This is a genomic window from Bradyrhizobium neotropicale (assembly GCF_001641695.1).
Taxonomy (GTDB): Bacteria; Pseudomonadota; Alphaproteobacteria; order Rhizobiales; family Xanthobacteraceae; genus Bradyrhizobium; species Bradyrhizobium neotropicale.
On record NZ_LSEF01000050.1, the window covers coordinates 1 to 40,889 of the forward strand.

Consider the following 40,889-nt stretch of genomic DNA (forward strand, 5'->3'; position numbering starts at 1 on the left):
TAGCTTTGGTGTCTCAGGAGGTTGTCCATCTGGTCTGAACCGAGGAAGCTGAGGTTGCGAAGCTTCAACGTTTCCACGGAGAGACCAGATGAACGTCCACAAGAATGCGCCTTTGACGCCCACAGGTCGAGAGGCGATGGTGCGAGGCGTGGTCGAGGACGGACTGAGCCAGGCTGCCGCGGCTGACCAGTTCAACACGACACCGAAAACGGTAGCCAAATGGGTCGAGCGGTTCCGCGCAGCAGGTGTCGAGGGATTGCGTGATCGTTCCTCCAGACCCCTTTCATCGCCAAGCCAAACCCCGCGGGCCACGTGCGAGGCCGTCGAGGCGTTGCGCCGGCAGCGCCACACCGGCAAGCAGATCGCAGCCGAGGTTGGGCTGTCACGGGCCACCGTCAGCCGCATACTCCGCCGCCTGGGATTAAGCCGGACACGCGATCTGGAGCCGGCCGAGCCGGTGCGCCGCTACGAGCGCGAGCAGCCCGGCGAGCTGATCCATATCGACATCAAGAAGCTCGGCAGGTTCGTCAGACCCGGCCACCGCATCACGCACGATCGTCAGAAGGGTGAAAGCCGCGGCGCCGGCCACGAGTTCGTCCACGTGGCGATCGACGATGCATCGCGCCTGGCCTTCTCCCAGATCCGGCGTGATCAGAAAAAGGAAAGTGCCATCGCCTTCCTCAGGGAAGCCGTCGCTTACTACCGCAGCCTCGGTATGAAGGTCACCGGCATCATGACCGACAATGGCTCTTGCTACCGTGCCAAGGCCTTCGCCAGAGCGTGCGGGAAGCTCGGCCTCAGGCACATCTTCACCAGACCATATCGGCCCCAAACAAACGGCAAGGCCGAACGCTTCATCCAGACAGCGCTGCGCGAGTGGGCTTACGCTCGCTCCTACGACACCTCAGACCAGCGCGCCAAAAACCTGCCAATCTGGCTTCAGCACTACAACTGGCATCGCCCACACGGTAGTTTGCAAGCCAAACCACCCATCAGCCGCCTCCGTCTCCCGGAGGACGACCTGTTGAGATTCCACAGTTAGCGAAGCGTAACCCACCACTGTCTGTCTCCCCGGAAGCGAAAGAGGTGGGTTACGCCGAGCGGACTGCGCTTCGCGCAGCCGCAGGGGCTAACCCACCCTACGCATCGTCAGCCCTTGTCGCTCTCGAGCCGAAATATCTCCGAGCCTTCGCTGCCCGACAACAAGCCGGTGTCGGTGTAGAGCTTCAGCTTGGTGCGGGTGTCCGCGATGTCGAGATTGCGCATCGTCAACTGGCCGATGCGATCGGCCGGCGTGAACGCCGCGTCTTCCACCTTCTCCATGCTGAGCCGCTCCGGCGCATAGGTGAGGTTCGGGCTTTCCGTATTCAGAAGCGAATAATCGTTGCCGCGGCGCAGCTCCAGCGTCACCTCGCCGGTGACGGCGCGCGCGACCCAGCGCTGCGCGGTCTCGCGCAGCATCAGCGCCTGCGAATCGAACCAGCGGCCCTGGTAGAGCAGACGGCCGAGGCGCAGGCCGCTGATGCGGTACTGCTCGATGGTGTCCTCGTTATGGATGCCGGTGACGAGCCGCTCATAGGCGATGTGCAGCAGCGCCATGCCGGGCGCCTCGTAGATGCCGCGGCTCTTGGCCTCGATGATGCGGTTCTCGATCTGGTCGCTCATGCCGAGACCATGGCGGCCACCGATGACATTGGCTTCGAGGAACAGCGCGACGGGATCGGCAAACGTCTGACCGTTGAGCGCCGTTGGCTGGCCTTCCTCGAAACGCACCACGACCTTCTCGGCCGTCACGGCGCAGTCATCGCGCCAGAACGGCACGCCCATGATCGGATTGACGATCTTGATGCCGCTGTCGAGGCTCTCGAGATCCTTCGCCTCATGCGTGGCGCCGAGCAGATTGCTGTCGGTCGAATAGGCCTTCTCGGCGCTCATCTTGTAGGCAAAGCCCTGGGCGGTCATGAACGCCGACATTTCGGCGCGGCCGCCGAGCTCGTCGATGAACTGCTGGTCGAGCCAGGGCTTGTAGATGCGCAGGCTCGGATTGGTTAGAAGGCCGTAACGATAGAAGCGCTCGATGTCGTTGCCCTTGAAGGTCGAGCCGTCGCCCCAGATGTTGACGCCGTCCTCCTTCATCGCGGCGACCAGCATCGTGCCGGTCACGGCGCGGCCGAGCGGCGTGGTGTTGAAGTAGGTGATGCCGCCGGTCGAGATGTGGAATGCGCCGGACTGGATCGCGGCGATGCCCTCATGGACCAGCTGCGTGCGGCAATCGACGAGCCGCGCCTTTTCGGCGCCGAACTCCATCGCCTTGCGCGGGATCTCGTTGTAGTCGGCCTCATCCGGCTGGCCGAGATTGGCGGTGTAGGCGTAGCAGCGCGCGCCCTTCTGCTTCATCCAGAGCAGCGCAGCGCTGGTGTCGAGACCGCCCGAGAAAGCGATGCCGACTTTTTCTCCCTTGGGCAGGCTTTTCAGGATCGTGGTCATGGGGCTTCCAATCGGGTCTTAAAGGGCTGATGTCATTGAAGGGTTTGACCGCGCGAATATCAAATTTCGCGCGCCGGAGCACGCGTTTAATGGCTCAGAGCGAGGCTGCGGGGCCGGTTTTGCCACCGAACAGGCGCAGGCGAAGCCGGTAGGCGGGCCAGGCCAGCCGGGTCAGCGCCGCATCGACCGCCTCGTCCGACAGCCGTGTCCGCGGCCAGCGGTAAATCAGTGCGTAGGCGAACCAGATCACGACGAAGGTGACGAGGCCGGCAATCGCCACGTCGGTGAAGAAATGACCGCCGAAGGCCATGCGGAGCCCGCTGGTCACGGCGCCGAACACCACTGCTCCGGCATAGGCGAGCGGCCGCCACGCCGGCGGAACCAGCGCGGCCGGCGCCAGCGTCCAGAACGCGGTCGCGCCCTCGCCGGAGAAGAACGAGCAGTTGCGCGCACAGTTGCCGCGCGGGTCCCACCACGGGACGAATTGCAGGTCGCCGGCGAACTCCGTCACCACGACCGGACGCGGCCGGCCCCAATAGGTCTTGAAGGCAAGATTGGTGAGTATCCCGGCCGACAGCGTCAGCGTCGCGAGCAGGAAGATCATCGCGCGCCCCGAGACCATCAGCGGCCGGTCGGGACGGATCAGCTTGACCACGAGCGCCACCAGCGAGGGCAGCGCGAACGCCCAGGCGACCCACATCGCGGCGTCACGCGCAAAGCCGGCCCAGCCGTTCAGCTTGAGCGGAAAGGTCCTTGCTTCGGGATCGAAGAACAGCGATGCGAGCTTGAGATCGAGTTCGGGATAGAGGCCGAAGACGACGCCGATCACGAGCCAAAGCGCCAGGGCGATGAAGAGTCCAGTCCGGTTCATGGCGCGCGGTTTAGCGGAGTGGAGAGGAGATGGAAACCCTCGTCAGCCATCACGCAACTACGGCGCGTCCGGCCGAGAATTTAACGGCAGCGGCGGTGGCGGCTTGCGCGAGGGCGGCGGATGGCGCCAGGCACCGGCGTTACGGCCGGCGATCAACCAGTAGACGACGCCCGCGACGATGCCCGCCCCTGTCATGATTTCCAGATGGCGCCGCACGATGCCTTCGAACTGCATCGTCTCGGGATGGAAGGGCACGAGGCCGAGATAGCAGGCCAGCCCGACGAGGCCACCGCCGACCGCATAAGTGAGCACGCTGCGGATGTAGAGCGCTTCGGTGATCGCCACGATCACCATGGCTGGCACCAGTGCGAAGCCGGAGACGAAGATGAAGCCGAAGCCGAGCAGGATGTCGATCGTGCCTGCATCGACGGGACCGGCGCCAAGATCGGAGAATTCCGGGAACAAGAGCGCACCGACGACGATCATGCCTCCCACCACGCAGGAGGCGAGAAAGCCGATGAAGATCACGACGAGGCGGCCGATCAGTGGCATAGCGGGAGAGCCAAAATTGTCGTCATTGCGAGCCACCGGGTCCGCGCAAAGCGCGGCCCGATGACAGGCTCCGCGAAGCAACCCAGAAACGGGTCCGCGGAGACGCCTGGATTGCTTCGTCGCTGCGCTCCTCGCAATGACGAAGCTGCGATAGCGCAGGCATATTCTGCTAATCCGTCATCGCCATGGCGCGCAGCGCCTGGCGCTCGCGGGCCGAGAGCTTTTCGGTCTCCGACTTGAGCTGGCCACAGGCCGCGAGAATGTCGCGGCCGCGCGGCGTGCGCACCGGCGAGGAATAGCCGGCGTTGAAGATGTATTCGGAGAATTTTTCGATCTGGTCCCAGTCCGAGCATTCATAGGCCGTGCCCGGCCATGGATTGAACGGAATGAGGTTGATCTTGGCCGGAATGCCCTTGAGCAGCTTCACCAGCAGCTTGGCATCGTCGAGCGAATCGTTGACGCCCTTGAGCATCACATATTCGAAGGTGATGCGCCGCGCATTCGACGCACCCGGATAGTCGCGGCATGCCTGCAGCAATTCTGCGATCGGATATTTGCGGTTGAGCGGCACGAGCTCGTTGCGCAGTTCATCACGCACCGCATGCAGCGAGATCGCGAGCATCACGCCGATCTCGTCGCCGGCTCGCACGATGTTCGGCACCACGCCGGAGGTCGACAGCGTGATGCGGCGGCGGGAGATGCCGATGCCTTCATTGTCGCCGACGATGAGCAGCGCATCGCGCACCGCGTCGAAATTGTAGAGCGGCTCGCCCATGCCCATCATCACGATGTTGGTGACGAGGCGCGTGCCGTTCTCGCGATCGGCCCAATCGTTGAGGCGATCGCGCGCTACCATCACCTGGCCGACGATCTCGCCGGCGGTGAGGTTACGCACCAGCCGCTGCGTGCCGGTGTGACAGAACGCGCAGTTCAGCGTGCAGCCGACCTGGGAGGAGACGCAGAGCGTGCCGCGATCGGTCTCGGGAATGTAGACGCATTCGACCTCGTGCGCCTTCTCGACATTGTCGCCGCTCGGCAGCCGCAACAGCCATTTGCGGGTGCCGTCGTTCGAAATCTGCTCGGCCACGACCTCGGGCCGGTCTACGGTGAAACGCTCCGACAACTCGGTACGGATGGTCTTCGAGATCGACGTCATCTCGTCGAAATTCCTGGCACCACGGAAGTAGATCCAGTGCCACAATTGCTGCACGCGCATCTTGCGCTGCGCCGGCGCCACGCCGATCTCGCCGAGGCAATCGGCGAGCTCGCTGCGCGACAGTCCGATGAGCGACGGCTTGGCCGGCGGCACATAGGTCTCGAGCGGAGTCTTCTCCACCAGTGTTGCGTTGTGCGGCTCGGCAGTCGACTGCATTGAATGGACCTGGAGGTTATCTTGGTCGTTCCGGGATGGTCCGAAGGACCAGACCCGGAACCTCGAGATTCCTGGTTCGATGCTTCGCATCGCCCCGGAATGACGGAATACAGGAAGCGTATAGCGCTAATGGCGCCCCTTATACAGCGACTGAGACCGCGATTACGACTAACCGCCTACAACTCTACCGCCGGCAATCCTGGGCGATCTTGTCGAGTGCCTGGGCGAGGCCCTTCAGCGAGAAGGTATCCGTCGTCTCCGTACCCTTGGCCGAGACGCCCTTGACCACGAGATCGGCGGATTTGCGCATCGCCTCGACCATCCGCTCCTCCTCGGCCGCATTCTTGATCCAGAGGCCGTCGCCCTGCGTGTACATGGCGAAGGCAGCGCCGCCGACCTCGACCGTCGATTCCGAGCCCGGCTTCAGGGCGTAGCCGATCATGACCGAGACTTCGTTGTTTACCTTTTCCGCCGGCCGGGTCGAGACGAAGGCATAGGCGGGGTCACGCGGCCGATTCGGCGGGTTGGTTTTCGACGATGCGGGCTTTGCCAGCGCAAAGCAGACCTTTTTGCCGTTGGGCGTGGCGGAATACGCTCCCCAGGTGCCAAACTGGCCGATCAGGGTCGGCTCGGCGCCGCCGGCAACCGCCGCGGGAGGCGCCACCGGTTTGCTCTCGGGCTTGGCAGCCGTCTTTGCGGCCGGAGCGGCGGGTTTTGCCGCTGCCTTTGGCGCCGGTTGCGCCGTCTGCGCGCGCGCGGAACCCATGGTTCCCCACGCCGCCACGCCAGTCACCAAAGCTAAAACAAGCACCCGCCACATGCCCGAGTGGTTCCCTCAATATTGTGACTGGAAGATGGCTCGCGTGAATCGTGTCCCCAGCCAGGGATAGCGGGGAAAGCCTAGCTTGGGAAGGCAGTTAGCGGGACATGCGGCTAGCTGCGGGTGCGTGCGGCACGCTGCTCGGCCCATTGAGAATCGGTCCAGCGCAACAGGTCCTCGGCGCCGGAACTGCGCAGATGCGCGCCGCCGTCGATCACCACCATCTCGCCGTTGATGTAGCCCGCGCGGTCCGAGACCAGGAAGCTGGCGAGGTCGGCAAGCTCGCTGTGCTCACCGGTACGGCCGAGCGGATTGCGCGATGCCCACCCCTCGTCGCGGGCCTCCGGGCGGAGCTGCCCGGAGGCGCCGGCGGTCGGGAACGGCCCCGGTGCGATCGCGACGGTGCGGATGCCCTTCGGGCCCCATTCCACCGCAAGGCTTTTGGTCATCGCCAGCACCGCCGACTTCGCCATCGCGGACGGCACGGTGAAGGCCCGCCCCGTGATGGTCGAGGTCGAGAGGATCGAGAGCACGACGCCGTCATACCTGCCCTCGATCCAGCGCTTGCCGGCCGCGAGCGTGCAATACATCGCGCCGTGCAGCGTCGGCGCCAGGATCGCATCCGCGGCGCGAAACGACAGATGCTCGCTCTGCGCAATGAAGGTCGCGGCAGCGTTGTTGACGAGAATGTCGAGCGGCGCCGCGCGCCAGATCGCGTCCATCATGCCGTCGACGGCGGCACCGTCACGGATGTCGCAAGCGATGGTCGTGACCTTGCCGCCGGTCTGTTCGCGCATCTCCGTCGCAGCTGCCTCCAGCCGGTCGAGCTTGCGGCCGCAGATCACGAGCTCGGCGCCGAGCGCGAGGAAGCGCCGCGCCATCGCGGCGCCGAGGCCCGAGCCGCCACCGGTGACGAGGATGCGCTTGTCCCTAAGCAGACCTGTTTCAAACATCGTTTGAATCCTCCCTTCGATACTCCCGTCATTGCGAGCGCACCGAAGCAATCCGGACTATTTCCGCGACACGGATTCTGGATTGCTTCGAGGAGCCTGTCTTCGGGCCGCGCTTTGCGCGGACCCGGTGGCTCGCAATGACGAGGATAGGCCAGAGCGCCACACTCGACAAAGAAACCGGATTGTCGCCCGACGCTAAATCCGGCAGAAACAGGCAAACTATAATTCTGTCTGAAACGCTTCAGGTGCCGCCATGAAAGCCATCCTCTGCACGCAATATTGCCAACCCGACGATCTCGTTCTGGCCGATGTGCCGGATCCGGTGGCGGGTCCCGGTGAAGCGGTGATCGCGATCAAGGCCGCGGCGCTGAACTTCTTCGACATCCTGATGATCCAGGGCAAGTATCAGATCAAGCCGCCCTTCCCGTTCTCACCGGCCGCCGAGGTCGCCGGTGTGATCGAGAGCATCGGCCCCGGCGTTACTGATCTCAAAGTCGGCGATCGCGTCGTTGCGTCCTGCGGTCATAACGGCGCGCGCGAGAAGATCGCGCTGCCGGCGGCATCGATCGTGAAGATTCCCGACAATCTCGACTACGACCGCGCGGCCGGCATCATCATCATCTACGGCACGGCGCTGCATGCGCTGGAAGATCGCGCGAGCCCGAAGCCGGGCGAGACGCTCGCGGTGCTTGGCGCGGCCGGTGGCACCGGCCTTGCGGCTTGTGAGCTCGGCAAGCTGATGGGGCTGAAGGTGATCGCCTGCGCCTCGTCCGACGAGAAGCTCGCCTTCGCCAAGGCGCATGGCGCCGAGCTGACGCTGAACTATGGCAAGGAAGATTTGAAGGAAGGCCTGCGCAAGCTCACCGACGGCAAAGGCGTCGACATCATCTTCGATCCCGTGGGCGGCGCCTATGCCGAGCAGGCGCTGCGTTCGATCGCCTGGGAAGGCCGCTTCCTCGTGATCGGATTTGCCGCCGGCGACATTCCGAAGATGCCGCTGAACCTCGCGCTGCTGAAGGGCTGCGACATCCGCGGCGTGTTCTGGGGCGCCTGGACGCGGCTCAACCCGGCGAAGAACCGCGCCAATCTCGAGAAGCTGGTGAAGTGGACGGCGGAAGGAAAGATTTCATCGCATGTCGACCGCACCTTCCCGTTGGCACAGACCGCGGATGCGCTGAAGGTGCTCGCCGGCCGCCAGGCCATGGGCAAGGTGATCCTTCATCCCTGAGGTGATGCTGGCGTTACCGCGCCGGTGCCCTCAACTGTCATCGCCCGCCTTGTGCGCAATTGCAAACGGGGCGGGCGATCCGGTATTCCGGAGTCAGCAGAGATCTAGCCGGGAAGCCGCAGGATACAGGATGCTCCGGTCCCGGCTCCGCCAAGGCCACGCCGGGCCACAAGGTCGCGCGGCCGCCGAAGCTTCAGCGAAGACGGCAAGCGTGGGCATGACGGCAGGGTGTGCGACAAGTGCGTGACAATCCCAGAGGGTATTTGGGCGCCGCGGCATGGTAAAGTGGCCTCAACCACTGCGAGCAAAATTATGGTGCATTTCGTCTCGCCGCCTAAATCAAACCTAAATTTTTCCAGATTCGCACAAACGGCTGTCGTTTTTTGGGCTGATTCAAACGGCGATTTACCGGTTCCAGTTTGCCGGGGCGCTTCTGGACAAAAGCAAGAAAACTGAAGCGGGAATGCCCCTGCGTTGCGTAATAATGGGGAGCATAACCATGGAGACGACGGCGTACCGCGCGTCCAGGGAATCGAGCGCGTTCGGTTCCGATGAAGCCGCATCTTACCCTTATATCCGTGCGCGCGCCGCACGGGCTGACCTTTCACCGGACGATCCGGTTCCACTTTTTCTGTCCGATCCGCTCAGCGCGCCGGACCCAGAAGAATTCGCGCCACTGGTGTTGCAGCCCAGAGGCAGGATCGTCCCGCGGATCCTCGCCGCCATTCTGGTGGCGTCCGCCGCGGTAACTTTGGGCGCGGTATTTCAGTCCGACCTTCGTAACCTTGTCGTCTCCTATGCCGGTGGCCTGGCAGGTGCAGCAGACCAGGCCATGGCGGCGGCCAATCCGCTGCCCGCAAAGCCGCAGACGCCGGTCAAGGATGCGGCCCGCGTGAGCGACACGAAGCTGGCGAGCGCCGACGCGCAGGATGTCGCTGCACCGTCAACGCCGAGCCGCGAAGCGATCGCGACCGCCTATCAGAACGCGCTGCAAGCCCAGACGCCCACGCCGGCGCCCGCGCCCGTCGCGGCGCAGCCTGCGCCTGTGCCTGTGCCTGCGCCTCCTCCTCCGCCCGCCAAGGCACTCCCTGCCAGGACGCTCGATGCCGAGACGCTGGCCGGGCTGATGACGCGCGCGAAGAGCCTGTTGACGGTCGGCGATATCGTTTCCGCGCGCTTGCTGCTCGAACGGGCGGCGAATGCACAGGATGCGACCGCGGCGTTTCTGCTGGCGCAGACCTATGACGCGGCGGTGCTCGGCACCAACGACACGCGGAGCATCACCGCCGACGCGACGGTCGCGCGCGACTGGTACCAGAAGGCGGCGGGTCTCGGATCGGCAGAGGCGCGGCAGCGCCTCACCCAGCTTCAGAACTAGAACTTTTTAGAGGATATCATGCGTAATGCTTTGAGAATGGCGCTGGCCGCCATCATGACCGTCTGTGCCTTCGCAGCACGCGCCGACCAGACCGAATACGATCCGGCCAAGGTTTCAGACAGCCTGAAGGCCATCTTCCAGTTCGGATCGAGCTCGACCAAGCAGGCGCTGAACGCCAACACCGTCACGCTGATCACCGGCACGATCGGCGGCACCTATGTGCAATTCGGCGCCGACCTCGCGTCCGTGCTCGACGACGGCAACAAGATCCGCGTTCTGCCGATCGTCGGCCGCGGCTCGGTGCAGAGCGTCGCCGACATCCTGTTCCTGCAAGGCGTCGATCTCGGCGTCGTGCGTGCCGACACGCTCGACTATCTCGAGCGCAAGGGTTTTGCCAAGGACATCAAGAAGCAGTTCACCTATGTGACGAAGCTCTACAACGAAGAGATGCAGGTGATCGCGCCGAAATCGATCGCCACGCTCAAGGATCTCGAAGGCAAGACGGTCAGCGTCGACCTGCCCAATGGCGGCACCTTCGTCACCGCGCTCACGGTGTTCGAGCGGCTCGGGATCAAGGCGAATTTCGTCTATATCGAGCAGCGGATCGCGATGGAGAAGCTGAAGGCCGGCCAGATCGACGCCGTCATCGTGGTCGGCGGCAAGCCGTACAAATCGGTCTCGACCTTCAACAATGACGGCCGCTTCCATCTCGCAGGCGTGGATTATGCAAAGCCGCTGCAGAGCGACTATCTGCCGGCGACGCTGACGTCCAAGGACTATCCGAACCTGATCAAGGAAGGCGAGACCGTGGACACGATCGCGGTGCCTGCGGTGCTCGCGGCCTATAATTGGGCGCCGAACACCGAGCGCTATCGCAAGCTGTCGCTGTTCGTGGACGCGTTCTTCACCAAATTCCCCGCGCTGCAGAATCCGCCGTTCCATCCCAAGTGGAAGGAGGTCTCGCTCGCGGCGCCGCTCGCCGGCTGGAGCAGGTTGCCCGTGGCGCAGCAATGGCTCGACAAGCATGGCATCGAGCCAGTGACGCGGCAGCGCTTCGAAGCGTTCCTGAAGCAGAATCCCGCGGCCGCAAAGGTGTCCGACGCAGAGAGGGAAACGCTGTTCAAGCAATTCCAGGCCTGGGACGCCGAGAATGCGCGGGCGCAGGCGAAGCCGGAGAAGAAGTAAGGGGCGTCATTGCGCGGAGCGAAGCGACGAAGCAATCGAGACTGTCGCCGCGGAGACATCTCTGGATTGCTTCGCTTCGCTCGCAATGACGGGCTTGTGGTGCGCGCCGCCCACACACACGACGTCATCGCCCGCCTCGTGCCCAATTGCGCACTGGAGCGGGCGATCCAGTATTCCAGAGACACTGCGAGGATACAGAGGCCGCGGCGCACGACAGTGGAACGTGCGGGTTCGTTACGACGCAGCTTCCACTTCCGCTTCACTCACGCCACGCTTCAGCGCAGCGCGCGCGGCTTCGCGATGCTCATTCGTGATGTGGCCGGCGACCAGACGAATGGCGGTGGCGAGCACGGCGGCGTCATCGGTGAAGCCGAGCATCGGCATCATGTCGGGGACGAAGTCGAACGGCAGGATGAAATAGGCGAGCGCGCCAAGCAGCGACGCCTGCACGTGGCGCGGCGTCTGCCTGTCGAAGGCGCAGTAATAGGCGGCGAGCAGATCCTCCGCGAACGGCAGACGCGCGACGACACGCTTCAGCTTGCGCCAGAAGCGGCGGCGCACGCCTTCACGATCTTCCGCGAGCCGATCGGCCGGCTCGAAGCCGACACTCTGTTCGGCGGACATGGTCAAACTCCCCGTTCAGCCCGGCGCGGCGGATCGCCGCATCCGGTGCTGATCACAAGATGGGGATGCCGCCGCCCCCCGCAAGACGTCAGGTAGGTGTAAGCTTGGCGATCGCGTTCATCGCTTTGGCGAGCTCGATGTCGCGTGCCGTGACGCCGCCGGCGTCATGGGTCGCCAGCACCACCTCGACCGTCTTGTAGACGTTACGCCATTCGGGATGGTGATCCATCTTCTCGGCGACCAGCGCCGCGCGCGTCATGAAGCCGAAGGCTTCGTTGAAATCCTTGAAGACAAAGGTCTTCCCGATCGCCTCGCGGCCCCCCAGCTCGGCCCAGCCCGGTATCCCGCTCAACGCCTGCTTGCGTGCATCTGCCGACAGCCGCTCTGCCATGATCGCCTCCGTCCTTCAGCGGAACTTTACCCTAACACCGTGCTGGCGCCCGGGTTCATCCGGATTTCGTCCGCTAACCATGACGCAGATGTAACCCGCGCTGGACAGGAAATTTGCTACAATTACGGGCCTAAATCGCCGGCCAAGATGAAACCGAGCCTGAAACGCCTGTTTGGAAGATCGATGACCGGGGGTCTGGACCTCGCCGAAGCGCCCACGCCGCCTTCGCCGCGATCCGCGGCGCGGAAGACGGCGCTCGTGTCCCTGGCTTTGGTGCTCGCGATCGTCGGCACGCTCGCCGGCGGCTACTATTTCGCGATGCGGCCGGTCACGCTGAAGATCGCGGTCGGCCCCGCCAACAGCGATGACGTCAAGGTCGTGCAGACGCTGACGCAGGCCTTCTCGCAGAGCAAGGGCTACGTGCGGCTGCGCCCGATCCAGACCGAGGGCGCGACTGCAAGCGCCGACGCGCTCGCAGCGGGCAAGGTGGATCTCGCCATCGTGCGCGGCGATCTCGACGTGCCGAAGAACGCGCAAGCCGTCGCGACCCTGCGCAAGAACGTCGTCGTGCTGTGGGCCGTCGCGGGCAAGGGCAAGAAGAAGGGCGCCAAGATCACCAAGATTGCGCAGCTAGCCGGCCGTCGTGTCGGCGTCGTCGGCCGCACGCAGGCCAACGTCAATCTGCTCAAGGTGATCCTGCAGCAATACGGCGTCGATCCCGCCAAAGTCGAGGTCGTGCAATTCCCGGCCAGTGAGGTCGCCGAGGCGATCAAGGCTCAGAAGGCCGATGTCTATCTCGCGGCCGGTCCGGTCAACAGCAAGATCACGTCGGACGCGATTGCGGCATCGGTCAAGGAGGGCGGTTCGCCGACCTTCCTCGCCATCGATTCCGCCGATGCGATCGCGCAAAACCATCCGGCCTATGAATCCGCCGAAATCCCCGCCGGCACCTATGGCGGCTCGCCCGACCGTCCCGACGAGGAGGTCAAGACGATCAGCTTCTCCCATCACATCGTGGCGCGCAAAGGCCTGTCGGAGACCACCGTCGCGGCCTTCACCCGGCAGCTCTTCGCCGTGCGTCAGCAATTGGTGGCGGAGTTCCCGCTGGCGGCGAAGATCGAAACGCCCGATACCGACAAGGACGCCGTGATTCCGGTGCATCCCGGAGCGGCCGCTTTCGTCGACGGCGAGGAAAAGACCTTCCTCGACAAATACAGCGACTACATCTGGTGGAGCCTGATGGCGCTCTCCGCCATGGGCTCGATCGGCGCCTGGTTCGCGGGCTATCTGAAGAAGGACGAGCGCGACAGCAACAGCCACCTGCGTGAGCGACTGCTCGACATGATCGCCGCCGCGCGGAAGAGCGAGACCACCGAAGAGCTCGACCAGATGCAGGCCGAGGCCGACGACATCCTGCGCGACACGCTGCGCTGCTTCGATCACGGCGCGATCGAGGAGAGCGCGCTCACGGCTTTCAACATCGCGCTCGAGCAATTCCACGTGGCGGTCGCCGACCGCAAGGCGCTGCTGCTCAGCATGCCGGCAAGCCTGCAACGCGCCGGCGCGCAATTCCGGGCCGCCGGCAACGCGTAAGCACTTGCGCGCGTTATTGCTGCGTCACATTGTCTCAATATAGCTTTCGTGGTCATTCCGGGGCGCGCGACGCGCGAACCCGGAATCCATCGAACCGCATAGGCCGGGAGGAATGGATTCCGGGCTCGCGCCTAACGGCGCGCCCCGGAATGACGAACGTAAGAATCCGCGGAAACCAGGTACTCCCACCCGGGATGTCGGTGCTGTCTGCGACGCCCCTCTCGAAACGAACCCGCCATGACAATCAAATTCTCCCGCCGCCGTTTCCTCTCGACCAGCGCCGGTGCACTTGGCGCGATCGCGATGCCGCATCTGTCGCGCGCGGCCGACCGGCCGGCGATCACCCATGGCGTGCAATCCGGTGACGTCACCGTCGACGGCGGCGTGGTCTGGGCCCGTGCCGACCGTCCGTCGCAGATGCTGGTCGACGTGGCAACGACGGAGTCGTTCAAGGACGCCCGCGCGCTGCCGCCGATCGCGGCGCTGCCTGAAAGCGACTTCACCGCGAAGATGCTGCTGGAAAACCTTCCCGCAGGCCAGGACATCTTCTACCGCGTCCGCTTCCGCGACCTCTCCCACACCGCGATCGAAGGCGAGCCGGCGGTCGGCCGCTTCCGCAGCGCGCCGGCCGATCGCCGCGACGTCAGCTTCGTCTGGGGCGGCGACGTCGCAGGTCAAGGCTGGGGCATCAATCCCGATGATGGCGGCATGTTCACCTTCTCGGCGATGCGCAAGCACCGTCCGGATTTTCTGCTGCACTCGGGCGACACCATCTACGCCGACGGCGTGATCCCGTCCGAGGTCAAGCTCGCCGACGGCAAGATCTGGAAGAACGTCACGATCCCCGAGAAGGCCAAGGTCGCCGAGACGCTGGACGAGTTTCGCGCCGCGCACAAATACAATTTCACCGACGACAACGTCCGCGCCTTCAATGCCGAGGTGCCGATCTTCGTGCAGTGGGACGATCACGAGGTGACCAACAACTGGTCGCCGTCGAAAGAGCTGCCCGCGACCTACAAGGAGCGCAACATCACGCTGTTGGCGGCGCGCGCCGCACGGGCCTTCCACGAGATGTACCCGATGCGCGAGAGCATCGTGGAGCCGGGCCGGGTCTATCGCCAGATCTCCTACGGCCCGCACCTCGACGTGTTCGTGCTGGACGAGCGCAGTTATCGCGGCCCGAACGGAGCGAACCAGGAGACGGCTTACGGCCCAGCGGCCTACTTCCTCGGGCCGGATCAGATGGCCTGGCTGAAGCGCGGCCTGCTCAACTCGCGCGCGACATGGAAGGTGATCGCCTCCGACATGCCGCTCAGCCTGATCGTCTATGACGATGCGGCGAACAAGAAGGGCTCGGAGGCCTTCGCGCAAGGCGACGGACCGCCGCGCGGTCGCGAGCTCGAGATCGCCGATCTCCTGCGCTTCATCAAGATGGCGCCGATCAGGAACACGGTGTGGCTGACCGCAGACGTGCACTACGCCGCCGCGCACTATTACGACCCGAACAAGGCACAATTCCAGGATTTCGAACCGTTCTGGGAATTCGTCTCGGGCCCGCTGCACGCCGGCACCTTCGGTCCGAACGAGCTCGACAACACGTTCGGGCCAGACGTGCGCTTCATCAAGGCGCCCGGCCTCGACAAGCAGAACCTGCCGCCGTCCGCCGGCATGCAGTTCTTCGGTCACGTCAAGATCGATGGCGCGTCCGGTCAGATGACGGTGACCTTGCGCGACCGCGCTGATGTCGCGCTGTGGTCGACTACACTGGACCCGATGCCGGCCTGATGCGCCTCAGCGCGACCTAGCGGCGCGCACCTGCAGCGCCGCCTCCAGCGCGTCGCTCGAACACGGTTTCTGCAGTCGCGCCCGTTTGGAAAATTCCGGCGGAATGCTTGCTTCGGCGCCATAGCCGGTGACGAAGACGAACGGGATCTTCAGCACGACCAGGCGTTCCGCGATGGCAAAACTCTTCTCGCGGACGAGTTCGACATCGAGCAATGCAAAATCGGGTGCGCGCTTCGCGATCGCCTGCAGCGCCTGTGCGACCGAGGCCACTGTCCGCACACTCTTCACACCGAATCCCATCAGGCGATCCTCGAAATCGATCGCGATGATCGGATCGTCCTCGACGATCAACACATCGGCGGGAACGCCGGCCAAGTCGTCCGGGAGAGCAGGTTCCATGATCCTGGTTATCGAAGGCTGCATTTTTTTCGGGTCAGGACAGCCTCAGCCCGACGCCCGCGCCCAGCGCATCGGAGGGTTCCCGGAACAAAGCTCACCACAGAGCCGTTTTTACGTCTGTCCACTTGTGCACACAGCCGACGAACGGACCTCGCTAATGTCGAAAGGAGAGCAGGGGACATACGATGGATGCACGCACGGGCAAGGCATTCGCGGTCGATGGTCGACCTGCCAACAATCTGCTGCGGTGCTTGAGCGCGGCGGATTATGCGCTGCTCGCGCCGCACGTCGCGTTTGAGAACGCTGCGGCAAGTGATCTGCTCTACAATCCCGGCGACGATGTCCAGGTCGTGCATTTTCCCTGCGGGCCATCGCTTGCCACCTTCCTCGTACCGAACGAGGACGGCCGCGACGTCGAGACCATTCTGGTTGGCCGTGAAGGTGCAGTCGGCGGCATCGTCAGTGAGGGGTTTCTGCCGGCCTATACTCGCATCTGCGTGAAGTTCGGCGGGCCGTTTGCACGCATCCATGTCGGCAAGCTGGAAGCGGCCAAATTGCATTCGCCATCGTTGCGCAACGTTTTCGCGCGTTACGCCGATTGCTTGCTGGCGCAGATCTTCCAGTCGACCGCGTGCAACGCCATCCACTCGATCGAGCAACGGACCGCAAAGTGGATTTTGGCGGCGATGGAGCGGACCGGCGACGAGAGCAGCGTGCCGCTGACGCATGAGCAGCTCGCGACCCTGCTCGGTGTCGGTCGCAGCTATGCCAGCCGCGTCCTCCAGTCATTCAAGGCGGAGGGCATTCTCGATACCCGCCGCGGCTCGATCCTGGTCCGGAGCCGCGACGGCCTGCGCCTGCGCGCCTGCCTGTGCAATGACGCGGTCAAGACCCATTTCGAGGAGGTCCTGCGCGGGGTCTACCCGACCGAGAAGGCGGATCGGAGCCCGGCCTGAGGCCGGAACGCCGGCCAAATCCCCCGACGCCCCGCTAAGCCCCGGGGATTCCCGGACAAAATTCAGTCAACCAACCGCGTAAGAACGCATTGTTTTTTGGCGTTTTTTGCCTATATTGCGCTGCAAACGCGTAGGGTGCCCGGCTGGCTGGCCGGGTTTCCTTTTTGGGCCGAAAGCGCCCCCGTTTCCTGTCTTCCAGCGTTGTTTCGAGAAGAGGTCCCGGTCTGACCGGCGAGATCGCGCTTAACCCATTGTTCGACCGCAAAGAAGCTCCCTCATGAACCTTCGCAACGTCGCCATCATCGCCCACGTCGACCACGGCAAGACGACCCTCGTCGACCGCCTCCTCCAGCAATCCGGCACGTTCCGCGAGAACCAGAAGGTGACCGAACGCGCCATGGACTCCAACGATCTGGAGCGTGAGCGTGGCATCACCATCCTGGCCAAGGCGGCCTCGGTGCAGTGGAAGGAAACCCGCGTCAACATCGTCGACACTCCCGGCCACGCCGATTTCGGCGGTGAGGTCGAGCGCATTCTCAACATGGTGGACGGCGCCCTGGTGCTGGTCGACGCCGCCGAGGGCCCGCTGCCCCAGACCAAATTCGTGGTCTCCAAGGCGCTCAAGGTCGGCCTCAAGCCGATCGTCGTCATCAACAAGGTCGACCGCCCCGACGCGCGCCCGACCGAAGTCATCAACGAGGTGTTCGACCTGTTCGCCGCGCTCGACGCCAGCGAGGAGCAGCTCGATTTCCCGATCCTCTACGGGTCGGCCAAGCAGGGCTGGATGGCCGAGAGCCCCGAGGGTCCGAAGGACAAGGGCATGGAGCCGCTGTTCGACCTGATCCTGCGCCACGTCGCGCCGCCCAAGGTCGAAGAGGGCCCGTTCAAGATGATCGGCACCATCCTGGAGGCCAATCCCTATCTCGGCCGCATCATCACCGGCCGAATCTCGTCCGGCGTGCTCAAGCCGAACCAGCAGGTCAAGGTGCTGAACGCCGACGGCAAGCTGGTCGAGTCCGGGCGCATCACCAAGATCCTGGCGTTCCGCGGCCTCGAGCGCACGCCGCTCGATGAAGCCGAAGCCGGCGACATCGTCGCCATCGCGGGCCTGACCAAGGGCACCGTCGCCGACACCTTCTGCGATCCCACCGTCGAAGTGCCCTTGCCGGCGCAGCCGATCGATCCGCCGACCGTGTCGATGTCGTTCATCGTCAACAACTCCCCGCTCGCCGGCACCGAAGGCGACAAGGTGACGAGCCGCATGATCCGCGACCGCCTGCTGCGCGAGGCCGAAGGCAATGTCGCGCTGCGCGTAGTCGAGGCCGCCGACAAGGACGCGATGGAAGTGTCGGGCCGCGGCGAATTGCAGCTCGCGATCCTGATCGAGACCATGCGCCGCGAAGGCTTTGAGCTCTCGGTGTCGCGCCCGCGCGTGGTGTACCAGAAGGACGAAGCCACCGGCGCCACCATGGAGCCGATCGAGGAGGTCGTGATCGACGTCGACGAGGAGCATTCCGGCGTCGTCGTGCAGAAGATGAGCGAGCGCAAGGCCGAGCTGATCGAGATGAAGCCGTCCGGCGGCAACCGCCAGCGCCTGGTGTTCTACGCGCCGACCCGCGGCCTGATCGGCTATCAGGGCGAGCTCCTCACCGACACCCGCGGTACCGCGATCATGAACCGCCTGTTCCACGGCTATGCCCCGTACAAGGGCGAGATTCAGGGCCGCCGCAACGGCGTCCTGATCTCCAACGACCAGGGCGACGCGGTGGCCTACGCCATGTTCAAGCTGGAAGACCGCGGCCCGATGATGATCGAGCCGGGCTGGAAGGTCTATCGCGGCATGATCGTCGGCGAGCACACGCGCGACAACGATCTCGAGATCAACGTGCTCAAGGGCAAGCAGCTCACCAACATCCGCACCACGTCCAAGGACGAAGCGGTGCGTCTGACGCCTCCGATCAAGATGACGCTGGAAAAGGCGCTCGCCTATATCGAGGACGACGAGCTCGTCGAGGTCACCCCGAAGTCGATCCGCCTGCGCAAGAAGCACCTCGATCCGAACGAGCGCAAGCGCGCGGAAAAGGCCAAGGAAGCGGTGGCGTAAGGCCACCCCGCTGTCATTCCCCGCGAAAGCGGGGAATCCAGTACGCCGCAGCTTCTCCGTATTCCTCACCGCCTCTGGACTAATGAACCACCCGCTCCAGTGCGCAATTGCGCACCAGGCGGGTGATGACGCTCACGTTGTGGTGGCTTCAGCGCGCATTGCGAACGTGCTAGAGGCAGCGCATGAGCTCCCTCCCCTCCTCAGTCGACGTCGCGATCATTGGTGCCGGCGCTGCCGGGCTCGGCGCGGCGCATGCACTGAAGGATTCCGGCCTGTCCATGATCGTACTTGAAGCGCGCGACCGCACCGGCGGACGCGCGTGGACCGTGCAGGCCTCGCCGGAGGTGACGTTCGACGTCGGCTGTGGCTGGCTGCATTCGGCGGACAACAACTCCTTCGTCCCGATCGCCAAACGGCTTGATTTCGAGATCAACAAAGACCTGCCGCCATGGCGCGAGCGCGCCTATGGCAACGCTTTTCCGCAAAGCGAACGCGACGAATTCATGCGCGCGATAGACGCATTCTATGAACGTCTTTGGGAGGCCGCGCAAAAAGGCAAGGACGAGCCGGCGAGCCAAAGCCTTGAGCCCGGCAATCGCTGGAACCCGATGATCGATGCGATCTCGACCTACATCAACGGCTGCGAACTGAAGGATATGTCGACGCTGGACTGGGACGCCTATGAGGACAGCAACCTCAACTGGCGCATCCGCCTCGGCTATGGCGCGCTGATTGCGGCCTATGGCGAAAACTGCCCGGTGGCGTTGAACTGCAATGTCGCGCTGATCGATCATTCCGGCAAGCGCATCCGTCTCGAAACATCGCAGGGCACGCTGACCGCGGACAAGGTGATCGTCACCGTTCCGACCAATTTGATCGCTGACGAAGCAATTCGCTTCTCGCCGCCTTTGCGCGCCAAGGTCGATGCCGCTCGCGGCCTGCCGCTCGGCGTCGACGACAAGGTGACGCTTGCACTCGACGGCGCGGATGCCTTCCCGAAGGAAGGAAACCTGCGCGGCGCGACCATGCGCACAGAGATGGGCACCTATCATATCCGCCCGTTCGGCCAGCCCTGTATCGAGGGCTTTTTCGGCGGCAGTTTTGCGCGCGAGCTGGAAGACGCCGGTGATGGTGCCATCGCTGCGCACAGCATCAACGAGATCGCCGGCTTCCTCGGCAACGACATCCGCCGCAAGCTGAAGCCGCTCTATGAGTCCCGCTGGGCCCTGGATCCCTTCGCACGCGGCTCCTATTCGCACGCCCTGCCCGGCCGCGCCGGCGACCGCGCCATTCTGGCCGCGCCGGTCGACGGCCGGTTGTTCTTCGCGGGGGAAGCGACGTCGCCGAACTTCTTCACGACCGCGCACGGGGCGCGGGACAGTGGGGAGCGGGCGGCGAAGGAAGTGCTGGCAGCGATGCCGAAGACGTAGCAGCAGACCCCGTCATTGCGAGCCACCGGGTCCGCGCAAAGCGCGGCCCGATGACAGGCTATTCGATCACCCGCGCCCGTAAATCGGCATCTGGCACGAAGCACGCATCGTACTTGCCGAAAATGCGGTAGCGGTTGCGCGCGATGAGGCTGTACACGGTATCACGCAGCGGCTTCGGCACGGCAAGCAGCGCGCGCACCCAGCCCCAACCGGGGAGCTGCGACAGCACCGTCAGCGCAGCGTCTGACTTCAAGAATACCTCGCCGCCGTGAACTACGGCGTTGGTGTCGGGATCCTCAGGATCAATCCCGAACGTCTTCGCCAGCCGCGATCCGTAGTCCGACTGAATCGGCGTGAAACGGAAACGCTTCGCCGTATCGCGCTGCGCGACGAAGCGGACCCAGCGCGAGCAGAAGATGCAGACGCCGTCGAACAGGATCACGTCGTCGTCGGGCCATTTGGGCATCAGGGTCTCTTTCTTGACGCGTTTTCTTCCCGCGAACCGGTGACCACTTCGCTCGAAAACGCTATCGGTTATCCAGCATCACGAGCGCCACCAGCATCAGCACGATAGCAGGTCCCGTCTTCACGAGCGCGCCGAGCGGCTCGATCCAGAGATCGGGCGTCAGGATCGCTGCACCCACCATGTAGCCGAGCGAAGCGATGATGCCGGCGACGAGTCCGAGCGCGGACGTGCGGCGGAAGGCGATCAGCCCGCCGATACTCATGTCCATCAGGCTCGTGCCGATCGTGATGAGATCGACCAGCGCCGATGGGAGGTTGTGCGCCGTCAGGATGCCGGCGGCGGCGCGGTAGGAGACGAACAGCGCGATGAAGCCGGAGACGACCCAGAACGCCACCAGGCTCCCGATGATCAGCGCCTTGACCAGAAACAGCCGCGCGAACCATTTGTCCTGGATGGTGGCCGGATGCCGGCCGATCGCATCCGTCAGCGTTTTCGGCGCAATGCCGGTCGCGGCGATCCACGCCGAGGGATCACCGCTGACGCCGCGGCGCAACTCAGTGATGGCCGTCGAACGCATTGGCGGCATCCAGCCAAGATAATTGGCGACATCGCCTAGTTTCCCCCCGAGATCGAGTGCAAACGACGGCATCGCAACATGCGGCCAGCCGGCCGTGCCGAACGCAATGCGAAACTGCTTGATGACGCCGGCCATCGTGACCGGCTCTGATTGCATCAGGTCCCAGCTCACGGCCTTCACCGACGCATCATCGATGTCGCGCGCGGCGAGCCAGGCGATGGTGGCGGCAATATCCTCGACTGCGACGGGCCGGAACGGCGTCGCCATCTCCTTGTCCGGCAGATCAATCGGAAACGCGGCGAGCGCCCGCAGCAGGGCGCTGCCGCCATAGGCGGACGGTGCGACCACGAAGCCAGGCCGCAGGATCGCATGGACGATGCCGGAGGCCGCGATCAGCCGCTCGGCCTCGCGCTTGGTCGTTGCGAATGCGGTGCGATCGGCCTCAGCCGTCCCGGGGATCGAGACGTGCACGAGGCGGATCACACGGCCGCTATCGCCGATCGCCTGAAGCAGGCGCGCGACGAAATCGCGATGCACGGCATTGGTGTCGCTACCAGCGCCGTCCTGGAGCACGCCAAGGCAGTTCACGACGACGTCGGCCGCGTGCTCGTTCAAGAGATGCGTCAGCGCGGCCGCATCGAGGGAGAGGATCGGCAGCTCGATGTCCCGCGGGCTCATCTTCTGCGCCGGCGACAGGCTCCGCGCGAGACCGATCACGCGAAAGCCTCGCGCACGGAGATCATCTGTGACGAAGCGGCCGATCAGGCCGGAAGCGCCGAGCAGGAGAACGTTGGCCTTACTCATCGCGTCCCTCAAAACGGCTTTGCGATCATCAGCCAGAGGATCAGCATGGTCGCGCCGAAGCCGGGAAAGCCGAACGCGAACCAGCGGCGGAACAGCACAAAATAGCGCGGTGGGAGGGCGGTGCGCTGATCGGCGGCCTTGCGCGCGAGATCGCGCATCTCGATCTGCATGAGCACGACGGGGATCCAGAACAGGCCGGCCACGACATAGAGCGCGAGCGCGGCGAGCAGCCAGCGCTCCGTGATCGACGTGGCGGAGAGCATCATCAGGAGACCGCCGCTGACCGGCTGCATGATCACGGCCGAGAACGTGAAGATCGCGTCCGCGATCACCACCACCGAGGCGGTGCGCGCAATGAATTCCGCGTCCTGCGTGCGATGCGCCATCAGCATGAAGAAAGCGATGCCGGCTCCAGTGCCGAGAATGACGATGGCGCCGAGCACATGCAGATATTTGATCAGGAAATACAGTGTCATGGCTTCTTGGTCGCAACCGGCCTTGGCAGGTTCAGCGCACGTTCGAGCGCCTTGCCCGCGGCTTTGACGCCCGCCTCCGTCTCGATCATCCAGTGGCCTTCGCTGCCAATGGCCGGCACCGCCTGGAAATCCACCTTGCCACCGGCGCTGCGAAACGCATCGGCCAATTGCCCCGCGAAGGCCGGCGAAAAATATGTATCGTTCGCCGCCACGAACCACGTCACAGGCAGGCGTGCGGCCTTGCCGAATTCACCCGCCGCGAGCTTCAGCGCATCTGGTGCGCAAACTTTGTCCGGGACGTCATTGGCGTGGCCGCCGCGGCCGGGCGCAGATACGATGATCGCGGAAATGGTCTTCGGATCGGCATTGGCGAGCGCCAGCGCGCCCCATCCGCCGGCGGAATGGCCGATCACGACAGCACCGTCCTTGCGGACGAAATCCTGCTTCCGCAGGAATTCCAGAGCGAACGAAATCTCGTCCGCGGTGATGCGGCCTGAATGCACATAATCGGCCTCGTCACAGCCGCCCTGGTCCTCGACATAGCGGCCGCCGGTCGCGCCATGGCCGAGCCGTTCCGGCACAAGCACGGCAAAGCCGCGCACAGTGAGAAACGCGACGAGCGCGCGGTATTCCGGTTGCGGCATTTGCGCGCGACGCAGCACGTTCTGCGTCGAGGCATGGGCGATGACGGCGAGCCGAAACGGCCCGTCGCCTGCGGGACGAAAGAGCAGGGCATGTGACGCAACCTCACTGTCCGGCGATGGCACGCGCCATTGCTGCCGCCGAAACGGCTCGCCTTCCTCGCCAGAGGGACCCAACGCGACTTGCGCGCGCAGCGGCGGCGCGATGAGCGCGGCCAGCACGGGGAGAAGGGCAAGCGCGTAAGAAAACCGCATGAATCGCTGGAAGCGAGAGGGATTCGCGAAGGCCAGACTAGTAGGAACGAATCATTCTGGGCGGACTTTCTGCGTAGCTCCTGCCGTCCATTCGCTGCCGCAACGCAGTTTTGCACCGACGTATGACAAGCCATTGCCGGTCAAAGCGCCGTCTTGTCCTCTTTCGGTACAACATGGTCAAAATACTGATGCAGAAAGTCCACAGGTTAACCCATAATTAACGATAGGTCTTGCCGCCGGCGCGGCGACTTGGTTTGATCGTGTCCATGAGCACAACCCTGATCGAGGTCCGGCCGGCCAAAGCTGCAGATGCGACTGCGGTGGCGTCCACCCATGACGAAGCCTGGCGCTCGGCCTATCAGGGCATCATTCCCGGCGCAGAGCTGGAAAAGCTGATCAACCGCCGCGGTCCGCAATGGTGGGACAGCGCGATCCGCAAGGGCAGCCGCGTCAGCGTGCTGGTGTTCGGCGACAAGATCGCGGGCTACGCCAACTACGGTCGCAACCGCGCCCGTAGCCTGCATTTCGACGGCGAGATCTACGAGCTCTATCTGCGTCCCGAATTCCAGGGCCTCGGCTTCGGCCGGCGCCTGTTTGCCGCCGCCCGCCGCGACCTGATGCAGAGCAATTTGAAGAGCATGGTGGTGTGGGCGCTCTCCGACAACGATCCAGCGACGGAGTTTTACCGGGCGCTGGGTGGCCGCATGGTGGCGCGCTCCTCGGAGCGGTTCGGGCCGAAATCGCTCGACAAGGTTGCCTTCGCTTGGACCAATTGAGCTGCTGAAACGTCAGCCGGCAGCGATTCCCTCCGTCGATACCGTTGCCTTTTGAGCCGGTGGTCGCTGGATTCATAATTTCACAAAAGTTCGATGGATAGGCGGGCTCAGCCCGCGTATGACAATGCCAAAATCGCTGCCGGGCGCGATTTCACCTCGGCAACAACGGAGCCTTGAATGCGTATCGATGCGGTCTCGATCGGGACCAACACCCCACACGAAGTCAACGTCATCATCGAAGTGCCTGTGGGCGGTGAACCGATCAAATACGAGATGGACAAGGAGGCCGGCACGCTGGTCGTCGACCGCTTCCTCTACACGCCGATGCGTTACCCCGGTAACTACGGCTTCATCCCGCACACGCTGTCCGACGACGGCGACCCCTGCGACGTCCTGATCGTCAACACCCGCGCCATCATCCCCGGCGCCGTGATGAGCGTGCGCCCGGTCGGCGTGCTGTTCATGGAGGACGAAGCCGGCGGCGACGAGAAGATTCTGGCGGTGCCGTCATCCAAGCTGACGCAGCGCTACGACAAGGTGAAGTCGTATAGCGACCTGCCGGACATCACGCTGCAGCAGATCCAGCACTTCTTCGAGCACTACAAGGATCTCGAGAAGGGCAAGTGGGTGAAGATCCTGCGCTGGGGCGGCCCGGAGGACGCGCACAAGCTGATCCTCGAAGGCATGGATCGCGAGAAGAAAAAGAAGGCCTGAGCTCTGTGTCCCGAACCCGGCTCTGCTCCCTCGCCCCGCTTGCGGGGAGAGGGTTGGGGTGAGGGGCTGCCTCCGCAACTTCGGTGACAAAGAGACTCGCGGAGAGTCCACCTGACCCGGCGCTTCGCGCCGACCTCTCCCCGCAAGCGGGGCGAGGTGAAGAAAACCTACACCGCCGGTTTCGGCAGGCCTGCGATCGCACAGGCGGCGCGCAGGGTATTCACCAGGAGACAGGCCACCGTCATCTGGCCGACCCCGCCCGGCACCGGCGTGATCGCGCCGGCAACCCCAAGTGCTTCCTGATAGGCGACGTCACCGACGAGGCGGGTCTTGCCGTCATCCTTCGGAATGCGGTTGATGCCGACGTCGATCACGGTCGCGCCCGGCTTCAGCCAGTCGCCGCGCACCATCTCGGGCTTGCCCACCGCGGCATAGACGAGGTCGGCGCGCTTCACGAGCCCGGGCAGGTCGCGCGAGCGCGAATGCGCGATCGTCACCGTGGCGTTCTCGTTCAGCAGCAATTGCACCAGCGGACGGCCGACCAGGTTGGAACGGCCGATGACGATGGCGTTCATGCCTTCGAGCGAGGCGTGCACGCTTTTGGTCAGGATGATGCAGCCGAGTGGCGTGCAGGGCGACAGCGCCTCGAATCCACCGGCGAGCCGGCCGGCATTGTTCGGATGCAGCCCGTCGACGTCCTTGGCGGGATCGATGGCATTGATGACGGCCTCGGTGTTGAGGCCCTTCGGCAGCGGCAGCTGCACCAGAATGCCGTGCACGGCGGGCTCGCGGTTGAGCTTTGCGACCAGCGCCAGCAGGTCGGCCTGCGAGACGTCGGCCGGCAGCTTGTGCTCGAACGAGGCCATGCCCGCGGCCTGGGTCTGGGTGTGCTTGGAGCGGACATAGACCTCGCTCGCCGGGTCATTGCCGACCAGGACCACCGCAAGCCCCGGCACCAGATTGTGCTCGCGCTTGACGCGGGCGACCTCGTCGGCGACGCGGCCGCGAAGCTCCGCGGCAATGACTTTCCCATCGATGATCTTGGCCGTCATGTCGGTTCCTTAGGTCTCGTCCTTTAGGTCTTGGGTTTGGCCGAGGCGAGCTGCCGCAGCGTGTCGCCGAGCCGCTCCGGATCGCCATCAACCCCGATCTGCTTCAAGCGCGACGTTGCTCCGGACAGGAGCTTCACGCTGGCCTTGGGCACGCCGAGCGATTTCGCCAGCAGTGCCAATACCGCCCGATTGGCCTCGCCGCCATCGGCAATGGCACGCACGCGCACCTTGAGCACGCTGCGGCCGTCGGAAAGCTGCTCGATCCCGTCGATGCCGTCGCGGCCGCCGCGCGGTGTCACCCGCAAAGCGATGCTCATGCCCGAGGCGGAGATGCGCCAGGGCTCGCTTGCGACCAAGGCTCCGCCCGCGCCGCGTTAGAGCACGTTCGGGTAGATGTAGTACATGATCACCCGTTCGATGAACATGATGATCAGAATCAGGATGATCGGCGAGATGTCGATGCCACCGAGATTGGGCATGAAGTTGCGAATCGGCGCCAGCACCGGCTCGGTGATGCGGTACAGGAACTCCGCCACGGCCGAGACGAACTGATTGCGGGTGTTCACGACGTTGAAGGCGATCAACCACGACAGGATCGCGGAGATGATCAGCAGCCAGACGTAGAGGTCGAGCACGATGATGACGATGTCGAGAACGGCACGCATGGCTGGGGAAACTCTGGTTCCGGTGGGGATGTGACGCCTTTTGCTAGATACCGGTTCCCCCCGGCTCAAACAAGGGAAGTCCGGGCCCGGATAAGGCTAAAACCGGGCTACGCCCGTCCTTGACTTGACCTTAGCGGGGACTTAAATGGCGCCCGGTTGTCGGCCGCGTTTACCAGAGCGGCCCGCGACGGGGCCATAGCTCAGCTGGGAGAGCGCGTCGTTCGCAATGACGAGGTCGGCGGTTCGATCCCGCCTGGCTCCACCACGCTTCGCCCTCCGGGCTACGCGTGGCGCTGCCACGCCGGAGCCTGAACGGCGAAGCGTGGTGTCCGGCGAAGCCCAAAGGGCGAAGACGGACCGAAGTCCCCAAATTCAGCCCTACCTCCCCGTGAACCTTGGCGGCCGCTTCTCCATGAAGCTTGCCACGCCCTCCCTGAAATCGCCGCCGCCCAGCGCGATCAGCATCTCCCGGTTGGCCTCGATCGTGGCTTCGGCCAGCGTCTGGAACGGCACCTCGTAGAGCTGCCGCTTGATCACGGCCATGGCACTCGGCGAGACGGAATCGGCGAGATCGCGGGCGTAGGCGTAGGTCTCCTCGCGCAGCTTCTCGGGCGGGCAGAGCCGGTTGACCAGCCCGATCCGCAGCGCCTCGTCGCTTGCAACGCGACGGGCCGACAGCAACAGATCCATCGCATTGGCATGGCCGACGATGCGCGGCAGCATCCAGGAGATTCCATGCTCGGCGATAAGCCCACGCCGCGCGAAGGCGGTGGTGAATACGGTGTTGTCGGCGGCAAAGCGCAGGTCGCAATAGAGCGCGTGCACGAGCCCGATGCCGGCGGTTGCGCCGTTGAGCATCGCGATGACGGGCTTTCCGATCGACGGATAGAAGCCATAGCGCGTCTGCCAGTCCGGGCGACGGTTCATGTCGAAGGGCGGCAGGTTCGATGCGCGCCTGACGTCATTGGGATCGAGGCCTTTCAGCGCATCCATGTCGGCACCGGCGCAGAAGGCGCGGCCCGCGCCGGTCAGCACGATGACGCGGACATTCTCGTCAGCGGCTGACGCTTCCATCGCGTGGCGCACATCGCGCTCCATGATCGGCGTCCACGCATTCATGCGATCGGGGCGATTGAGCGTGATGGTCGCGACCTTGTCGCTCACCTCATAGAGAATGTGTTCATAGGCCACGGCGCTCTCCCTTTTATCCGCACGCGTATGCGCGTGCTCATTGGGAGCAAGCCTAGCACATCCAGCGATGAGGCAAGGACAAGGCGCGGCGCGCGATCACTCGGCCGCTTGGGCCAGCATCGGCCGGCGCACCAGCCAGCCCTCGATGAAATGATCGAGCCAGGCGCGCTCCGCGACGTCATAGACGGCGCGATCCGCGAAATGATGATGCCGCTGCCGCGCGCCGGGCGCGCTCAGACCGTCATAGCCGCGCGTGGTCCAGCAATGCATCATCGCGTAGGTCACATCAGGATGAAACTGGACGCCGACGGCATTGCCGGTCCGAAACGCCTGCACCGGAAAATCATCGCCTTCGGCGAGCAGTTCGGCGCCGACAGGCAGCTCAAAACCCTCGCGATGCCAGTGATAGACCTTCCCCGGCCAATCCGGGCAAACCGCTCGTCCTGCCGCGGTCGGGCGGATCGGGTAATAGCCGATCTGCGTCAGCGCGTCGGGATGCGGCGCGACGCGGGCACCGAGCTGCATCGCGAGCATCTGAGCGCCGAGGCAGATGCCGAGGAACGGGCGCTGTTCGCGGAGCGGAATTTCGATCCAGTCGATCTCGCGGCGAATGTAGTCGTCGGAATCATTGGCGCTCATTGGCCCGCCGAAGACCACGGCACCGGCATGCTTCTCGAGCGTTTCGGGCAAGGGATCGCCGAAGCGCGGCCGGCGGATGTCGAGGCGATGGCCGAGCGCGCGCAAGGCGTTGCCGACACGGCCGGGGGTGGAGGATTCCTGGTGCAGGACGATCAGAACCGGCTGACGGCTCTCGCGATCGGAGGCGGCCGCGCCGGGCGCCCTTCGCGGGAAGGGCACCACCTCTGCGCCACCAAACCTGTCCGTCCGGAACGACATTGCCTCTGCGGGTGCTATCGATTCAGACCGCCAACATAGCTAAGCGATCGTTAATTTCGTGTGAGTTCGCGCGCACGGGGTTCATGAAGCAAGCCCCGGGCCAATACGGGCTGCCGCGCCCGTCTCCTAGCGCTTGCGCGTCTGGAACCGGCCGACCGCGGCCAGGATGAAGCCGCGCGGAAACAGGCGCAGCAGGAACGGCACGATCTTGATGCCGAGCCCGGGCAGGACCGCCCGTTTATCGGCCATCAGACCGCGATAGGCGGCCTGCGCAACATCGGCAGCCGAGACGTTGAGGATCGCGGAATCAAATCCCGGAGCAAAGCCCGCGCGCGCTTGAAACTCCGTCGGCACCGGACCCGGGCACAGGACGGTGACGCGAACACCGCGCTTGCCGAGTTCGGATCGCAAGGCCTCGGTGAAGGAGATCACATAGGCCTTGGATGCGTAGTACACGGCCATGCCGGGGCCGGGCAGGAAACCGGCGATCGAGCCGACATTGAGAATGCCGCCCTTATTCTTGACGAGCTGGTCGGCAAAGCGCAGCGACAGATCGGTCAACGCGCGGATGTTCACGTCGACGATGCCGAGCTGCTCGGCGCGATCACACTCAATCGCATCGCCGAACACGCCAAAGCCTGCATTGTTGACGAGGTGATCGAGCTCGACGTCTTCGGCCGCGAGCGCTGCCGCGATCTTCTCGCCGGCATCGGCCGCTTCGAGATCGCAGGGGACAATGATCGGCTTCTTGCCGCTCTTGGCCGAGAGCTCGTTCGCCAGTGCCTCGAGGCGATCGGCCCTGCGCGCCGTCAACACCAGGCGGTGTCCGTTCGCGGCGAACACGCGCGCCAGTTCCGTACCTATGCCGGCCGAAGCACCGGTAATCAGCGTCACGCGCTCGGTCACGATCCAAATCTCTTGACGGCGGGAAAATGCTAACGACAACGCCGAAACGAGAGCATGGGCCCCGTGCGCGACGCAAGCTGCCCGGCGGCATGGCGCGTTGCGCGAATGATAGGCAAAGCGGAAAAACCCGCTGATTTGCGGGCGTTTTCGGCGGCGAGGGCGGTCCGCCGATACATTAAAGTTTCGTCATGTCGTGATCACCACCGGAGCGAGCGGCGGGACGAACCGGCTCAGGCGTCGACGACGCCATCCTTCACCTGACCACCGGCGCGATTGGCGATGGCGTGCTTCAGGTCGATGCGGTCGCGCTGCGACACGCCGAGCAGGTCGGACGCGCGCCAGACGACGTTGTCCTCGAACTCGGTCACCTGGCCGTCGGCATAGACCAGCTCCCACATCATCTGGACGATGCGCTTGCGTCCGTCTTCGTCGACCGAACGCATGATGACGCTGGTGAAATGGTAGAGATCGACGGCTTCGCCCTCGACCTGGGTCGCGTCCGCGATCAGGCGGTCCGCGGTGCCGTGATCCAGCCCGAAATGGCTTTCGATCAGGCTATGCAGCTTGCGCTGCTCGGCCTCGGTCGGCTGGCCGTCCAGCGAGATCACATGGATCAGCAGCGCGGTTGCCGCCAGCCGGTAATCGCTGTCACCGAAGGCGCGGTCCTGGGCATGGGGAGCAACAATCTCAGCGATGAATTGGCGCAGGCCGTCCAGCATGAGTCCCACCGAAATCGATGAAGCCGCGGGAAGCGGCTTCTACAAGCCATTATATGAGCAGGAAACTCAACCGGCGCAACGTGCGTCAGTTCGCCGTGTGCATTACGTTTCTGCAATCTGTTGTCGTCCCGGCCTTCGCCGGACGACAACATCACGGTATCTCGTACACCACCATCTTGTCGGCGATGCCGCGCAGCGCGGCCTGTTTCTGGATCGGCCTGATCGCGCGCTGCTCCAGGAGCTCGGCGACAGCCGGCGCATCCAGCACCGGGCCGGTGATGTGGATCTCCTGCGCGGTCGACAGGCTCTGCACGCGCGCGGCGATGTTGACGGTCTGGCCGAAATAGTCCTGCCGCTCGTTGAGCATCACAGCGAGGCAAGGCCCCTCATGGATGCCGATCTTGACGATCAGATCGGTGGTGCCGCGCTGCTCGTTGAGCTTGTCCATGGCTGCGCGCATCCGCAGGCCCGCGACGATCGCATGCTCGGGACGAATGAAGGTCGCCATCACGGCATCGCCGATGGTCTTCACCACCGCGCCCTTCTCCGAAGAGATGATCTCGAGCAGCGCGTGGAAATGCGCGCGCACGAGATCGAAGGCGGCGAGATCGCCGACGCGCTCGTAGAGCGCGGTCGAGCCCTTCAGATCGGTGAACAGGAACGTCAGCGAAGTGATCTGGAGCCGCTGGTCGATGTTGAGGTTGTCGGCCTTGAACACATCGCGAAAGGTCTGGTTCGACAGCATTCGCTTGGCGGTGAGGAACGGCTTGCGCTTGCCGATGAGATGATGGAGCGCCTCGGCCGCGATGAATATCGATGGAAGCGCGCGGGTGCTCGCCTGGTTCTTGAGCGTGAGGTTTAGCGGACCTGGGCGCAGGTTGACCGTCTTTGTCGGCGCCGGTTCGTTGGTGTAGGCGATGGAGAGCTCCTGCGGCTCGCCGACCGGCTCGCCCTGCACGTCGATGAACAGCGCAGCGTGCGTGATCGGCTCGAAAACGATGATGAACTGCTGGGGAAGCTGCAGCAGGATTGTCGTTGTTTCGCCGCGCGGCAGATCGCGTGTCTCCAGCGTCACCTCGTTCGCCAGCGTTGCAACCGATTCCTCCGTGAAATCGACGCCGGAGCTCCAGTACATCTGCTTGTAGTACTCCCACACGGGCAGCGTATCGGGATCATGGGCAGCAATTCGCCGAACCCGGGGGTTGACCGTGAATGACACTTCGACCTGATCGTCGACGTTCGGCTTGTAGCCGCAGGCGCACAGCGCGCAGTGATAATCATCGGGCTTGAGCGCCTTCAGGGTCGAGTGCGCCCCGAGCACGCCGCCGCAACCCGGGCACAGCACGTTCCAGCCGAGATCGAACAGGCCTAGTCGCGCCGAATGCAGGAAAGCCGAGATCGAGCGTTCTTCGTCGAGATCATGTCGCTTCGAGAAGTCGATGACATTGATGCGATTGAGCTCGTGATCCCCGCCCTGCGCGACCAGTTGCTCAATCGCGTCGACGACCTTCGGATCTGCGGTCTGCTTCAGAACGGAAAACTGCGCCTGTGTGTCGCTCATGGCGGGGGCTCTATCTCGGGTGTATCACGCCATCGGCGAGGCAATCGCCTGTCACCGACGCGTGATGCGGAACATGGGTGAGTGATCCGGCTGGGTCGTGACGACGCCGAGCGGAATGACGGGATTGGTGTCGACGAGCTCGACCCGGAACGCCCCGATGAGCCTCGCCAGCGCCAGCACGGATTCTGCCTGAGCAAAGGGCGCGCCGACGCAGACGCGCGGCCCCGCGCCGAATGGCAAGTAAGCGAAGCGGTCGGGTGCCTCGGCCGACATGAAGCGTTTCGGGATGAACGCGTTCGGCTGATCCCACAGCTTCTCGTGGCGGTGCAACAGCCACGGCGCGATCATGATGATGTCGCCCTTGCCGATCGCGACGCCGGCCGCATTGTCCTTGTCGCGGGCCGCCCGCGCAATCAGGAAGGCAGGCGGATAGAGCCGCATCGTCTCCTCGATCACCGCGCGGGTGAACTTCTGGCGATCGATGTCCGCGATGCTGTCGAGGTGTTCGCCGCGGGTCTCGGAGGCAACTTCCTCCTGCGTCTCCGGATCGAGCGCGAGCAGATACAGCGCCCAGAACAGCGCGGTCGCCGTGGTCTCGTGACCCGCGAGAATCATGGTCGCGACCTCATCGACGAGCTGCGCGTCGGAAAAGCCCTTGCCGGTCTCGGGATCGCGCGCCTCGTCCATGAGATCGAACAGATCGCGCGGCGGCGCACCGTCCTTCTTGCCCACCGCACGCCGCTCGGCGATCAGCATCGCAACGAATTCGGTCCAGCGCTTGCGGAAGCGGGCGCGGGCAAAATCCATCGGGCTCGGCCAGGACACCGGCAGCACCATGTCGAGAAAATATGCCCGTCCCAGCCGCTCGGCATACTCCATGATGAAGTTGCGCAAGGTCGGACCATGGCGTTCCATGCCGAAGGAGAACATGGTGCGTCCGGCGATCTCGAGCGTCATGCGCTGCATGATCTCGCGGAGGTCGACGGCTTCGCCCACGCGCCCATCCAGCTTCGCGATGGTCTCGTCGAGCACCGCGGTCATATGCGGGACGAGGTTGGCGGTGGCGCGCGGCGTAAACGCCGGCGCAAGGGTGCGACGCTGAAACGTCCAGGAATGACCTTCCGCAATCAGAAGACCATCACCGAGCACGGGACGCAGCATGCGGATGCCCGCCGGCGTGCGCGTGTAGTTCTCGTAGTTGCTGAGCAGGACATGCCGGATCGCATCCGGGCGGTTCAGGATGAAACTGTTGCGGAAGATGAAGCGGCCCGGGATGATCTCTTCCTCATAGGCACGCTGCCCCCAGGTCGCGATCATGTTTCGCCGGATCACCGCGAGCTTGCTCAGGAACGACATGTCGTCCGGCGCGCGCGGCGGGGCTGGGGGGACGATAGGCCGACGCACGCTGGCGATGTTCATGGCTCTCTCCCCGCAGATCGTTCGTTGAGAAGTCTCGCGTGGCCAAATAGCTAGTAAGTCAGTTCGGCAATCGCAATCCTGTTCTCGGCGGCAGGCCAGGCCCGCGCCACAATCCGTTCTTCGCCAAATTCGGCCACGATGTTACGCCCGACGTCGGCGAGCAGAAGGCGCAGGGTTGCTGCCGCATCCGTGGGCACGCCCGGCTTGACGTCGGCCGGCTCCTTGCCGTCGAACAGCACCACGTCCCGCGGCAGGCCGAAATAGCCGCGCGGGCGGGACATGATCACGACTGCGCCAGCATCCTTGTCGGTCGGCCCGAGCGGGCGCGCGGCGCGCAGGTGCACGACGTCGGACGAGCGCGGGAACGGCGAGCGGTAGATATGCGTCGTCGGCGCGTCCGGCGAAGTCAGGACGAATTCGAGCGACCAGGAGGGGTCGACCTGTACCGGCCCCCAGCGGCCGTCGGCCGCCGTTGTCGAGCTATGCACCGCATTGCCCTTGCGCTCGCCGTTTTCGGGATCGACGCGGAAGATCTCGACCGTTGCGCCGGCGACCGGGCGATTGGTCGGCACGCCGCCGGGCGTGCCCGTGACGAGGCCGCTCAGCCTGACGGTCTGCTCCGGCAGAACCGCGATGCGCGCGGGCTCACGCCCCGCGATGAATTTGTAGATCTCGCGGAAGGCGCGCGGATGAAACGCCACCTCGCGATGATCGAGTGCGCCGAGCACGAGATTGGTGGCGCCCTTCAGCTCCGGCCCCTCTGTGGTGACGCCGGTCGGCACGCCGGGCTTGCCGATGAAGCGGCCATCGGCTTGCGCATACTTGTCCATGCCGTCGCTGCGCAGCGTGAGGAAGGCCGGGCCCGGCGTCACCTCGCTCTCGCCTTCATTCAGACCACGCAGGAACGCACCGCGGCCGTTGAACTCGCTGCCGAGCGCGTCGTCGGTCGCAAAGACGCCGTGGTTGGGCGTGCCGCACAGCACGGCGTGGCTGACATCATCAGCGCCGCCGTTCTTGATGACGTTGCGGATCGCGTAGCCGCCACGCGAGCTGCCGACCAGCGCCACGCGAGTCGCACCGGTGCGGCGCTTCAGCTCCGCGATGGCAGCAGCGAGCTCGCGGCGCTGGTCCGCGGTTGAGGAGCGGTCCGCCTGCTCGACCTTGTCGTCGCTACGCGCCAGGGGATCGGTGAAATTGATTGCCAGCAGGCGATCGCGCGCAATGCCGTTCGATTCCATCCGCCACATTGTGGTCATCCAGAGCGCGTCGTAGTCGCCATTGCCATGGACGAACAGGATCGGCGGCACCTCGGAGCTCGCGGGCGCGGTCTGGGCCAAGGCGTCGATCCGGACGCTCGCAGCCGCGAAGGGCAGGGCACTGATACCTTGCAGGATGGTCCGTCGCGACAGCTTCATCATGTTCCTTTCGGGCGAACTCACGCCTTTGCACCGCTTATAGACGTCTAAGCACTGGACAGCGAAGGACTTTCGCGGGCATCACTGAACCCGCTGGAATCGCCGAAACTGCCAAGACCACTTCTGCCAACCCAAATGGAAGGGGATATGACCGAGCAGCCGAAACGTCAGAGAATTGCCGCCGACGGCATCACCGCACCGCTGCGGTACACCGTGTTCCGGCGCATCTGGCTCGCCAGCCTGCTCTCCAATCTTGGTCTCCTGATCCAGGGCGTCGGCGCCGCCTGGGCGATGACGCAGATGGCGGCATCGGCCGACAAGGTGGCGCTGGTGCAGACCGCGCTGATGCTGCCGATCATGCTGATCTCGATGCCGGCCGGCGCCATCGCCGACATGTATGACCGCCGTATCGTGACCCTGGTGTCGCTCTCGATCGCGCTGATCGGCGCGACTGCGCTCACGATCCTGGCCGGGCTCAAGCTGATCACCCCGGAAACGCTGCTCGCCTTCTGCTTCGTCGTCGGCAGCGGCAATGCGCTGTTCGGTCCGGCCTGGCAGTCGTCGGTCAGTGAACAGGTGCCGCCGGATGCGCTGCCGTCGGCGGTCGCGCTGAACGGCATCAGCTACAACATCGCACGCAGCTTCGGTCCCGCGGTCGGCGGCGTCATCGTCGCCGCGGCCGGCGCGGTCGCCGCCTTTGCCTGCAACGCCATCCTCTATCTGCCCCTTCTGGTGGTGCTGCTGCTCTGGCGACGCACCACCGAGCCCTCGCGCCTGCCGCGGGAAAAGCTCAACCGGGCCATGGTCTCCGGCTTCCGCTACATCACCAATTCGCCGCCGATCAAGATCGTGCTCTTGCGCACGCTGGTGATGGGCCTGATCGGCGGCGCCATCATGGCGCTGATGCCGCTGGTCGCGCGCGACCTCCTGCATGGCGGCGCCCAGACCTACGGCATCATGCTGGGCGCCTTCGGCATGGGCGCGGTCGTCGGCGCGCTCAACATTCACGAGCTGCGCAAGCGCATGAGCGGCGAAGCCGCGATTCGCGCCTGCACCATCTCGATCGCGTTCGCGATGGCCGCGCTTGCCTTGAGCAGCGAGCCGGTGCTGACCGCGACCGCGCTGGTGCTGGCGGGCGCGGTCTGGATGGCCGCCGTCGCGCTGTTCAATATCGGCGTGCAGCTCTCGGCGCCGCGCTGGGTCGCAGGACGATCGCTCGCGGCATTCCAGGCCTCGATTTCGGGCGGCATTGCGATCGGCGCCTGGGGCTGGGGTCACCTCACCGACTACGCCGGCGTGGAGGTCGCGCTGCTGGTCGCGGCTGGCCTGATGCTGATCTCGCCGCTCCTGGGACTTTGGCTTGCGATGCCGCGCGTCGGCGCGCGCAACGAGGATGCCGAGGTGCTGGCCGATCCGGAAGTGCGGTTGTCGCTGACGGGGCGCAGCGGCCCCCTCGTGGTCGAGATCGAATATCGCGTGGCGCAGGAGAATGCGCGCGCCTTCCACAATGTGATGCAGGACGTGCAGCTCAGTCGCCAGCGCAACGGCGCCTATGGCTGGTCGATCGCGCGCGACATCGCCGATCCGGAGCTGTGGACCGAACGCTATCACTGCCCGACCTGGCTCGATTATTTGCGCCAGCGCAACCGCTCGACCCAATCCGAACGCGCGCTGCACCAGAGCGCGATCGACTTCCACATCGGCCCCGAGCCGGTGCGGATCCGCCGCATGCTGGAGCGCCCGTTCGGCTCGGTGCGCTGGAAGGAAGAGACGCCGGACCGCGCAAGCGCCGAAGTGCTGCCGGTGGTCGCGACCGCGGCGGGAAGCAGTACGTAAGCCTTCTCTCGTCATCCCGGGGCGCGCCGTCAGGCGCGAGCCCGGAATCCATTCCTCCAGGCGAATGCGGCTCGATGGATTCCGGATTCATCGCTGCGCGATGCCCCGGCATGACGGGGGAGAAACTACTGCCCGTGCTCGGTCAGCACCTTGTCGCAGGCCTTGCTGAGGCGCGTGCGGTTTTGCTTGAGGCAGGCGAGCACGGCTGAATCGCCATTGTTCATCACGGCGCGGCAGTGACGCGAGACATCGCGCGCGCAGGCGTCGTGCCCCGGCTGCTGCTGCGCCGATGCGCTCGATGCGATCAGCGCCAACGGAATCATGAAAAGAATTCTGCTCATCGCGTCATTGCCTCGTACCCGAACGATAGGCGGGCGAAGCTAAAGCGATGGTTCCACCGCCGCAACGGCTTTGTTGGTGGACCGCGCTGGCGCTGCCGCGTGGCCCCGGCTTTCACGCCGGGGCACGTCGCGATGGAGCTAAAGGACGCAAACGACGAATTCGTCGTGCGCGCTGTTACTTGTTGTCCCGGGCGTCAGCGACCTTGCGTGACGCGCCCTTGGCGAGGTCCTTGTCCATCACCGCGCGACAGCCGGCGCTGAGATCGGTGCGGTGTTTGATCATGCAGGCGGTGATCTTCGGAATGTTGGGGATTTCCGACGAGCACAGGCGGAAGGCGTCGCCGGTGCACATCTGCTGCGCCTCGGACGAGAAGGCGAAGCTCGACCCGGTCGACAGGATGGAGACGATGGCGGCAAAGCCCAGAGCCAGGCTGGTGTCGCGGATCTTGCTCCTCGGAGACGTGCTCATCAAAGACTTGGTCATTTGAAGCTCCCATTGGCGCCGCGGAAAGCGGGGCCGGTTGTTGATGGGAGCTACGATGTTCCAGCAAAGTCGTTTCCACTGTGATGACGGTCACGGGACGGTCGGCCACTGTGACATCGGTCACTTTGGCGCACCTCCCTGAAATTCCTTCGGAACCGCTGTCGTGTTGGTGTCACGTTAACTCTTCCTTCGCATTAATAGCTCGGCGCGGGAAAGAAACCGCTGGTTTGGTTGCGTAATTGGAAAGAGTAGCGCGATGCGTAATGCGTTGGGCCTGATGCTGGCCAGTGTAATTGCGGCGGTCGTGATCGCCGCCGGAGGTTGGTTCTTTTATTCCTCGCGCGCCGAACAGGCCGCGCCCAAGACGATTGCCGCCCGTGCCGCCGATCCGTTGCCGGCACCGGCGAAACTGGCCGTCAAGGATGACGTCGAGGTCACCGCGGCGCTCTCTGGCAAGCCGGCAACACTCGCCGTAGCCCAGGCGTCCGCTCCCGCACCGGCCATGCCGGTTCAGCAGAAATCGACCTGCGCCAATCCGAACGCGCTTGGCGTCGCCCGCGTGGTCGAGATCGACACCACCGGCGGCCCCGGCTTCGGCTTCGAGCACTTCAAGCAGTTCGACTTCCTGACCGACAAGGAGGTCGTGCTGACCTTCGACGACGGTCCGTGGCCGAACAACACGCCGGCCGTGCTGAAGGCGCTCGCCGACGAATGCACCAAGGGGCTGTTCTTTGCGGTCGGCAAGCACGCGACTTATCATCCGGAAATCCTGCGCCAGGTGCTGGCCCAGGGCCATACCGTTGGCGCGCACACCTGGTCGCACGTCAATCTCAACAGCAAGAAGATGACGGAGAGCCAAGCCAAGGACGAGGTCGAGAAGGGCTTTAGCGCGGTCAAGTTCGCGCTCGGCACCAATCCGGCACCGTTCTTCCGCTTCCCGCAGCTCCAGCACAATCCGGCGATCGTGAGTTATTTCGGCACCCGCAACGTCGCGATGTTCTCGACCGATCTCGACTCATTCGATTTCCGCAAGGAGAGCACGCCCGACAAGATCGTCAGCAACGTGATGACCAAGCTCGACAAGCTCGGCAAGGGCATCATCCTGATGCATGACTTCCAGAAGCACACCGGCGAAGCGCTGCCGACGCTGCTCGCGCGCCTGAAGGCCGGCGGCTACAAGGTCGTGCAGATCAAGGCCAAGACAACCTTCCAGACGCTGCCGGAATATGACGAAGCGCTGCTCAAGGACCTGAAAGTGCCGACGTCGAGCGCGCGTCCGATCTCGAGCGTGGTGCAGACGGTCTCGCAGTAACGTCGCTATCTAGATCGGATTATCTCCACTTGCGTCATGGCCGGGCTTGTCCCGGCCATCCACGTTCTTGGGTCCGCGTGGATAGACGTGGATGCCCGGGACATCTAGCGCGAAGACGCGCTTCGCGCTTTTGCCCGGGCATGACGAGCGCGCAGCGACTGACGCACTATTACCAATAGATCCCGTGGCGATGCAGCTCGCCGATGATGCGGCCCTCGGTCCAGCCACGGTGGCGCCTGGGCTTGTCGGCCTTCGCCGTGGTCTTCGGTGCAGGCTTGGCGGCGTCGTTGCTGGGCGCGCAGTTCGTTGCAGGCGTCGTCGTCGCGGCCGCAGGCGTGGTGGGGACGGCGGCAGGCCGGTCCACGTATTTCGGAGTCTCTGCCGGTGCTGCCGCAGGAGTAGCGTTCGTAGCTGCGGGCGTCTCGGCGGAAGCCAGGGTCAAGCTGCGCGTACCAGCAGCCTGTGCGGAGGCCGAGGCCAGAACCATGGCGGCAACCAGAATGATCTTGCGCATGTGACGTCTCCCCGTGTTTGCGTGAGCGGACACTAGGAAAGACCGAAGCGAGGTTATGTGACGGCGATCACATCCGGACTCCGTTGCCGTGCGCCACGACAGTGGACCGCACGGGACGCTGCAGCACAGCATTGGACATGTTCGGGATGTTGAGCGGCCCGAGACATAGGTGACAGAACGTACCGGACACATGGGTTACACTTTCCGCTTTTGTTCTGCGGGAGGTGTGGATGCCGTGGAAAGCGAGTTCGGTAATGGAAGAGCGCCTTCGCTTTGTCGCCCGGCTTCTGGATGGAGAAGCCATGGCCGAGGTCTGCCGGGAGTTCGGCATCTCCCGCAAAACTGGCTACAAGATTTTCGATCGTTACAAGGAGCACGGGCTTGAAGCGTTAAGCGACCGCTCCAGGCGGCCGATCCGTTACGCCAACCAGCTCCCGCAGCAGGTCGAGACCCTGATCGTTCGGCTGAAGGGCGAGAAGCCACACTGGGGCGCCCGCAAGATCCGCGAGCTCCTGGTGCGACGGCTCGACGGCGACGTCCGGGTGCCGGCCAAAAGCACCATCCATGCGATCCTCGACCGCCATGGCCTGGTCAAGCGCGGCTGCGTGCCGCGCCACCGCGCGCACGGCACGCCGCTGTCGCAGGGCACGCTTGCCAACGATCTGTGGTGTGCCGACTTCAAGGGCGAGTTCAAGCTCGGCAATGGCCGATACTGCTATCCGCTGACCGTCACCGACCATGCCTCGCGCTTCCTGCTGCTCTGTGAAGCGCTGGATTCCACGCGGGAAGATCCTGCCATTACTGCCTTTGAACGGCTGTTCCGCGAGCGCGGTCTGCCCTTTGCCATCCGCTCCGACAATGGCGTGCCCTTTGCCAGTCCAAACGCGCTGTTCAACCTCTCGAAGCTGTCGGTGTGGTGGCTCAGACTCGGCATTGCGATCGAACGCATCAAGCCGGGCCATCCGCAGCAGAACGGCCGTCACGAGCGCATGCATCTCACGCTGAAGAAGGAGGCCACCCGGCCGCCGGGGTTCAACAGCTTGCAGCAGCAGGCACGCTTCGATGCCTTCCTCCGCGAGTTCAATTCTGAACGTCCCCACGAGGCGCTCGACATGAAGTGCCCCGGAGAGCTCTACACAGCCTCAACCCGCCGCTACGATGGTCTGCCGGAACTCACATATCCGTTCCACGACCGCGACGGTGTCATCACCGCCTGCGGCCGCCTCTGCCTCCATCGCAAGAAGATCAACATCTCCACCGTGCTGGCCGGCCAGAAGCTCGGCATCAAGGAAGTCGACGACGGCATTTGGCTCGTCAGCTTCATGCATTACGATCTCGGTTACTTCGACCTCGAGCAAAAGACCTTGCAACCCCTCGACAACCCGTTCGGCCCGAAGCCCGCCACCCATGTCTCAAGTACGGCCTCGGCGCTCTGACCGAGACGCGCTTTCCTGCATTCTTGGCATGGTGGCCAGTTGCTTGGCCGCGCTGAGCCGTCACCCCCCCGAAGCCCGCAGGGGCGCGGCCTTTGCCGCGCGGGGTTGACGGCGAAAGCGCGGACCGAGCAATAATGGTCATGCCATGAACGCGTCTCGCCGTAACACACCAAATCGGATGCGTTGCGCGTCGGCGGGATCGACCTGGAGTAAATGACCTTGCAACCAATCGGCAACCCGCTCGGCACGAGGTTGTCACCTATGTCTTAGGTACGATCTGTTACCGATGTCTTCGGTCTGGACA

At 64.4% G+C, this 40,889-nt stretch carries 40 protein-coding genes and 1 tRNA gene; 15 read left to right on the plus strand and 26 right to left on the minus strand.

Features of this window, described 5'->3' with window-relative positions:
- Window positions 1-88: 88 nt before the first annotated feature.
- Window positions 89-1,042 carry an IS481 family transposase gene (locus tag AXW67_RS16700; RefSeq protein WP_063675718.1) on the plus strand — a complete coding sequence of 318 codons (954 nt, stop codon included), beginning with the start codon at window positions 89-91 and terminating at the stop codon, window positions 1,040-1,042.
- Window positions 1,043-1,149: 107 nt separating this feature from the next.
- Here AXW67_RS16700 and argG read toward each other — a convergent pair whose 3' ends face one another.
- The 6 genes from argG to AXW67_RS16730 all read right to left on the minus strand — a co-directional run bounded on the left by argG (window position 1,150) and on the right by AXW67_RS16730 (window position 7,055).
- Window positions 1,150-2,487: an argininosuccinate synthase gene (gene argG, locus AXW67_RS16705; protein ID WP_063678763.1), complete on the minus strand. Its 1,338-nt coding sequence runs from the start codon at window positions 2,485-2,487 to the stop codon at window positions 1,150-1,152.
- A 94-nt stretch (window positions 2,488-2,581) separates the two neighbouring features.
- The gene (locus AXW67_RS16710; protein WP_063678764.1) at window positions 2,582-3,358 is read right to left on the minus strand and encodes a phosphatase PAP2 family protein; all 777 of its coding nucleotides are present in this window, start codon (window positions 3,356-3,358) and stop codon (window positions 2,582-2,584) included.
- A 57-nt stretch (window positions 3,359-3,415) separates the two neighbouring features.
- Window positions 3,416-3,910, minus strand: coding sequence for a hypothetical protein (locus tag AXW67_RS16715; protein WP_063678765.1), 495 nt, complete (start codon window positions 3,908-3,910; stop codon window positions 3,416-3,418).
- 169 nt (window positions 3,911-4,079) lie between these two features.
- Complete coding sequence (gene rlmN / locus AXW67_RS16720) at window positions 4,080-5,282, minus strand: dual-specificity RNA methyltransferase RlmN (protein ID WP_063678766.1); 1,203 nt, start codon at window positions 5,280-5,282, stop codon at window positions 4,080-4,082.
- A 184-nt stretch (window positions 5,283-5,466) separates the two neighbouring features.
- Entirely contained in the window at window positions 5,467-6,102 is a 636-nt protein-coding gene (locus AXW67_RS16725; protein WP_027555359.1) for an invasion associated locus B family protein, read from the minus strand.
- A gap of 113 nt (window positions 6,103-6,215) precedes the next feature.
- Window positions 6,216-7,055: an SDR family oxidoreductase gene (locus AXW67_RS16730; protein ID WP_063678767.1), complete on the minus strand. Its 840-nt coding sequence runs from the start codon at window positions 7,053-7,055 to the stop codon at window positions 6,216-6,218.
- 253 nt (window positions 7,056-7,308) lie between these two features.
- On the opposite strand from AXW67_RS16730, the gene AXW67_RS16735 reads away from it, so the two are divergent.
- The 3 genes from AXW67_RS16735 to AXW67_RS16745 all read left to right on the plus strand — a co-directional run bounded on the left by AXW67_RS16735 (window position 7,309) and on the right by AXW67_RS16745 (window position 10,846).
- Window positions 7,309-8,283, plus strand: a complete 975-nt coding sequence (locus AXW67_RS16735) for an NADPH:quinone oxidoreductase family protein (protein ID WP_027555357.1) — start codon at window positions 7,309-7,311, stop codon at window positions 8,281-8,283.
- Between the two features lie 499 nt (window positions 8,284-8,782).
- Window positions 8,783-9,661 carry a hypothetical protein gene (locus AXW67_RS16740; protein WP_063678768.1) on the plus strand — a complete coding sequence of 293 codons (879 nt, stop codon included), beginning with the start codon at window positions 8,783-8,785 and terminating at the stop codon, window positions 9,659-9,661.
- A gap of 18 nt (window positions 9,662-9,679) precedes the next feature.
- Entirely contained in the window at window positions 9,680-10,846 is a 1,167-nt protein-coding gene (locus AXW67_RS16745) for a TAXI family TRAP transporter solute-binding subunit (RefSeq protein ID WP_063678769.1), read from the plus strand.
- A 234-nt stretch (window positions 10,847-11,080) separates the two neighbouring features.
- On the opposite strand, the gene AXW67_RS16750 is transcribed toward AXW67_RS16745, so the two are convergent.
- Window positions 11,081-11,470: a YkvA family protein gene (locus AXW67_RS16750; RefSeq protein WP_063678770.1), complete on the minus strand. Its 390-nt coding sequence runs from the start codon at window positions 11,468-11,470 to the stop codon at window positions 11,081-11,083.
- An 88-nt stretch (window positions 11,471-11,558) separates the two neighbouring features.
- On the minus strand, window positions 11,559-11,861 hold the full coding sequence (locus AXW67_RS16755) for a 4a-hydroxytetrahydrobiopterin dehydratase (RefSeq protein WP_027555353.1): 303 nt from the start codon (window positions 11,859-11,861) through the stop codon (window positions 11,559-11,561).
- A 147-nt stretch (window positions 11,862-12,008) separates the two neighbouring features.
- Here AXW67_RS16755 and AXW67_RS16760 point away from each other — a divergent pair, with 147 nt between their 5' ends.
- Together AXW67_RS16760 and AXW67_RS16765 are read left to right on the plus strand one after the other, a co-directional pair.
- Complete coding sequence (locus AXW67_RS16760; protein ID WP_082907919.1) at window positions 12,009-13,454, plus strand: TAXI family TRAP transporter solute-binding subunit; 1,446 nt, start codon at window positions 12,009-12,011, stop codon at window positions 13,452-13,454.
- Window positions 13,455-13,691: 237 nt separating this feature from the next.
- Window positions 13,692-15,239, plus strand: coding sequence for an alkaline phosphatase D family protein (locus AXW67_RS16765; RefSeq protein ID WP_063678771.1), 1,548 nt, complete (start codon window positions 13,692-13,694; stop codon window positions 15,237-15,239).
- A 6-nt stretch (window positions 15,240-15,245) separates the two neighbouring features.
- On the opposite strand, the gene AXW67_RS16770 is transcribed toward AXW67_RS16765, so the two are convergent.
- Window positions 15,246-15,638, minus strand: coding sequence for a response regulator (locus AXW67_RS16770; RefSeq protein ID WP_201723677.1), 393 nt, complete (start codon window positions 15,636-15,638; stop codon window positions 15,246-15,248).
- A 185-nt stretch (window positions 15,639-15,823) separates the two neighbouring features.
- On the opposite strand from AXW67_RS16770, the gene AXW67_RS16775 reads away from it, so the two are divergent.
- The 3 genes from AXW67_RS16775 (at window position 15,824) to AXW67_RS16785 (ending at window position 20,128) form a co-directional block, all read left to right on the plus strand.
- Window positions 15,824-16,594: a Crp/Fnr family transcriptional regulator gene (locus AXW67_RS16775; RefSeq protein ID WP_063678773.1), complete on the plus strand. Its 771-nt coding sequence runs from the start codon at window positions 15,824-15,826 to the stop codon at window positions 16,592-16,594.
- A 277-nt stretch (window positions 16,595-16,871) separates the two neighbouring features.
- Window positions 16,872-18,698, plus strand: a complete 1,827-nt coding sequence (typA, locus tag AXW67_RS16780) for a translational GTPase TypA (protein WP_027555348.1) — start codon at window positions 16,872-16,874, stop codon at window positions 18,696-18,698.
- A 182-nt stretch (window positions 18,699-18,880) separates the two neighbouring features.
- Window positions 18,881-20,128, plus strand: a complete 1,248-nt coding sequence (locus AXW67_RS16785; RefSeq protein ID WP_063678774.1) for a flavin monoamine oxidase family protein — start codon at window positions 18,881-18,883, stop codon at window positions 20,126-20,128.
- A 58-nt stretch (window positions 20,129-20,186) separates the two neighbouring features.
- Here AXW67_RS16785 and AXW67_RS16790 read toward each other — a convergent pair whose 3' ends face one another.
- From AXW67_RS16790 to AXW67_RS16805, 4 genes are all read right to left on the minus strand, one after another.
- Window positions 20,187-20,594 (minus strand): thiol-disulfide oxidoreductase DCC family protein, encoded by a 408-nt coding sequence (locus AXW67_RS16790; RefSeq protein WP_063678775.1) that lies wholly within the window; start codon window positions 20,592-20,594, stop codon window positions 20,187-20,189.
- Between the two features lie 61 nt (window positions 20,595-20,655).
- Window positions 20,656-21,975, minus strand: a complete 1,320-nt coding sequence (locus tag AXW67_RS16795; protein ID WP_063678776.1) for an SDR family oxidoreductase — start codon at window positions 21,973-21,975, stop codon at window positions 20,656-20,658.
- Between the two features lie 8 nt (window positions 21,976-21,983).
- Entirely contained in the window at window positions 21,984-22,451 is a 468-nt protein-coding gene (locus AXW67_RS16800) for a DUF2269 family protein (protein ID WP_027555344.1), read from the minus strand.
- Window positions 22,448-23,347 carry an alpha/beta hydrolase family protein gene (locus AXW67_RS16805; RefSeq protein ID WP_063678777.1) on the minus strand — a complete coding sequence of 300 codons (900 nt, stop codon included), beginning with the start codon at window positions 23,345-23,347 and terminating at the stop codon, window positions 22,448-22,450. The genes AXW67_RS16800 and AXW67_RS16805 overlap by 4 nt, the downstream gene beginning before the upstream one ends.
- A gap of 266 nt (window positions 23,348-23,613) precedes the next feature.
- On the opposite strand from AXW67_RS16805, the gene AXW67_RS16810 reads away from it, so the two are divergent.
- Both AXW67_RS16810 and ppa read left to right on the plus strand, forming a co-directional pair.
- Complete coding sequence (locus AXW67_RS16810) at window positions 23,614-24,123, plus strand: GNAT family N-acetyltransferase (RefSeq protein ID WP_027555342.1); 510 nt, start codon at window positions 23,614-23,616, stop codon at window positions 24,121-24,123.
- 177 nt (window positions 24,124-24,300) lie between these two features.
- Window positions 24,301-24,837 (plus strand): inorganic diphosphatase, encoded by a 537-nt coding sequence (ppa, locus tag AXW67_RS16815; RefSeq protein ID WP_027555341.1) that lies wholly within the window; start codon window positions 24,301-24,303, stop codon window positions 24,835-24,837.
- Between the two features lie 167 nt (window positions 24,838-25,004).
- On the opposite strand, the gene folD is transcribed toward ppa, so the two are convergent.
- From folD to AXW67_RS16830, 3 genes are read right to left on the minus strand one after another with little or no spacing between them, the layout of a single operon-like run.
- Window positions 25,005-25,889 (minus strand): bifunctional methylenetetrahydrofolate dehydrogenase/methenyltetrahydrofolate cyclohydrolase FolD, encoded by an 885-nt coding sequence (gene folD, locus AXW67_RS16820; RefSeq protein ID WP_027555340.1) that lies wholly within the window; start codon window positions 25,887-25,889, stop codon window positions 25,005-25,007.
- A 23-nt stretch (window positions 25,890-25,912) separates the two neighbouring features.
- Window positions 25,913-26,245, minus strand: a complete 333-nt coding sequence (locus AXW67_RS16825) for a DUF167 domain-containing protein (protein ID WP_082907920.1) — start codon at window positions 26,243-26,245, stop codon at window positions 25,913-25,915.
- 18 nt (window positions 26,246-26,263) lie between these two features.
- The gene (locus AXW67_RS16830) at window positions 26,264-26,554 is read right to left on the minus strand and encodes a YggT family protein (protein ID WP_027555338.1); all 291 of its coding nucleotides are present in this window, start codon (window positions 26,552-26,554) and stop codon (window positions 26,264-26,266) included.
- A gap of 189 nt (window positions 26,555-26,743) precedes the next feature.
- Here AXW67_RS16830 and AXW67_RS16835 point away from each other — a divergent pair.
- Window positions 26,744-26,819 (plus strand) — tRNA-Ala (locus AXW67_RS16835).
- Window positions 26,820-26,932: 113 nt separating this feature from the next.
- On the opposite strand, the gene AXW67_RS16840 is transcribed toward AXW67_RS16835, so the two are convergent.
- The 7 genes from AXW67_RS16840 to AXW67_RS16870 form a co-directional block, all read right to left on the minus strand.
- Window positions 26,933-27,745 (minus strand): enoyl-CoA hydratase, encoded by an 813-nt coding sequence (locus AXW67_RS16840; RefSeq protein ID WP_063678778.1) that lies wholly within the window; start codon window positions 27,743-27,745, stop codon window positions 26,933-26,935.
- A gap of 96 nt (window positions 27,746-27,841) precedes the next feature.
- A complete protein-coding gene (locus tag AXW67_RS16845) occupies window positions 27,842-28,642 on the minus strand; it encodes a glutamine amidotransferase (protein ID WP_063678779.1) in 801 nt (266 codons plus the stop codon).
- 126 nt (window positions 28,643-28,768) lie between these two features.
- The gene (locus AXW67_RS16850) at window positions 28,769-29,548 is read right to left on the minus strand and encodes an SDR family NAD(P)-dependent oxidoreductase (RefSeq protein ID WP_063678780.1); all 780 of its coding nucleotides are present in this window, start codon (window positions 29,546-29,548) and stop codon (window positions 28,769-28,771) included.
- A gap of 230 nt (window positions 29,549-29,778) precedes the next feature.
- Complete coding sequence (locus AXW67_RS16855; RefSeq protein WP_027555334.1) at window positions 29,779-30,267, minus strand: tellurite resistance TerB family protein; 489 nt, start codon at window positions 30,265-30,267, stop codon at window positions 29,779-29,781.
- A 151-nt stretch (window positions 30,268-30,418) separates the two neighbouring features.
- Window positions 30,419-31,828: an adenylate/guanylate cyclase domain-containing protein gene (locus AXW67_RS16860; protein WP_063678781.1), complete on the minus strand. Its 1,410-nt coding sequence runs from the start codon at window positions 31,826-31,828 to the stop codon at window positions 30,419-30,421.
- 51 nt (window positions 31,829-31,879) lie between these two features.
- Window positions 31,880-33,247: a cytochrome P450 gene (locus AXW67_RS16865; RefSeq protein WP_063678782.1), complete on the minus strand. Its 1,368-nt coding sequence runs from the start codon at window positions 33,245-33,247 to the stop codon at window positions 31,880-31,882.
- Between the two features lie 50 nt (window positions 33,248-33,297).
- Window positions 33,298-34,662, minus strand: coding sequence for a hydrolase (locus AXW67_RS16870; RefSeq protein ID WP_063678789.1), 1,365 nt, complete (start codon window positions 34,660-34,662; stop codon window positions 33,298-33,300).
- A 147-nt stretch (window positions 34,663-34,809) separates the two neighbouring features.
- Between AXW67_RS16870 and AXW67_RS16875 the strand changes: the two genes are divergently transcribed.
- The gene (locus AXW67_RS16875) at window positions 34,810-36,498 is read left to right on the plus strand and encodes an MFS transporter (protein WP_063678783.1); all 1,689 of its coding nucleotides are present in this window, start codon (window positions 34,810-34,812) and stop codon (window positions 36,496-36,498) included.
- A 125-nt stretch (window positions 36,499-36,623) separates the two neighbouring features.
- Here AXW67_RS16875 and AXW67_RS16880 read toward each other — a convergent pair whose 3' ends face one another.
- Together AXW67_RS16880 and AXW67_RS16885 are read right to left on the minus strand one after the other, a co-directional pair.
- Window positions 36,624-36,839, minus strand: coding sequence for a hypothetical protein (locus tag AXW67_RS16880; RefSeq protein ID WP_063678784.1), 216 nt, complete (start codon window positions 36,837-36,839; stop codon window positions 36,624-36,626).
- Between the two features lie 175 nt (window positions 36,840-37,014).
- Window positions 37,015-37,323, minus strand: a complete 309-nt coding sequence (locus AXW67_RS16885) for a hypothetical protein (protein WP_063678785.1) — start codon at window positions 37,321-37,323, stop codon at window positions 37,015-37,017.
- 256 nt (window positions 37,324-37,579) lie between these two features.
- Between AXW67_RS16885 and AXW67_RS16890 the strand changes: the two genes are divergently transcribed.
- Window positions 37,580-38,635: a polysaccharide deacetylase family protein gene (locus tag AXW67_RS16890; RefSeq protein ID WP_063678786.1), complete on the plus strand. Its 1,056-nt coding sequence runs from the start codon at window positions 37,580-37,582 to the stop codon at window positions 38,633-38,635.
- 169 nt (window positions 38,636-38,804) lie between these two features.
- Here the strand turns inward: AXW67_RS16890 and AXW67_RS16895 are convergent, their stop codons facing one another.
- A complete protein-coding gene (locus tag AXW67_RS16895; protein ID WP_027555326.1) occupies window positions 38,805-39,149 on the minus strand; it encodes a hypothetical protein in 345 nt (114 codons plus the stop codon).
- A gap of 230 nt (window positions 39,150-39,379) precedes the next feature.
- Here AXW67_RS16895 and AXW67_RS16900 point away from each other — a divergent pair, with 230 nt between their 5' ends.
- A complete protein-coding gene (locus AXW67_RS16900; RefSeq protein WP_063677366.1) occupies window positions 39,380-40,585 on the plus strand; it encodes an integrase core domain-containing protein in 1,206 nt (401 codons plus the stop codon).
- The last annotated feature ends 304 nt before the right edge of the window (window positions 40,586-40,889 follow it).

Bases quoted from the DNA above. Each gene is read 5' to 3' on its own strand.
- AXW67_RS16700 (WP_063675718.1), top strand. From the start codon at position 89: ATGAACGTCCACAAGAATGCGCCTTTGACGCCCACAGGTCGAGAGGCG.
- argG (WP_063678763.1), bottom strand. From the start codon at position 2,487: ATGACCACGATCCTGAAAAGCCTGCCCAAGGGAGAAAAAGTCGGCATC.
- AXW67_RS16710 (WP_063678764.1), bottom strand. From the start codon at position 3,358: ATGAACCGGACTGGACTCTTCATCGCCCTGGCGCTTTGGCTCGTGATC.
- AXW67_RS16715 (WP_063678765.1), bottom strand. From the start codon at position 3,910: ATGCCACTGATCGGCCGCCTCGTCGTGATCTTCATCGGCTTTCTCGCC.
- rlmN (WP_063678766.1), bottom strand. From the start codon at position 5,282: ATGCAGTCGACTGCCGAGCCGCACAACGCAACACTGGTGGAGAAGACT.
- AXW67_RS16725 (WP_027555359.1), bottom strand. From the start codon at position 6,102: ATGTGGCGGGTGCTTGTTTTAGCTTTGGTGACTGGCGTGGCGGCGTGG.
- AXW67_RS16730 (WP_063678767.1), bottom strand. From the start codon at position 7,055: ATGTTTGAAACAGGTCTGCTTAGGGACAAGCGCATCCTCGTCACCGGT.
- AXW67_RS16735 (WP_027555357.1), top strand. From the start codon at position 7,309: ATGAAAGCCATCCTCTGCACGCAATATTGCCAACCCGACGATCTCGTT.
- AXW67_RS16740 (WP_063678768.1), top strand. From the start codon at position 8,783: ATGGAGACGACGGCGTACCGCGCGTCCAGGGAATCGAGCGCGTTCGGT.
- AXW67_RS16745 (WP_063678769.1), top strand. From the start codon at position 9,680: ATGCGTAATGCTTTGAGAATGGCGCTGGCCGCCATCATGACCGTCTGT.
- AXW67_RS16750 (WP_063678770.1), bottom strand. From the start codon at position 11,470: ATGTCCGCCGAACAGAGTGTCGGCTTCGAGCCGGCCGATCGGCTCGCG.
- AXW67_RS16755 (WP_027555353.1), bottom strand. From the start codon at position 11,861: ATGGCAGAGCGGCTGTCGGCAGATGCACGCAAGCAGGCGTTGAGCGGG.
- AXW67_RS16760 (WP_082907919.1), top strand. From the start codon at position 12,009: ATGAAACCGAGCCTGAAACGCCTGTTTGGAAGATCGATGACCGGGGGT.
- AXW67_RS16765 (WP_063678771.1), top strand. From the start codon at position 13,692: ATGACAATCAAATTCTCCCGCCGCCGTTTCCTCTCGACCAGCGCCGGT.
- AXW67_RS16770 (WP_201723677.1), bottom strand. From the start codon at position 15,638: ATGGAACCTGCTCTCCCGGACGACTTGGCCGGCGTTCCCGCCGATGTG.
- AXW67_RS16775 (WP_063678773.1), top strand. From the start codon at position 15,824: ATGGATGCACGCACGGGCAAGGCATTCGCGGTCGATGGTCGACCTGCC.
- typA (WP_027555348.1), top strand. From the start codon at position 16,872: ATGAACCTTCGCAACGTCGCCATCATCGCCCACGTCGACCACGGCAAG.
- AXW67_RS16785 (WP_063678774.1), top strand. From the start codon at position 18,881: ATGAGCTCCCTCCCCTCCTCAGTCGACGTCGCGATCATTGGTGCCGGC.
- AXW67_RS16790 (WP_063678775.1), bottom strand. From the start codon at position 20,594: ATGCCCAAATGGCCCGACGACGACGTGATCCTGTTCGACGGCGTCTGC.
- AXW67_RS16795 (WP_063678776.1), bottom strand. From the start codon at position 21,975: ATGAGTAAGGCCAACGTTCTCCTGCTCGGCGCTTCCGGCCTGATCGGC.
- AXW67_RS16800 (WP_027555344.1), bottom strand. From the start codon at position 22,451: ATGACACTGTATTTCCTGATCAAATATCTGCATGTGCTCGGCGCCATC.
- AXW67_RS16805 (WP_063678777.1), bottom strand. From the start codon at position 23,347: ATGCGGTTTTCTTACGCGCTTGCCCTTCTCCCCGTGCTGGCCGCGCTC.
- AXW67_RS16810 (WP_027555342.1), top strand. From the start codon at position 23,614: ATGAGCACAACCCTGATCGAGGTCCGGCCGGCCAAAGCTGCAGATGCG.
- ppa (WP_027555341.1), top strand. From the start codon at position 24,301: ATGCGTATCGATGCGGTCTCGATCGGGACCAACACCCCACACGAAGTC.
- folD (WP_027555340.1), bottom strand. From the start codon at position 25,889: ATGACGGCCAAGATCATCGATGGGAAAGTCATTGCCGCGGAGCTTCGC.
- AXW67_RS16830 (WP_027555338.1), bottom strand. From the start codon at position 26,554: ATGCGTGCCGTTCTCGACATCGTCATCATCGTGCTCGACCTCTACGTC.
- AXW67_RS16845 (WP_063678779.1), bottom strand. From the start codon at position 28,642: ATGTCGTTCCGGACGGACAGGTTTGGTGGCGCAGAGGTGGTGCCCTTC.
- AXW67_RS16855 (WP_027555334.1), bottom strand. From the start codon at position 30,267: ATGCTGGACGGCCTGCGCCAATTCATCGCTGAGATTGTTGCTCCCCAT.
- AXW67_RS16860 (WP_063678781.1), bottom strand. From the start codon at position 31,828: ATGAGCGACACACAGGCGCAGTTTTCCGTTCTGAAGCAGACCGCAGAT.
- AXW67_RS16865 (WP_063678782.1), bottom strand. From the start codon at position 33,247: ATGAACATCGCCAGCGTGCGTCGGCCTATCGTCCCCCCAGCCCCGCCG.
- AXW67_RS16870 (WP_063678789.1), bottom strand. From the start codon at position 34,662: ATGAAGCTGTCGCGACGGACCATCCTGCAAGGTATCAGTGCCCTGCCC.
- AXW67_RS16875 (WP_063678783.1), top strand. From the start codon at position 34,810: ATGACCGAGCAGCCGAAACGTCAGAGAATTGCCGCCGACGGCATCACC.
- AXW67_RS16880 (WP_063678784.1), bottom strand. From the start codon at position 36,839: ATGAGCAGAATTCTTTTCATGATTCCGTTGGCGCTGATCGCATCGAGC.
- AXW67_RS16885 (WP_063678785.1), bottom strand. From the start codon at position 37,323: ATGACCAAGTCTTTGATGAGCACGTCTCCGAGGAGCAAGATCCGCGAC.
- AXW67_RS16890 (WP_063678786.1), top strand. From the start codon at position 37,580: ATGCGTAATGCGTTGGGCCTGATGCTGGCCAGTGTAATTGCGGCGGTC.
- AXW67_RS16895 (WP_027555326.1), bottom strand. From the start codon at position 39,149: ATGCGCAAGATCATTCTGGTTGCCGCCATGGTTCTGGCCTCGGCCTCC.
- AXW67_RS16900 (WP_063677366.1), top strand. From the start codon at position 39,380: ATGCCGTGGAAAGCGAGTTCGGTAATGGAAGAGCGCCTTCGCTTTGTC.